The 55,289-nt window shown below is 69.7% G+C and carries 50 protein-coding genes (1 of these 50 only partly in view); 21 read left to right on the top strand and 29 right to left on the bottom strand.

Translation table 11 applies throughout. The annotated features are described in order from the left end of the window. Positions 1–256 precede the first annotated feature (256 nt). Positions 257–1,663, top strand: coding sequence for a M28 family metallopeptidase (locus AC1DW3_RS15880; protein ID WP_477932574.1), 1,407 nt, complete (start codon positions 257–259; stop codon positions 1,661–1,663). On the opposite strand, the gene AC1DW3_RS15875 is transcribed toward AC1DW3_RS15880, so the two are convergent. After that, entirely contained in the window at positions 1,660–2,538 is an 879-nt protein-coding gene (locus AC1DW3_RS15875; protein WP_477932609.1) for a LysR family transcriptional regulator, read from the bottom strand. The two genes, AC1DW3_RS15880 and AC1DW3_RS15875, sit on opposite strands and share 4 nt — an antisense overlap. 115 nt (positions 2,539–2,653) lie before the next feature. Between AC1DW3_RS15875 and AC1DW3_RS15870 the strand changes: the two genes are divergently transcribed. Further along, on the top strand, positions 2,654–3,523 hold the full coding sequence (locus AC1DW3_RS15870; RefSeq protein WP_477932572.1) for an SDR family oxidoreductase: 870 nt from the start codon (positions 2,654–2,656) through the stop codon (positions 3,521–3,523). 4 nt (positions 3,524–3,527) lie between these two features. Here the strand turns inward: AC1DW3_RS15870 and AC1DW3_RS15865 are convergent, their stop codons facing one another. From AC1DW3_RS15865 to AC1DW3_RS15855, 3 genes are all read right to left on the bottom strand, one after another. Continuing rightward, a complete protein-coding gene (locus AC1DW3_RS15865; RefSeq protein ID WP_477932570.1) occupies positions 3,528–4,937 on the bottom strand; it encodes a DUF1501 domain-containing protein in 1,410 nt (469 codons plus the stop codon). Between the two features lie 10 nt (positions 4,938–4,947). After that, positions 4,948–6,675 carry a DUF1800 domain-containing protein gene (locus AC1DW3_RS15860; protein ID WP_477932568.1) on the bottom strand — a complete coding sequence of 576 codons (1,728 nt, stop codon included), beginning with the start codon at positions 6,673–6,675 and terminating at the stop codon, positions 4,948–4,950. A 207-nt stretch (positions 6,676–6,882) separates the two neighbouring features. Then, positions 6,883–8,625 (bottom strand): hypothetical protein, encoded by a 1,743-nt coding sequence (locus tag AC1DW3_RS15855; RefSeq protein ID WP_477932566.1) that lies wholly within the window; start codon positions 8,623–8,625, stop codon positions 6,883–6,885. A 181-nt stretch (positions 8,626–8,806) separates the two neighbouring features. On the opposite strand from AC1DW3_RS15855, the gene AC1DW3_RS15850 reads away from it, so the two are divergent. Continuing rightward, a complete protein-coding gene (locus tag AC1DW3_RS15850; protein WP_477932564.1) occupies positions 8,807–9,022 on the top strand; it encodes a hypothetical protein in 216 nt (71 codons plus the stop codon). Positions 9,023–9,205: 183 nt separating this feature from the next. On the opposite strand, the gene AC1DW3_RS15845 is transcribed toward AC1DW3_RS15850, so the two are convergent. Continuing rightward, entirely contained in the window at positions 9,206–9,649 is a 444-nt protein-coding gene (locus AC1DW3_RS15845) for a hypothetical protein (protein WP_477932562.1), read from the bottom strand. 211 nt (positions 9,650–9,860) lie between these two features. Here AC1DW3_RS15845 and AC1DW3_RS15840 point away from each other — a divergent pair, with 211 nt between their 5' ends. Continuing rightward, positions 9,861–12,416, top strand: coding sequence for an EAL domain-containing protein (locus AC1DW3_RS15840; protein WP_477932560.1), 2,556 nt, complete (start codon positions 9,861–9,863; stop codon positions 12,414–12,416). A 2-nt stretch (positions 12,417–12,418) separates the two neighbouring features. Here the strand turns inward: AC1DW3_RS15840 and AC1DW3_RS15835 are convergent, their stop codons facing one another. From AC1DW3_RS15835 to AC1DW3_RS15820, 4 genes are all read right to left on the bottom strand, one after another. Next, complete coding sequence (locus tag AC1DW3_RS15835) at positions 12,419–12,886, bottom strand: hypothetical protein (RefSeq protein WP_477932559.1); 468 nt, start codon at positions 12,884–12,886, stop codon at positions 12,419–12,421. A gap of 127 nt (positions 12,887–13,013) precedes the next feature. After that, positions 13,014–14,483 carry a CHASE3 domain-containing protein gene (locus tag AC1DW3_RS15830; RefSeq protein WP_477932557.1) on the bottom strand — a complete coding sequence of 490 codons (1,470 nt, stop codon included), beginning with the start codon at positions 14,481–14,483 and terminating at the stop codon, positions 13,014–13,016. Then, entirely contained in the window at positions 14,446–14,859 is a 414-nt protein-coding gene (locus tag AC1DW3_RS15825) for a response regulator transcription factor (RefSeq protein ID WP_477932555.1), read from the bottom strand. The genes AC1DW3_RS15830 and AC1DW3_RS15825 overlap by 38 nt, the downstream gene beginning before the upstream one ends. A 123-nt stretch (positions 14,860–14,982) precedes the next feature. Beyond that, positions 14,983–15,312 (bottom strand): BON domain-containing protein, encoded by a 330-nt coding sequence (locus AC1DW3_RS15820; protein ID WP_477932553.1) that lies wholly within the window; start codon positions 15,310–15,312, stop codon positions 14,983–14,985. A 191-nt stretch (positions 15,313–15,503) separates the two neighbouring features. Between AC1DW3_RS15820 and AC1DW3_RS15815 the strand changes: the two genes are divergently transcribed. Next, positions 15,504–16,154 carry a response regulator gene (locus AC1DW3_RS15815; protein ID WP_477932551.1) on the top strand — a complete coding sequence of 217 codons (651 nt, stop codon included), beginning with the start codon at positions 15,504–15,506 and terminating at the stop codon, positions 16,152–16,154. On the opposite strand, the gene AC1DW3_RS15810 is transcribed toward AC1DW3_RS15815, so the two are convergent. After that, on the bottom strand, positions 16,148–16,345 hold the full coding sequence (locus AC1DW3_RS15810) for a hypothetical protein (protein WP_477932549.1): 198 nt from the start codon (positions 16,343–16,345) through the stop codon (positions 16,148–16,150). The genes AC1DW3_RS15815 and AC1DW3_RS15810 overlap by 7 nt on opposite strands. Positions 16,346–16,463: 118 nt before the next feature. Here AC1DW3_RS15810 and AC1DW3_RS15805 point away from each other — a divergent pair, with 118 nt between their 5' ends. After that, positions 16,464–17,231, top strand: a complete 768-nt coding sequence (locus AC1DW3_RS15805; protein WP_477932547.1) for a substrate-binding periplasmic protein — start codon at positions 16,464–16,466, stop codon at positions 17,229–17,231. Here the strand turns inward: AC1DW3_RS15805 and AC1DW3_RS15800 are convergent. From AC1DW3_RS15800 to AC1DW3_RS15775, 6 genes are all read right to left on the bottom strand, one after another. Next, the gene (locus AC1DW3_RS15800) at positions 17,220–18,806 is read right to left on the bottom strand and encodes an acyl-CoA dehydrogenase family protein (protein ID WP_477932545.1); all 1,587 of its coding nucleotides are present in this window, start codon (positions 18,804–18,806) and stop codon (positions 17,220–17,222) included. The two genes, AC1DW3_RS15805 and AC1DW3_RS15800, sit on opposite strands and share 12 nt — an antisense overlap. Positions 18,807–18,808: 2 nt before the next feature. Then, positions 18,809–19,966: a GGDEF domain-containing protein gene (locus tag AC1DW3_RS15795; RefSeq protein WP_477932543.1), complete on the bottom strand. Its 1,158-nt coding sequence runs from the start codon at positions 19,964–19,966 to the stop codon at positions 18,809–18,811. After that, complete coding sequence (locus AC1DW3_RS15790) at positions 19,963–20,430, bottom strand: CreA family protein (protein WP_477932541.1); 468 nt, start codon at positions 20,428–20,430, stop codon at positions 19,963–19,965. Before AC1DW3_RS15790 ends, AC1DW3_RS15795 begins: the two co-directional genes overlap by 4 nt. Positions 20,431–20,661: 231 nt before the next feature. Further along, positions 20,662–21,774 carry a lactonase family protein gene (locus AC1DW3_RS15785; protein ID WP_477932539.1) on the bottom strand — a complete coding sequence of 371 codons (1,113 nt, stop codon included), beginning with the start codon at positions 21,772–21,774 and terminating at the stop codon, positions 20,662–20,664. Beyond that, positions 21,774–23,069 (bottom strand): alanine racemase, encoded by a 1,296-nt coding sequence (locus tag AC1DW3_RS15780; RefSeq protein ID WP_477932537.1) that lies wholly within the window; start codon positions 23,067–23,069, stop codon positions 21,774–21,776. The genes AC1DW3_RS15785 and AC1DW3_RS15780 overlap by 1 nt, the downstream gene beginning before the upstream one ends. 10 nt (positions 23,070–23,079) lie before the next feature. Beyond that, a complete protein-coding gene (locus tag AC1DW3_RS15775; protein WP_477932535.1) occupies positions 23,080–23,973 on the bottom strand; it encodes a diacylglycerol/lipid kinase family protein in 894 nt (297 codons plus the stop codon). 112 nt (positions 23,974–24,085) lie between these two features. Between AC1DW3_RS15775 and AC1DW3_RS15770 the strand changes: the two genes are divergently transcribed. Then, positions 24,086–25,276 (top strand): GGDEF domain-containing protein, encoded by a 1,191-nt coding sequence (locus AC1DW3_RS15770; RefSeq protein WP_477932533.1) that lies wholly within the window; start codon positions 24,086–24,088, stop codon positions 25,274–25,276. On the opposite strand, the gene AC1DW3_RS15765 is transcribed toward AC1DW3_RS15770, so the two are convergent. After that, on the bottom strand, positions 25,273–25,869 hold the full coding sequence (locus AC1DW3_RS15765; protein ID WP_477932531.1) for a YdeI/OmpD-associated family protein: 597 nt from the start codon (positions 25,867–25,869) through the stop codon (positions 25,273–25,275). The genes AC1DW3_RS15770 and AC1DW3_RS15765 overlap by 4 nt on opposite strands. A gap of 2 nt (positions 25,870–25,871) precedes the next feature. Next, a complete protein-coding gene (locus AC1DW3_RS15760; protein WP_477932529.1) occupies positions 25,872–26,453 on the bottom strand; it encodes a TMEM175 family protein in 582 nt (193 codons plus the stop codon). A gap of 248 nt (positions 26,454–26,701) precedes the next feature. Here AC1DW3_RS15760 and AC1DW3_RS15755 point away from each other — a divergent pair, with 248 nt between their 5' ends. The 4 genes from AC1DW3_RS15755 to AC1DW3_RS15740 all read left to right on the top strand — a co-directional run bounded on the left by AC1DW3_RS15755 (position 26,702) and on the right by AC1DW3_RS15740 (position 30,484). Continuing rightward, positions 26,702–27,697, top strand: coding sequence for a transglycosylase SLT domain-containing protein (locus AC1DW3_RS15755; protein WP_477932528.1), 996 nt, complete (start codon positions 26,702–26,704; stop codon positions 27,695–27,697). Positions 27,698–27,791: 94 nt separating this feature from the next. Further along, positions 27,792–28,934 (top strand): GGDEF domain-containing protein, encoded by a 1,143-nt coding sequence (locus AC1DW3_RS15750; RefSeq protein WP_477932526.1) that lies wholly within the window; start codon positions 27,792–27,794, stop codon positions 28,932–28,934. Between the two features lie 102 nt (positions 28,935–29,036). After that, positions 29,037–29,933, top strand: coding sequence for an ankyrin repeat domain-containing protein (locus tag AC1DW3_RS15745; RefSeq protein WP_477932524.1), 897 nt, complete (start codon positions 29,037–29,039; stop codon positions 29,931–29,933). After that, complete coding sequence (locus AC1DW3_RS15740; protein ID WP_477932522.1) at positions 29,930–30,484, top strand: DUF4124 domain-containing protein; 555 nt, start codon at positions 29,930–29,932, stop codon at positions 30,482–30,484. Before AC1DW3_RS15745 ends, AC1DW3_RS15740 begins: the two co-directional genes overlap by 4 nt. 3 nt (positions 30,485–30,487) lie before the next feature. Here the strand turns inward: AC1DW3_RS15740 and AC1DW3_RS15735 are convergent, their stop codons facing one another. Together AC1DW3_RS15735 and icmF are read right to left on the bottom strand one after the other, a co-directional pair. Then, positions 30,488–31,453 (bottom strand): hypothetical protein, encoded by a 966-nt coding sequence (locus AC1DW3_RS15735; RefSeq protein ID WP_477932521.1) that lies wholly within the window; start codon positions 31,451–31,453, stop codon positions 30,488–30,490. Between the two features lie 120 nt (positions 31,454–31,573). Then, positions 31,574–34,864, bottom strand: a complete 3,291-nt coding sequence (gene icmF / locus AC1DW3_RS15730) for a fused isobutyryl-CoA mutase/GTPase IcmF (protein WP_477932519.1) — start codon at positions 34,862–34,864, stop codon at positions 31,574–31,576. 81 nt (positions 34,865–34,945) lie between these two features. Here icmF and AC1DW3_RS15725 point away from each other — a divergent pair, with 81 nt between their 5' ends. The 3 genes from AC1DW3_RS15725 to AC1DW3_RS15715 all read left to right on the top strand — a co-directional run bounded on the left by AC1DW3_RS15725 (position 34,946) and on the right by AC1DW3_RS15715 (position 38,647). Further along, positions 34,946–35,428, top strand: coding sequence for an Lrp/AsnC family transcriptional regulator (locus AC1DW3_RS15725; RefSeq protein WP_477932517.1), 483 nt, complete (start codon positions 34,946–34,948; stop codon positions 35,426–35,428). A 96-nt stretch (positions 35,429–35,524) separates the two neighbouring features. Further along, positions 35,525–36,442, top strand: a complete 918-nt coding sequence (locus tag AC1DW3_RS15720; RefSeq protein ID WP_477932515.1) for an SMP-30/gluconolactonase/LRE family protein — start codon at positions 35,525–35,527, stop codon at positions 36,440–36,442. Positions 36,443–36,679: 237 nt separating this feature from the next. Continuing rightward, positions 36,680–38,647, top strand: coding sequence for an OPT family oligopeptide transporter (locus AC1DW3_RS15715; protein WP_477932513.1), 1,968 nt, complete (start codon positions 36,680–36,682; stop codon positions 38,645–38,647). Positions 38,648–38,650: 3 nt separating this feature from the next. On the opposite strand, the gene AC1DW3_RS15710 is transcribed toward AC1DW3_RS15715, so the two are convergent. Together AC1DW3_RS15710 and AC1DW3_RS15705 are read right to left on the bottom strand one after the other, a co-directional pair. Further along, positions 38,651–39,535, bottom strand: a complete 885-nt coding sequence (locus AC1DW3_RS15710; protein WP_477932511.1) for a hypothetical protein — start codon at positions 39,533–39,535, stop codon at positions 38,651–38,653. 90 nt (positions 39,536–39,625) lie between these two features. Next, positions 39,626–40,303, bottom strand: coding sequence for a Bax inhibitor-1/YccA family protein (locus tag AC1DW3_RS15705; RefSeq protein ID WP_477932509.1), 678 nt, complete (start codon positions 40,301–40,303; stop codon positions 39,626–39,628). Positions 40,304–40,411: 108 nt separating this feature from the next. On the opposite strand from AC1DW3_RS15705, the gene AC1DW3_RS15700 reads away from it, so the two are divergent. The 4 genes from AC1DW3_RS15700 (at position 40,412) to aceK (ending at position 45,128) form a co-directional block, all read left to right on the top strand. Further along, on the top strand, positions 40,412–41,296 hold the full coding sequence (locus AC1DW3_RS15700) for a LysR family transcriptional regulator (protein ID WP_477932507.1): 885 nt from the start codon (positions 40,412–40,414) through the stop codon (positions 41,294–41,296). An 82-nt stretch (positions 41,297–41,378) separates the two neighbouring features. Further along, the gene (locus AC1DW3_RS15695; RefSeq protein ID WP_477932505.1) at positions 41,379–42,557 is read left to right on the top strand and encodes an isovaleryl-CoA dehydrogenase; all 1,179 of its coding nucleotides are present in this window, start codon (positions 41,379–41,381) and stop codon (positions 42,555–42,557) included. Positions 42,558–42,580: 23 nt separating this feature from the next. Beyond that, complete coding sequence (gene can, locus AC1DW3_RS15690) at positions 42,581–43,255, top strand: carbonate dehydratase (RefSeq protein ID WP_477932503.1); 675 nt, start codon at positions 42,581–42,583, stop codon at positions 43,253–43,255. Between the two features lie 25 nt (positions 43,256–43,280). Continuing rightward, entirely contained in the window at positions 43,281–45,128 is a 1,848-nt protein-coding gene (aceK, locus tag AC1DW3_RS15685) for a bifunctional isocitrate dehydrogenase kinase/phosphatase (protein WP_477932501.1), read from the top strand. 3 nt (positions 45,129–45,131) lie between these two features. Here aceK and AC1DW3_RS15680 read toward each other — a convergent pair whose 3' ends face one another. Next, positions 45,132–46,286: an MORN repeat-containing protein gene (locus AC1DW3_RS15680; RefSeq protein WP_477932499.1), complete on the bottom strand. Its 1,155-nt coding sequence runs from the start codon at positions 46,284–46,286 to the stop codon at positions 45,132–45,134. A 160-nt stretch (positions 46,287–46,446) separates the two neighbouring features. On the opposite strand from AC1DW3_RS15680, the gene AC1DW3_RS15675 reads away from it, so the two are divergent. Together AC1DW3_RS15675 and AC1DW3_RS15670 are read left to right on the top strand one after the other, a co-directional pair. After that, a complete protein-coding gene (locus AC1DW3_RS15675) occupies positions 46,447–47,031 on the top strand; it encodes a hemerythrin domain-containing protein (protein ID WP_477932497.1) in 585 nt (194 codons plus the stop codon). 120 nt (positions 47,032–47,151) lie between these two features. Further along, the gene (locus AC1DW3_RS15670) at positions 47,152–47,895 is read left to right on the top strand and encodes a transporter substrate-binding domain-containing protein (protein ID WP_477932495.1); all 744 of its coding nucleotides are present in this window, start codon (positions 47,152–47,154) and stop codon (positions 47,893–47,895) included. A 5-nt stretch (positions 47,896–47,900) separates the two neighbouring features. On the opposite strand, the gene AC1DW3_RS15665 is transcribed toward AC1DW3_RS15670, so the two are convergent. From AC1DW3_RS15665 to AC1DW3_RS15655, 3 genes are all read right to left on the bottom strand, one after another. Then, a complete protein-coding gene (locus AC1DW3_RS15665; RefSeq protein WP_477932493.1) occupies positions 47,901–48,269 on the bottom strand; it encodes a VOC family protein in 369 nt (122 codons plus the stop codon). Between the two features lie 88 nt (positions 48,270–48,357). After that, a complete protein-coding gene (locus AC1DW3_RS15660) occupies positions 48,358–49,782 on the bottom strand; it encodes a M16 family metallopeptidase (protein ID WP_477932491.1) in 1,425 nt (474 codons plus the stop codon). A 14-nt stretch (positions 49,783–49,796) separates the two neighbouring features. Then, positions 49,797–51,212 carry a M16 family metallopeptidase gene (locus AC1DW3_RS15655; RefSeq protein WP_477932489.1) on the bottom strand — a complete coding sequence of 472 codons (1,416 nt, stop codon included), beginning with the start codon at positions 51,210–51,212 and terminating at the stop codon, positions 49,797–49,799. A gap of 183 nt (positions 51,213–51,395) precedes the next feature. Between AC1DW3_RS15655 and AC1DW3_RS15650 the strand changes: the two genes are divergently transcribed. Continuing rightward, complete coding sequence (locus tag AC1DW3_RS15650; RefSeq protein WP_477932487.1) at positions 51,396–52,019, top strand: hypothetical protein; 624 nt, start codon at positions 51,396–51,398, stop codon at positions 52,017–52,019. Positions 52,020–52,024: 5 nt separating this feature from the next. Here AC1DW3_RS15650 and AC1DW3_RS15645 read toward each other — a convergent pair whose 3' ends face one another. The 3 genes in view from AC1DW3_RS15645 to AC1DW3_RS15635 are tightly spaced (at most 12 nt apart) and all read right to left on the bottom strand, a layout consistent with a single transcriptional unit that may run on beyond the window. After that, complete coding sequence (locus AC1DW3_RS15645) at positions 52,025–52,318, bottom strand: hypothetical protein (protein ID WP_477932485.1); 294 nt, start codon at positions 52,316–52,318, stop codon at positions 52,025–52,027. Between the two features lie 12 nt (positions 52,319–52,330). Next, positions 52,331–54,877, bottom strand: coding sequence for a protein kinase domain-containing protein (locus AC1DW3_RS15640; protein ID WP_477932483.1), 2,547 nt, complete (start codon positions 54,875–54,877; stop codon positions 52,331–52,333). Beyond that, a protein-coding gene (locus tag AC1DW3_RS15635) for an ECF-type sigma factor (protein WP_477932481.1) crosses the window boundary here: on the bottom strand, positions 54,874–55,289 show its 3' portion. The gene runs 133 nt beyond the window's last position; the window shows 416 of its 549 coding nt (coding positions 134–549); the start codon falls outside the window, past its right edge — the gene reads right to left on this strand; it ends in the stop codon at positions 54,874–54,876. Before AC1DW3_RS15635 ends, AC1DW3_RS15640 begins: the two co-directional genes overlap by 4 nt.

The raw sequence follows: 55,289 nt of genomic DNA, 5'->3' as shown, positions 1-55,289 counted from the left end.
GGCGCGCGGCGCCGTCTGGGCTTATGCCCAGGCCAGGCGCGCAACAACACCATGCGCCCGCGCAGATCCTCTCCCGAAGGGTTGTCACTCAAAAGTCCGCGCGCGGCGTTGCTCGGCCTCGCCGGGGCCTACCCCGGCTTCACCTCACGCCTTGCTCGCGGACTTTTGAGTGGCAACGCATCCGACCCCAGAGGGGTTCACAGGCCCCGCCAGAGTAGAAGAAGCCGGCCAACCCGGCAAGGGCAGAATCGTTTGCATGCAAGCCCGACTCGCCACACTCGCCCTCGCCCTGCTCGCCGCCTCCGCCCAGGCCCAGACCCTGCCGGCCGACGATCTCCAGGCCATGCTGGCCGAGGTCAGCCCGGCGCGCATCGAGGCGCGCATCCGCAAGCTGGTGAGCTTCGGCACGCGCCACACCCTGTCCGACATCGCCTCCGACAGCCGCGGCATCGGCGCCGCGCGGCGCTGGATCACGGCCGAGCTGTCGACCTGTTCCAAACTGGCCGGCGGGCGGCTGCAGGTGGAGGAGCAGAGCTTCATCGAGCCGGCCGGCAACCGCGTCAACCAGCCCACCGAGCTGGTCAACGTCGTCGCGACGCTGCCCGGCCGCGGCGCGAGCAAGAGCCGCGTCCTCGTCGTCAGCGGCCACTACGACTCGCGCAACAGCGATGTCATGGACGCCCTCGGCGAAGCCCCGGGTGCCAACGACGACGCGTCCGGCACGGCCACGGTCATGGAGCTGGCCTGCGTGATGGCGCGGCGCCAGTTCGACGCCACCCTCGTCTTCATGACCGTGCCCGGCGAGGAGCAGGGCCTGCTCGGTGCCGCGCAATGGGCCCGCGAGGCCCGCGCCGCCGGCACCAACGTCGAGGCCATGATCACCAACGACATCGTCGGCAGCTCGCGCGGCGACGCCGGCCAGCGCGACGCGAGGCGGCTGCGCCTGTTCGCCGACGGCCTCGACCCGCTGGTGCGCCTGCTGACCGCCGCCAACGCCAACCGTCCAGCCAGCGAGACCGACGCCAAGTCCATTGCCGCCATGCAGGCCGAGCTGCTGCCGCTGCTGCAGGCCGGTGGCAACGAGGACCTGCCCACCCACCAGCTCGGCCGCCACCTCAAGGCGGCCGCCGAAGCGGCCATGCCCGGCTTCACGGTCCAACTCATCCAGCGCCGCGACCGCTATCTGCGCGGCGGCGATCACATCCCCTTCCTCGAACGCGGCTATGCGGCCGTGCGCATCAGCGAGCCCTTCGAGAACTTCGCCCACCAGCACCAGAACCCCAGGACCGAGAACGGCATCGTCTATGGCGACCTGCCCGAATTCGTCGACTTCCCCTATGTGGCCGATGTGACGCGGGCCAACCTGGCCGGCCTGGCGACGCTGGCCTGGGCGCCTGCGCCGCTCAAGGGTGTCAGGCTCGATGCCCGTGAGCTGACCAACGATTCGACGCTGGAATGGCAGGCCAGTGATGACCCCGAGGTGGCTGGCTACCGCATCGTCTGGCGCGATACCGATTCAGCCGCCTGGCAGCAGTTCAAGGACGTGGGCAAGGCCACGCGCGTGACGCTGCCGGTGTCCAAGGACAACGTCGTCTTCGGCGTGCAGGCGGTATCGAAGAAGGGCTACGCCAGCCTGGCGAGCTTTCCTTTGCCGCGGCGCTAGCCACTCAGCACCAGCGAACCGCCGGGGTAGCGCGACCCCATGAACTCGACGAAGGCCTTCACCTTCGGGCTGGCCAGGCGCCGCGAGGTGTGCAGCACCCACAACTCCACCGCAGGGCCGGCCACGGCGCCCCACAGCACGAGTTCTCCGCTGGCAAGCTGCCGCCAGACGATGGACTGCGGCACCCGCGTGACGCCGGCGCCGGCGATGGCAGCGTCCCGGATCATCAGCATCGACGACAAGCGCAGCACAGGGTCGGGCTCGACCGTGAGGCGGCCGTCGTCGAGGGCCCAGGTGGCGCCGTCGAGCAAGGCGCTGACGACCGCAGCGACCCGCACGGGCGTGGGGCTGGGCCCAGGCATGGCGATCGAGGGCGCGGCGACGACCACCAGCCTGTCCAGCGCAAAGCAACGCCCGACCAGCGCGGTGTCCGGCCGCGGGTTGGGGCGGATGGCCACGTCGAACTGCTCTTCCACCAGGTCGACCACGCGGTCGTCGGCCACCACGTCGAGGGTGACGTCGGGGTAGAGGCGCCGGAAGTCGGCCGCCAGCCGGCCCATCGCGAGTTGCGAAAACAGGATGGGCGCGGCAATGCGCAGCCGCCCAGCGACCTTGGCCGAGCCTTCGCGCGCCGAACTGAAGGCGTCGACCACCTCATGCATGGGTCCCTCCGTGCGCGCCAACAGCTGCTGCCCCGCCTCGGTGAGTTCCAGCCCCTTGGCGCTGCGCTCTATGAGCCGCACGCCCAGCTGATCCTCGAGGTCCGCCACGCGGCGTGACAGCGTCGCCTTGGAGCGCCGGCTGGCCCGGCTCGCCCGCCCAAAGCCACCGTGGGTGGCCACGAGGTTGAAGTCCACCAGCGCGTTCAGGTCCATGTGTTTTGAATTCAAGACAGTGAGTCTTGATTTTGGTGCCTGTGTTTATGGATTGCAACGGCCTATCTTTCGTTCCGTCCCTTCCGACACAACCTTCAGACCACGGAGTTTTCAAATGAGCATCCTCGTCATCGGCGCCACCGGCACCATCGGTTCCCTCGTCGTCCAAGGTCTCGCCCGCCAGGGCGCGGACGTCACCGCCCTGGTTCGCCAGACCGGCACGCTGTCCCTGCCCGCGGGCGTCAAGGGCGTCGTCGCCGACCTGGCCGACGTGGCCTCCATGCGCCAGGCGATGTCAGGCATCCGCACGCTGTTCCTACTGAACGCGCTCGCCGCCGACGAAGTGACGCAATCCCTGCAGGCGCTGAACGTCGCCCGCGAAGCGGGCATCCAGCGCATCGTCTACCTGTCGGTCATCAACGCGGACCTCTACGTCGATGTGCCGCACTTCACCGGCAAGCACACGGTGGAACGCATGATCGAAAAACTGGACCTGCCGGCGACCATCCTGCGCCCCGCCTACTTCATGCAGAACGACGTGCAGGTGCAGCCGGTCATCGAGGGCTATGGCGTGTTCCCCATGCCCATCGGTTCAAAAGGCTGCGCGATGGTGGACGCGCGCGACATCGCCGACATCGCCGTGGCCGAGCTGCTGCGCCGCGACCGCGCGCCGCAGCCGCTGCCACGCCTGCTGCTGGAAGTGGTCGGCCCCGACGTGATCAACGGCCCCGCTGCGGCGGCCGTCTGGAGCCAGGCGCTGGGCCGCGACATCCATTACGCCGGTGACGACGTGCAGGCCTTCGAGGCGCAACTGGCACAGAACGCGCCGGGCTGGATGGCCTACGACCTGCGGCTGATGATGAGCGGCATCCAGCGGCTGGGCCAGATCGGCGCGGACGGCGCGGCCGAAAAGCTGGTGCAGTTGCTGGGGCGTCCGCTGCGAACCTACCAGGCGTTCGTGGCCGAACGCGTGCAGGCGGGCTGAGCCATCAGACGAAGCCGAGCGTGCGCGCGCTGCCGAAGTTGGCCAGGTTGGGCAGCACCGCGTCCAACTGCCCGGCGCTCGCGCCCAGCCAGCCCAGCAGCGTCGCGGCGTACTGGTCGACCGAGCTGGTGGGAATCCAGCGGCCCTGCTCGTCCCAGCTGTTCATGCTGGCGTCGTCCGGCCCACCGACGGCCAGCGTCGGGTAGCTGCCATAGAAGCCGCCCCTCACGGCCCCGCCCAGCACGAGGTGGTGGTTGCCCCAGGCGTGGTCGGTGCCGCTGCTGCTGTTGGGCTTGAAAGTGCGGCCGAAGTCGCTTTGCGTGAAGGTGGTGACGGCCTCGGCCAGGCCCAGTGCCTTCAGCGCGGCCTGGAAGCAGGCGAGGGCATCGCCGAGCTGCTTGAGCAGGCCTGCGTGATGCCCCGCCGTCGCGTCGCCGGCGACCTGCTCGCCATGCGTGTCGAAGCCGCCGAGCTGGGCGAAATAGATCTGCCGGTTGCCGCCCAGCGTGGCGCGCACGTCCAGCAGCTTGGCGGCCTGGTAGAGCTGTTTACCGATGCCGGTGCTGACGTTGCCGTTGGCGATCAGGGGTGCAAAGGCGGTGTCGATGGCGATGTTGCTGCCCGCCTCGCCGGGTTTGCGCTGGACCAGAGCACCGAGCTGTTCGGACAGCGCAAAGGCGTCGATCTGCTGCTTCTGGAAAGCACCGGCGAGGTCGGTGTCGGCCGACTGCTCAGCCAGCGCCTTCATGGCGTCGAGCTTGAGCGCATTGGGTTTCCAGCTCACGTCGGCCGCTGCCAGGCCGGCGGCGCCAAAGCCGTCGCCCGGGCCGGGCAGCACCAGTGGCGCGGCGAGTTCCGACAGGCCGAAGTGGCCATTGCCGCCCACGCTGATGACGGGGCTGGCCAGGCCCAGCGCCGCCGAAGCGCGGCCACCCCAGCCAGTGCGGCTCTGGGCGTCGGTGCTGGCACTTTCCCACAGCACCTGCTGGTCGCTGTGCGAGAACAGGCTGGGCGGTGTCAGCACTGTCTTGCCGGCGTCGGCGCGGTACTGGGCCTTGGTCAGCGGTGCGTAGAGCGGGCCGACGTTGAACTGCACGGCCAGTCTGCCGGCCGCGAACAGCGGGTTCAGCGCGGCCAGCGCGGGGTGCAGGCCGAAGTCGCTGTTGCCCAGGCGGCCCAGGCTGGCCAGCGGCAGGGCCAGGCCGGCGCGCACCCTGGCGTAGTCGGCATGGCGGGTGGCGTCCATCGGCACGACGGTGTTCATGCCGTCGTTGCCGCCATACAGAAAGACGCAGACCAGGGCCTTGAAGTCGGCCGCGCACGCCACGCGCAGGGGCGCCAAGGCGCCCAGCGTGCCAAGGCCGAGGGCACCGGCGAGCAGACGGCGGCGGCTGGGGGTGGGGTGGTGGTGCATGGTGCGACCCTCAGCGGACGAGTTGGTATTGCGGCGCGGCGAAGACGAGGTAGGCCGCCGTCCTCACGCGGTTGCGCTGCCAGGTCTTGGCGTCGGTCTTGTCCGTCCACCAGGACACGGCCTCCAGCACCTTGGCGCGCGGCGCCGAGGGCAGCACCTCGCCGTGGGCGAGCAGCGACAGCCGGTCGACGAGCTTGCCAGCATCGGCCGCGTCGGCGTCGAAGGCGTCCAGCGTGACCTGCGTGCCGGTGGCCTTGGGCACCGTGGCAGAGGGCTGGGAGCCGCCCCAGTTCAGCAGATAGGTCAGGTAGTTCAGCCTTTCCAGCGACGTATTGGCGTTGTGAATGCCGAAGGCGCCGCCGCCCAGCTGGGTGCCGGGGACCGGGTAGTCGGGTGGGTAGAAGTTGAAGACCGACGGCGAGCGGAAGACATGCTGGCGCAGCGTCTCGCCCCACCACCAGCCCAGGGCGTCGCCGTCGGTCTGGCCGTTCAGCGCGCGCAGCACGCCGGCCATCATCAGCACCGGCTCGCGCAGCCGGCCGCCGCGGGCCCCAGGGGCAGCATCGCCGCGGGCTTCGGTGTCCAGCAGCACGGCGGCCACGGTGGCGGCCAGGTCGCCCGCCTTGCCCGTGCCGAAGCTGAGGCCGTCCTTGCTGAACGTGCCGCTCTGAAAGGCCGCGGCCACGCGGCCCACGTAGGCGGGCGTCGGGTTGGAGCGCACCAGGGCCTGGATGAGTTGGCGGCCGATGAAGGGCGGCATGTTGGGGTGGGCCAGCAGGCTGTCCAGCACGGCGTCCAGCGCCTGGGCGGGCGTGCTGCCGGCGGCCTTCTTGCCGCCGGCCAGCAGCGCACGCTCGGCGCTGTCGTGCAGGCCCGGCAGCGGCGCCATCTCGCCGTCGTAGAACTGGCAGTTGGCGCCCTTGGGCGAGCAGCCCCACTTGGACTTGCCGCCGGCGGGGTAGGTCCAGCCGGTCAGCGCATAGGCGTAGTTGCGGACGGTGGCGTTGTCGTAGGTGGGCTGGCAACGCCCGCCCTTGAGGCTGCCGTCGGCCTCCAGCAGGCAGGTGCCCAGCGAGAAGAGCTGCAGCAGCTCGCGCGGGAAGTTCTCGTTGGGCGCGGTCTTGTCGTTGTTGACGCCATTCAGGTAGTCGCCCATCACCGGGCTCAGCGCCACCTGGCGCAGCACGTCGCGGTAGCTGCCGAAGGCGTTCTCCAGCAGCGCGTTCTGGTAGCGGCGCAGGCCGTAGGTGCCTTCCACCTCGAAGTTGCTGACGACGACGATCTGCTGCAGCGCGAAGGCGACGCGCTGGCGCAGCTGGTCGGGCTGGTTGACGGCATTGCGGTAGAAGTCCCACAGCAGCGGCTGGCTGGAGAAGGCGTCGCGCCAGCAGTTGTCGCCCTTGTTGGCGGCCTGGTCGCAGAAGCCGGCGCCGGTCGTGTCGGTGTGGACGGCGCTCGTGCCGCCCGAGGTGTAGCGCGAGGCCTGCGGCAACTGCTGCTGGGCCTGCACCCAGGCCGCGGCGCTTTGCGTGCGCATCTGCGTGACCATGCCCTCGGTCGCGCCGAAGCTCGCCTGCGAGGCCAGGCGCACCGCGTCGCGCTGCGTCATCGGCGGCACGGCGGCGGCGGCGGGCGTGGGGTCGGCGCTGGCGGGGCTGCTGTTGCTGCCACCACCACCCCCGCCGCCGCAGCCGGCCAAGGCCAGCGTGAATGAAATGACCCACGCGCCGGCGGACATGACGCTGCTGGGGCGAGCGAAGGGAGGAGCAGGCGGGCGCATCGTCGTCGGTCGCGAGGGTGAGGGGCCGCGCATGATGGCCGCTCAGGGCTTATCGCGGTAACTTGAGGTTGCCCTTAGGCGGCCCGCTTACCAATGGCAACAAGACGCCGCTTGAACCTGGCCGGCGCGTGACATCGGGCACGCCCAATACGGCCCAATGGCTCGCTAGCAGGGCAGGCCGGCGCCCTTGGCTGTGCAAGCCTGCGCGTCAAGCTGCAGCGTCAGTCCGTCCGGCGTGCGGCCCAGCAGGCGCAGTTGCTTGAAGTCGGCTGCGTTGACCGCCGTGCTGCCGAGCGTGATCGACAGTGCGGCTGTCGCTGCGGCGGGTGCCAGGTTCAGTTCCGTCACGAGCTGTGCGCAAGCCGCGTCCCTGCAGAGCTGGGCCTTGGCCATCGCCGTGCCAGCGTAGACATAGCTCCAGGCCGGGCTGTAGGTCAGCTTGGCGGCGGCCGCCGCCTTCAGCGTCGTCAGCGCATTGAGGGAGGTTGTGCCCAATTGCGGCCAGGATTGCCCGGCAAGGTTGGCCGCCAGCGGCGGCGCGCCGGCCAGGTCCAGCTTGATGCGGTTGCCATCGGCGATGCCGTCGGCCGTGGTGGTCTCGGTGACGCAGTCGGCGTCCTTGTAGAAATCGATCTGCAAGGCCGGGCCGGCGCGCGCGACGTTGCGCGCCACCGCGTCGCCCGCCGCCCCGGTCAACGGCATCGAATAGGCGTTGGCGCCACGCGTTGCGCCGCTGGCGGGATCGAGGCTGGGCGTCGCGTCCGTGGCGCCAAGGCTCCACAGGCTGAGATTGGCCGCGCCGCTCACCTTCTTGAAATAGGCGATGGGCACGTCAGCGCCGCTGGTGTCCTTCTGGCTGACGCGCGCGCACTGCAGGGCGCCCACGACGGGGATGCGGATGTCCAGGAAACGCGCATAGCTGTCGGCGGCGGTGTTGTCGACGCGGCGCGTCAGCACCACGCGCGCATTCGCCGTGGCCTGCACGGCCACCCGGTTGCCGAGGAAGGACCAGCCGCCAGGCAGCTTGATGACGGCCTGCTCCACCCCCAGCGGCACTTGCACGCCGCTGCCGTTCTGGAAAATCAGGTTGACCCGGCAGCTCGGCGAGGCCGGCACGCTGAAGTCGCAGCGGCTCACCGGGCTGGGCAGCAGCTTGCCGCCGGTGAAGGACACCTCGTCGAAGGTGCCCGACAACCGGATGCACAGCAACTGGGCCGCGTCGGAGGCACCCGAGAAGGTCTGGCCGGCCGCCGTCACCCGCGTGCCGGCATTGAACAGCGGGATGAACTGGGGCTGGCAGTCCTTGCTGGCGGCGGCCGCGATCATCTTGGCAAAGAGGGCGTCGATGCCCGCCAGGTCGAGGCCGGCCGCGGCGCTGTCGAAGTTCAGGCTGCCCTGCGTCGTGCCCGGCTCCAGGTAAGCGGTGCCGGTGCCCAGGCGTGAGCTGAGCACGACATAGGGTTTGGTGTCGGTGCCGAAGGACACGCCCACGGTGTCCAGCAGCCGGTCCTGGCCGGTGTGCGAGCCCGGCGTCAGCGCCCCGGCCAGCAGGTCGAAGTCGCTGGCCAGGCCGGCGTCGGCAAGGGCCGGTGCGAGGGCGGTGCGCACTTGAGTCTGGGCGGTGGCCAGGGCGGTGTCGGGCAGGGTCGCCAGGGCCCCCGTCATCAGCGCATCGGGCGCCCGGCCGCTGGCCAAGACCGTGATGGCGCTGGTCAGCGGCGTCAGGTTCAGCGTGCCGCCGTTGTTGGTGACGCCCCAGAGGCAGATCTGTCGGTCGTTCAGGTTGCCGCAGGCTTCGACCCGGAAGGGGCCGGCGTTGGTCAGCGTGATGGGGCCGTAGGCGCCCGTGCCGGCGGTCACTTTCTTGGCGCTCGCGATGGACTTGCCGGTGGCGTCCAGCACGCGCACGGTGGCGTCGCTCAGGGCCAGGCCGGCAGAGACGACACCGGCAACTGGTGGCGCGGGGGGGATCGGCGTGGGAGCCGGCGTCGGAGTCGGCGCAGGTGCAGGCGTCGGCGCCGGTGTGGGCGCTGGCGTAGGGGCAGGCGCTGGCGTGGGTGCCGGTGCGGGAGTTGGAGCTGGTGCCGGAGTGGGTGCAGGCGTTGGCGCCGGCGTCGGCGCCGGGCTCGGCGCTGGCGAGGGGGCCGGGCTCGGCGAAGGCGACGGGCTGGGCGTCGGCACGGGCACCGGCATGGGCAGCGGGCTGGGCGCTGGTGCGGGCGGCGGCGGCTCGGGCGCCTCGCTGGGTGGGGCGCCGCCCCCGCCACCGCAGGCGGCCAGGGCCAGGGCCATGGGCCAGGCATAGCCGGACCGCCGGCGGGGAGCCGGCGGTGGGGTCAGCGGGAGTGGGGAAGCAGGGGAGGCAGAGTCGGGCATCCGGGCCAGCCGCGCGGAGGCGGCACAACGGTCAGGGTTGACCCGACTTTAGGCCGCGACGCCGCTGGCCGGTGGCCGGAACTGCGGGCCCGGCGTGGCCTTTTGCAGGTGATCAGTCGCGGTGGCCATGACCGTGGCCGTGGCCGCGACCGCGGTCGTGGTGATGATGGTCATGCCCCTCGTCGCGGCGCCAGTCGCGCTCGCGATGGACCACCACGTTCTGGCGGTACCAGCCGTCCTCGACGAAATAGACCGGGGCGCCGCAGGCGCCGTAATAGCTGCAGTGACGGCGCCAGTTGCGGCGGTGGTCGGGCGGCACCCACAGATAGACCGGCTGGGCGCGGTAGACCGGGCGGCCGATGATGACCGGTTGGGGTGCCCACAGCACCGGTTGCGGATAGCGACCGATGTCGACGCGCCCGTAGACGCCCGGTTGGCTGAACCCGATGGAGACGCCGACGTCGGCCGCCTGGGCGGTGGGCAGGGTGGTCAGCGCGGCCAGGCCCAGCAGGGTCGGCGCGATCCAGCGTGTGAAGGGGGTGCTGGGGGTGGTCATGAGGTGCTCCTGAGAAATGCGGCCGTGCCGCCGTGCCCAGTGAACGCCGCGCCGGGGGCGGTCGTTGTCAGCCTGCCAGCGCCGCGCCTGTAGGACAGGCGGCGCGAACCTGCGAATGCGGCCTTGTCCTACAGGCCGCCTCCCGTCCTGCCGACGCGGCGGGCCAGTGGTGGGCTCGATGCTTGCTGGCCTTGGCGTTGGAGCAGCATCGATGAGCGAAACCCTGCACACGGAGGTGCCCGCCGATGCGGCACAGCGGGCCGGGCTTGCCGCCTCCGTCTCGGCCGCCGAATTGGCGCTGGCGCAGAACGCCCGCTTCCTGGCGCGTTGCAGCCGCCTGGCCGGTGTCGGCGCCTGGGAATGGCAGGCCGACACGGGCAAGCTGACGCTGTCCGACTCGGCCTGCGAGCTGCTGGGTCTGCCGGCCGGCCAGGTGCCGACGCTGGCGGCCCTGCTGCAGCGCTTCGGGCCCGACGGCGCGGCCATGCTGGACGCCGCCTTGCAGCGCGCCGCCACCGATGGCGAGGGCTGGGATGTCGAGCTGCCTTACGAATCGTGTGCTGATGGGCGGCGCGTGCTGCGCGTCGTCGGCCGGTATGACGAGGACGAGACCGGGCGGCGCGTGGGCGTCGTCATGCTGGACGTCAGCGAGCCCGCGGAAGTGCGCGCCGAGCTCGAGCGCACGCTGGAACGCCTGGCGCTGGCCACCCACAGTGGCGGCATCGGCGTCTGGAGCCTGGACCTGCAGGACAACCGCCATGGCCAGCTGGCCTGGGACGACGCGATGTGGAAGCTGCATGGCGAGCCGCGGCAGGGCCAGATCAGCCTTGCGCGCTGGCGCCGGCGCCTGCACCCGCAGGACCGCCGCAACGCGATGGCGACCGTGCGCGCGGCCCTGCGCGACGGGCCGCAGCTGGACGGTGAGTGGCGGGTCTGCTGGCCCGACGGCAGCCTGCATGTGCTGCGCAGCTCGGGCCGCGTGCTGCGCGACGCCAGCGGCCGGCCGCTGCGGCTGTCAGGTGTCTGCTGGGACGTCAGCGAGGCGCGCCGCATGCAGCAGCAGTTGCAGGAGCAGCATGAGCTGCTGGAGGTGACGCTGCAGTCCATCGCCGATGCGGTACTGACGACCGACGCCCTGGGTCGCGTGACCTGGCTCAACCCCGTCGCCCAGCGCCTGACCGGCTGGGCGGCGGCCGAGGCGCGTGGCCAGCCCTCCAGCCGCGTCTTCCTGCCGCAGCGCGAGGAGACGGGCGAGTTGCTCGCCGACCCGGTGCGGCGCTGCCTGGACACCGGCCGCCCCACCCGCCTGCCGGCCGGTGCGATGCTGCTGAGCCGCGACGGCGAACTGCGCGCCGTGGACGACTCGGTCGCGCCCATCCGCGATGCCGACGGCCGTGTGCTCGGCGCCGTGCTGGTCTTTCGCGATGTCACGCAGCAGCGCCGCCAGTTCGACGAGATCCGCTGGCGCGCCAGCCACGACGGCCTGACCGGCCTCGTCAACCGCGTGGAATTCGGCCAGCGCCTGGCGCGCACGCTGGAGCGGGCCAAGCGTGACGGCAGCCACCATGCGCTGCTGGCTTTCGACCTGGACCGCTTCAAGCTCGTCAACGACCACTGCGGCCACGCCGCCGGCGACGAGGTGCTGCGCGAGGTGGCGCGGCGGCTGGAAGCCGGCGTGCGCGGCCGCGACACGGTGGCCCGGCTGGGCGGCGACGAGTTCGCAGCCATCCTCGAGAACTGCTCGCTGGACGAGGCCCTGCGCGTGGCGCAAAAACTCTGCGACGCGATGGACCAGTACCGCTATGTGCACGGCGAACAGCGCTTTCGCATCGGCACCAGCATCGGCGTGGCGCCGCTGGACGGGCGCTGGCCCGATGCCGACGCGGCCATGCGCGAGGCCGATGCCTGCTGCATGATCGCCAAGGAGCAGGGGCGCAACCGCGTGCAGCTGTGGGCGCCCGACGACGCCACCCTGCGCGCCCACCAGAGTGAACACCGCTGGGCCACGCGGCTGCAGCAGGCGCTGGACGAAGACCGTTTCGAGCTCGACCTGCAGCGCGTGCTGCCGGCTCAAGGGCTGGACGACGGCCGCCTGCGCGGCGAGCTGCTGCTGCGGCTGCGCGAGCCCGACGGCACGCGCGTGCTGCCCGGTGCCTTCATGCCGGCCGCCGAGCGTTTCCACCTCGCGCCGCGGCTGGACCGCTGGGTGCTGCGCCAGGCCGTCGAGCTGCTGCGGCGCGGCGGCCCGCCCGAGATCGCGTCGCTGTCCATCAACGTGTCGGCACTGACGCTGCAGGACGCGGTCTATCACCAGGAGGCGCGCGCGCTGCTGACCGAGCTCGGCCCCGAGCGGGCCAGGACACTGTGCCTGGAGATCACCGAGACGGCCGTCATCACCCAGCTCGGCGTGGCGGTGCGCTTCGTCCAGCAGATGCGCGCCCTGGGCGCGCGCATTGCGCTGGACGACTTTGGCGCGGGCGCCTCGTCCTACAGCTATCTGAAGGCGCTGCCGGTGGACCTGCTGAAGATCGACGGCCAGTTCGTCAAGGCGCTGATGACCGATCCGCTGGATCAGGTGGCCGTGCGCAGCTTCGTCGACGTGGCCCAGACCCTGGGCCTGACGACGGTGGCGGAGTGCGTGGAGACGCCCGAGGTGCTGCTGGAACTGGTGCGCCTGGGCGTGGGGGAGGTGCAGGGCTTCCTGCTGCACCGGCCCCAGCCGGTGGGCGAATTGCTGGCCCTGGGCGAAGAGGCCGTGCCGGCCTGAGCCTAGCGCGTGGGCTGGAGCTGGCGCGGGGCCACGTCGGCGCGCACCGGCTGGTCGCGGTCGTCGGCGTCGGCAGCCGTGGCCGGGGCATCGGCACGGGCGACCAGGGCGGTGTCATCGGGCGGCGTGGCGGACGGTGTCGCGTCACGGCCATCGGCGACCGCGCGCAGCGACACCTGCAGCCCGCGCGACAGATGCTCCTGCCAGCTGCGCAAGGTGTCGCCGGCCCGGTGCAGGGCGGCGCTCATCTGCACGTCCAGCGGGCGCGGGTCGTCGACGACGTCCAGGCCGGCGCTGGCGCCCAGGGCCGCGATGATGACCAGCATGGCCACCGCGTGGAAGCGGCGGCTGTGCAGCGACGGCGACACGGCATCGGCGTCGCGCGGCGACAGCGGCAGGTCCGGCAGCGGTCGATGGGCCGGCATTTGCTTGCGCCAACCCTCGGCGTGCAGAGATCGCGGGAATTGCATGGACACCCTCCTGGCTGCTTCTGAAGCGGGCCGCCGCGCTCTGTCGGCGCGGCCACCCTGACGACGGCAGTGTGGGTCGGGCAGCGGCGGCGCCATGTCGGCCCGCGCAAGCTTGGCTTGTAGGAATTCAGGAAGGGCTGGAGGCGCCCAGTTCGCCCGGCACGGTCACGGCGACGGGCTCGGGTTCCGGGTCCTCGCGCATCGGCAGGCGGGCCAGCACCAGCGTGCCACGGCCGGGCGCGGACAACAGCTGCAGCGTGCCGCCCAGGCTCTCGATGCGGTAACGCATGCCCAGCAGGCCATGGTGGCCGGCGCCCACGGCCTCGGGGTTGAAGCCCTGGCCGTCGTCGCGGATGTGCAGTTGCAGCCAGCCATCGGCTTCGGCCAGCGACACCCGCACATGCTTGGCCTTGGCGTGGCGCATCACATTGGTCAGGGCCTCCTGCACGAGGCGGTACATGGCCAGACGGCCGGCCTCGTCGCTGGGGCCTTCCATCAGTTCCAGGCTGAGCTGCAGGCCGGAGCGCTGCGCGAATTCCTGGGTCAGGATCTCCAGCGCCGGAATCAGGCCCAGGTTGGACAGCGCGGAGGGGCGCAGATCCTCGATGATGCGGCGCTTCAGCGCGATGCCCTGGTCGAGCAGCTCGCTCATGTGCTTGAGGCGCTCGTCGATCTCGGGCGCCGCGGTGCGCGTCATGCGGCGGATGCGGGCGACGTCGAGCTTGGCCGCCGTCAGCAGCGCGCCGAGCTCGTCGTGCAGCTCGCGGGCCAGGTGGGCGCGCTCGTCCTCGCGCACCGTCTGCAGGTGATGGGCCAGCTCGGTCAGTTCGGCGGTGCGGCGCGCCACCTCGCGGTCGAGCCGGTCGCGCTCCTGCGCCAGTTCCTTGGCATGCTCGCGGCGGGCCATGTGCAAGGCCTCGTTGCGACGCAGGAAGATGGCCAGGCCGAACAGGCTGACCAGCGTCAGGCCGTGCACGCCGATGCGGCCGTAGTTCAGTGAGCGCACGACGGCGTCGCGCTCGGTGGCGATCTGCGTGAGTTCGTGCTGGTCGAGCTGGCCGACGGCATCGCGCACGGCCTGCATCTTTTCGCGACCGATGTCGGACTCCACCAACCCGTGCCAGGCCGTGTCCTGCCCCTCGCGGTGGAGCTTGACCACCAGCTGCAGCTCGGAAAGCTTTTCACTGGCGCGCCGGCTGGCGTCGGCCACCAGGGCTTCCCATTCGGAGCTGGCGTACTGGCCGCGCAGCCGCGACAGTACATTGGGCAGCTCCTGCTCGGCCAGCTTGATCGGCGCGAGGTAGTCGTCTCGGCCCGTCAGCAGATAGCCGCGCTGGGCGGTCTCGGCGTCGGTCAGCAGCTCGCGCAGCCGCAGGCCGTCGTTGCGGGCCTGGTGGCGGGCCTGCGACTGGTTGAGCGCCTCGTCGGCGCCCCAGAACGCAGCCTCGCTGACGCCCATGACGGCGGCCGCCGCCAGCGCGGCGAAGCCGACGGCCAGACCGCGATTGCGGCTGGCACCTTCCAGCCAGGGATCGAGATGACGCAGCACCGTCAGCCGTTCAACTGGCTGCGGCGGCAGGGCGCGCTGCTGGGGCATGTTCGGCCAGTTCGGCGCAATAGCTGATGAGGTCGTCGAGCTCGCGGCTCTTGTCGAACACCCGTTCGGCACCGAGGCTGGCGCAGCGGCGGCGCATTTCCTCGGTGGCGTAGTTGGTCAGTACGACGCGGCGGGCTCGAAGACCGAGCTGCTGGGCGGCCTGCAGCACGCCCAGGCCGGTGCCGGAACGCAGGAAGACGTCGACGATGAAGAGATCTGCATTGGCATCGGGGTCCCGGCTCATCCAGCGCACCGCGCCGGCCTCGTCGGCCACCGACCCGACCACCTCGACCTGAGCCAGCTCCTCGAGCGTCGCAATCAGGTTCTCCAGGATCACCGGACTGTCTTCGACGATGAAGGCTCTGAGTGCTGGCATGGCCCGACGGCGGCGCGAGGGTTGATGGGTGTGGAGTATGGACCGCTTCCGCGTCGGGCCGGCAGTGCCGGCAGCGCATCGCGCTGTAGGACTTCTCCTAGGGGAAGTCCCTGAGCGGTGCGCTTACTGCGGGTGGCGGACGGCGATGTCGTTGCGCACGGCAACGACGCCGGAGGTCTCACGGGCCAGCTTTTCGGCCATGGCCTTTTCCTCGAAGGACTTGGCAAAGCCGGACAGCTGCACCGTGCCCTTCAGCGTTTCGACGCTGATGGCCATGGCACTGACCGTCGGGTCGGCGGCGAACTTGCCCTTGACGCGGGTGGTCAGCGCAGCGTCGTCGACATAGGCGCCGACGGTTTCCTGGTTGCGGGTGACGGCACAGCCGCTGGTGGCGGCCAGGGTGGCCGTGAGAGCGGTGGCGACGGCGAGGGTGATGACGGACTTGTTCAGCATTGCAGTTCTCCTTGGATGGCGGCTTCACGGAACCGCTGGAGTCGACTATCGCGGCGCGCCGATAGCGGCGGCATAGTCCCGTAGCGCGGCGCCCTGTCGGACTCGGCCGGCGCCGATGTAGGACTGCGACTCTCGCGGCGCGCATGGCAGGCTGCTACGCTGGGCGCACTCCCCCGGACAAAGCTCTCACCATGATCCGTATCGGCATCGTCGACGACCACGCCATCGTGCGCACCGGCCTGCGCCAGTTCCTGTCCGAGCATGTCGACCTGCGCGTCACGGGCGAAGGCGCCAGCGGCCACGATGCGCTGGAGATGGCGCGCGGCGGCGAGGTCGACGTGCTGCTGCTGGACATCTCCATGCCCGACCAGAGCGGCGTGGATGCGCTGGCCGCCATCAAGGCGCGCTTCCCTGAGTTGCCGGTGCTGATCCTGAGCGGCTTTCCCGAGGCGCATTACGCGACGACGCTGCTGCGTCAGGGCGCCAGCGGCTACCTCAACAAGGAATGCGATCCGGAAGAGATCGCCAACGCCATCCGCCTGGTGGCGCGGGGCCGGCGCTACATCAGCCCGGCGGTGGCGGAGCAGCTGGCGGACAGCGTGATGGGGGGTGGCAGCGGCGGCGCGGCGCCGGACAAGCCCCTGCACGAGGCGCTGTCGGAACGCGAGTTCCAGGTCTTCCTGCGCCTGGCCCAGGGCGAGACCGTGGGGCATATCGCCGAGGCCTTGTTCCTCAGCGTGAAGACCGTCAGCACCTACCGTACGCGCGTGCTCGAGAAGCTCAAGCTGGCCACCAACAGTGACCTGACCTATTACGCGCTGAAGAACGGGCTGATTCAGTAGTACCGCGTCTCGCCGCTCTCGGCCGAGACGTCATCGCCCAGCGTCCACGGCAGGGCGGACTCGTAGCCCAGCACCGCATCGTTGGCCGACGCAGCGGCCGGCGACCACCAGCGCGTCAGGGTCGTCCACAGCGGGCGATGGGGCGTGGCCTCGGCCAGCGGGTTCTGCGTCAGCGGTGCGTCGATGCTCATGAGGGGCTCCTGATGTGGGCCATAGCTTTGCCGCTGGCCGCCAGCCGCTGTATCAGCGGGCGGCGCTGTGGCCTGTCGGAGTGTTCTGACAGGGCTTGCCCTCACCCACAATGCGGGCGTGTCATCGCCTCGTCTTCTGCTGATCCTTGCCTGGCTGAGCCTCGTGGCGCTGCCGGCCGCCGCCTGCGAACTGCGCGTGCGCTGGAACCCCGACCCGCCGTACACGATGCGTGATGCTGCCGGCCACATCGTCGGCCTGCAGGCCGAGCTGACCGAGCAGACGCTGCAGCGCATGGGTTGCCGGGCGGTCTGGGTCGAACTGCCCTGGGCGCGCGCCCTGGTCGAACTGCAGGCCGGGCGCCTCGACGTGCTGCCGGGCGCGCTGCGCCGCCCCGAGCGCGAGGCCTATGCCCATTGGGTGGAGCAGCATGTGCTGGTCGCCAACCGGCTCTTCGTGCGCGCCGGCCGCGAGACCGATTTCGGCAGCGCGACGCGCCTGCAGGAAGCCTGGCGGCCGGGCTTCAAGCTGGGCGTGCAGATCGGTGTCGTCTATGGCCCGGACTATGCCGAGCTGCTCGGCAATGCGGCCTTCCGCGCGACGCTGACCCAGGCCTCGGCGCGGCGCAGCCTGTGGCAGATGCTGGAGATCGGCCGTGTGGACGGCGTGCTGGCCAGCGAGGCGACGGCGCGCTGGGAGCTGCGCGAGCTCGGCCTGGCGAGCCGCGTCGCGGCGACGGCCGTCGTGCTGTCCCACGAGCCCGCCCAGGTCATGTTCAGCAGGCGCTCGGTGGATGCCAGCCTGGTGCAGCGCTACCGCGAGGCGGCCGAGGCGCTGGAGAAGGACGGCACCCAGGCGCGCATCGTGCGCAGATACCTAGCCGACTAGGGCGGCGTCCAGGATCTGCCTGGCCTGCGGCACGGTCTGGGTGCCCAGCATGCGGCCGTCGCCGCCGAAGCGGGTCGCGATGAAGGCATCGGCCGCGGCGGTGGAAGACTGCTCGCGCATCAGCAAGCCCTGAGCGCACAGCACCAGGCCTTGCGCGACACGCCGGGCCTGGGCCTCCAGCGCGGCCGTGTCGCCGGTCAACAGCCGTCGCAGCGCCTGGACTTCAGCCTGCACCGGCGCATCGGGGCTGGTCGCGAACTCGTCGAGCAGGGCCAGGGCGACGTCCGGCTCGCGGGCGACGGCGCGCAGTACGTCCAGGGCCATCACATTGCCCGAGCCTTCCCAGATGGAGTTGACCGGCGCTTCGCGGTAGAGCCGCGCCAACACGCCGTCCTCGACATAGCCGTTGCCGCCCAGCAGCTCCATGGCCTCGCCGGTGCATTCGATGGCGCGTTTGCAGACCCACAGCTTGGCGGCCGGCGTCATCAGGCGCTGCCAGGCTGGCTCGTTGCTCTCGAAGCCGCGCGCCAGGCGCAGCATCAGGCGCATCGCAGCCTCGCTTTCCAGCGCCAGGTCGGCCAGCACGCTCTGCATCAGCGGCTGCTCGGCCAGGTGACGCCCGAAGGCGCTGCGTTCACGGGCGTTGTGCAGGGCCTGGACCAGGCCGGCACGCAGCAGGGCCGCGCTGCCGATGACGCAGTTCAGCCGCGTGTAGCCGGCCATCTCGATCAGCGTCGGGATGCCGCGGCCCTCGTCGCCGAGGCGGCGTGCCCAGGCGCCGTGGAACTCGACCTCGCTGCTGGCGTTGCTGCGGTTGCCGAGCTTGTCCTTCAGGCGCATCACGTGGATGGCATTGCGCGTGCCGTCGGGCGTGTAGCGCGGCAGCCAGAAGCAGGTCGGGCCAGCGTCGGTGCGGGCCAGCACGAGGTGGGCGTCGCTGGTCGGCGCGGAGAAGAACCATTTGTGGCCGGTGATGGCATAGCTGCCATCGGCCTGCTCGACGGCTTCGGTCGTCACGCGGCGCAGGTCGGAGCCGCCCTGCTTTTCGGTCATGCCCATGCCGACCCAGATCGACGGCTTCTCGGTCAGCGGCCGGTCCAGCGGGTCGTGCTCACGGCTGAAGAACTTGTCGCGCAGCGGGGCGAACAGCTCGGGTTGCCTGGCGAGCACGGGAATCGCCGCCTGGGTCATCGTGGCCGGGCACAGCGAGCCGGCCTCGACCTGGCCGTGCAGATAGCAGCCAGCGGCGAACTGGGTCCAGCGACCGGGCGTGTCGGTGGCGAAGACGTCGCCGACCAGGCCCTGGCGGCGGTACATCGCCAGCAGCGCATGCCAGCTGGGATGGAAGTCGACGAGGTCGATGCGGCGGCCGCGGGCGTCGAGCTGGCGCAGCTGCGGGCCGTGGCGGTTGGCGTCGCGGGCGAGCTGGGCGGTCTCGGCGCTGCCGAGTTCGGCGCCATAGCGCGTCAGCGGTTCGACGGCCTGGGGCGCGGCCTCGCGCAGCGCAGTCAGCAAGGCCGGGTCAGTCGCCAGCAGGTTGTGGCCGACCCATTCGTCGACGAGGTTGGCCTGCATGCTCAATCCGAAACGCCGGGTTCGGCCATCAGCTGGCCCTTGCCGGCGCGCTTGGCTTCGTAGAGGGCGGTCTCGGCGCGGCGCTGCAGGTCGGGCACGCCGCGGTCGCCGGGGCGCAGCTTGGCCCAGCCGGCGCTGAAGGACAGCGGCATGCCCAGCTCGGCCGGCGCGCGCTCGGCCAGGGCCTTGCGCAGGCGGGCGTCCAGGGCTTGCGGGCCCTCGGGCAGGCAGCGCGCCATCAGCACGCCGAACTGCTCGCCGGCCAGTCGGCCGGCCAGGTCGCCCAGGCGCATCTGGGCCTGCACGCAGCTGGCGAACAGGGCCAGGGCGCGGTCGGCGAAATCCATGTCGCGCTCGGCCTGCAGCGTCGCGAAGTCGTCCAGGTCCAGCACGACCAGGGCCAGCGGCTCTTCGTAGCGGCGCGCCATCGAGATGAGATCGACGGAGCGTTGCGTGAAGGCATTGCGGTCGGTCAGCCCGGTCAGGCCGTCGGTCTGGGCCAGGCGGGCCAGTTCGGCCTCGGTCTGGCCGCGCCAGGCCAGCAGCAGCATGGGCAGGCTCAGCAGCAGCGCGAGCTGGCCGGCCAGGGCCAGCAGCAGATCGGGCAAGGGCGCCGTATCGCCGAGCAGGGTGGCTGCGGCGCGGCCGAGCATGGCGGCCAGCAGGGGCAGCACGGCGGCCAGGCCGAGCAGGCGCCAGCGGCGGCTGTTCAGGCCTTGCAGCACGGTCGCGCGTTGGGGCAGGGTCAGGGCCACGCCCAGCCAGGCGAGCTGGGCGCCGAGCACCGCATCGGCCAGCGTCTGGGCGGCGGCGTGATCGCCAGCCAGCAGTGCATGGCCGACGCCCAGCAGCAGCGGTGCCGCCGCCATCACCCAGCGCCCGGGCCGCGGTGTCAGCCACAGGCCCAGGGCCCACCACAGCGCGGACAGGCCGAGGCTGATGACGGCCAGGCCGATGCTGTGCAGGCCCGGCGGCGCCGTGAAGCGTCCGGCCAGGGCGGGGCTGACGAGGGCCAGGCCGAGGGCCAGGCCCGTCATGCCGACCTGGGCCCAGCGCCCGCCGGCATTGGCGCCGCGCCAGCCGATCAGCGTGATCAACACCAACGCCGCGGCCAGCGCCTGCATGGGCATCAGCGCGAACAGGGCTTCGACGAAAGTCATTTCTTGAAGGGGATGGGGGTTTCGCGAGGCACCGGGACCGCTGTCACGCTGTTCTGCGGCGAGCCGTCGATGAGGCGGTCGGAATAGGTCAGGTAGACCAGCGTGTTGCGCGCCGGGTCCACCATGCGCACGATGCGCAGTCGCTTGAAGACCAGCGAGATGCGCTCGTTGAAGACCTCTTCCTGACGCGGCAGCGGCTGGGTGATCGTGATCGGCCCGACCTGGCGGCAGGCGATGGAGGCTTCGGCCTTGTCCTCGGCCAGGCCGATGGCGCCCTTGATGCCGCCTGTCTTGGCGCGCGACACATAGCAGGTCACGCCTTGCACCTTGGGGTCGTCGTGGGCGTCGACGACGACCTTGTGGTCGGGGCCGATGAGCTTGAAGGCGGTGTCGACCGAGCCAATCGGCTCGGCCCGGGCCAGGGTGGTGGCGGCGAGCAGCAGAACAAGGGCGGCGTGCTTCATCGGGCCAGTCTAGGGCCTGTTCGCTTCATGGCAATGGGTCGCGAAGGTAAGTCGCCAGCGCGCAATCAAGGCGCAGCGCACAGCCCGCACTCGTGTGCGGGCAAGCGATGCAACGCAGAGTGCGCCCTGGCGGCTTGCCTTCCCGAAGGGTTGTGGCTCAGCAAGGTTCAGCGTGAAGCGTTCCGCAGCCGCCAGCCACAACGCGGCCCGTGGACATGGGGCGAACAGGCTCTATAGCGCGCAGGCGCCGGCCGGGGCGGGCACGGCAGCCTGGCGGCCCGTGAAGCGCGGGCGCTCGGGGCGGCTCAGGTCGAAATGGCTGAGCTGGTCGCTGCGCTGGTTGCACACATACAGATGCTGGCCGGCGCGGCCGGCGCTGCGTGGGTAGCTGCCATGCACCCAGTGGTGGTCGAGCAGGCGCGGGCCGGCGGGACGGGCCAGGGAGATGACGGCCAGGCTGTCGTGCAGGCGGTTCAGGGCGTACAGATGCTTGCTGCCCGGGGCGACGAGCAGGTCGGACGCATAGCTGGTGCCGGCAAAGCCGGCCGGCAGCACCGAGATCTCGCCGTGCAGGCGCGGCCCGGCAGCGGTCAGCTCGACGGTCGACAGCGTGGACGATTCCTCCTGCAGCACATAGACCCAGCGCGGGTCTGTCGGATGGAAGGCGAAGTGGCGCGGGCCGGAGCCGGCGCTGAGGGCCAGCTCTTGCGCCGGCGCTTGCGGAATGCCAGGTGACAGCGGCCAGACCAGCAGCTTGTCGCGACCCAAGTCGGTGCCGAGCAGCCAGCGGCCGTCGGGGCTGGCCTGGATCATGTGGGCGTGCGGCGCGTCGTGGCCGCTGTTGGCCTGGCTGCCGGGCGGGCCCTTCACCGCCCGCTGCGGGCCGGGGCCGCAGTCGGGGCCGGTGCAGCTGGCCCAGCTCTCGGCCGCACCGAGGCGGCCGTCCGCTTGCAAAGGCAGGGCGGCGAAACGGGCGTCGCCATAGTGGGCGACCCACGCACGGCCCGCGCTCAGCGACAGCTGCGCGGGGCTGCGGCCGCCGCTGGGTTGGCGCTGCAGCAGCTCGAGCCGGCCCTGCGCGTCCTGGGCGTAGACAGCAACATGGTCGCCACCTTCTTCAGCGGCATAGACGTGACGACCGTGGGCCGCCACCCAGCTCGGGCTGTTGGCGTTGGACGTCAGGCCAATGGGTTTCAGGCTGCCGTCGGTGGCGATGGCAAAGCTGTAGATGCCCTGGCCGAGTGGGGCATAAGTGCCGACATGCAGGAAGCGGGGCGAGGGCGTGGCGGCGGTGGCGGGCATCAAGGCAGCGGCGGGCAGGCTCAGCAGGTGGCGGCGTTGCATCAGGAAAATTGCGTGGTGATGGCGTCGACGACGCGGTCGGCCTCGTCGACGACGGCCATCCAGGCCCATTTGTCGAAGGTGGTGCAGGGGTGGCTGGGCCCGAGGGCGACACGTTCGCCCACGGCCGGACCGTCGCATTCGCTCGGGTCCCAGCGCAGATAGGCATGCTGGTCGTTCAGCCCCGTCACGCGCCAGCCCGCCGGAGCTTTGGTCCGTTCGGCGCCTTGCAGATGCCAGACCGGCAACGGCCAGCCCGCGTCGAAGGACAGGTCGCGCCGGCCGGCGTTCAGCATCGCCAGGCCGGGCTCGGGGCAGGACAGCACCTGGGTCCAGACCTCCAGCGCCGGCAGCAGGCTGGGCGAACTGAGCGGCGTGCCCATGCGCGCGTCCATGGTCTGCATATAGCGGCCGTAGTGTTCGTGGTCATGGCAGACATAGCAGCCCGAGCGCAACAGGCCCAGGCGACCGGGCTGGCCGGCCAGCACCGGCGCGACCAGATCGAAGGCGGCCGAGCCGCCGCCGCTGAGCCACATCGGCCGCGCGTCGACGTCCAGCAGTCCCTCGGCCTCGATGGCGTCCAGCAGGGCCTGGATGCGTGCCTGCCATTGCTGCATCAGTGCGCGGTCGGCGGCGTTCTCGCCCTTGATCTGCAGGCCTTCATAGAAACCGACGCCGCGCAGCCGCAAGGCCGGGTGGGTCTGGAGGGCGCGGGCCAGGGCCAGCGCCGGTTCATGCTCGCGCACACCGCAGCGCGAGGTGCCGAGCTCGACCAGCACATCCACGCGCGCTTCACCCCTGCCGAGCTGGGCCCAGTGCGTCGCGAGCAGGTCGAGCTGGGCCTGCGAGTCGACGAAGAAGGCCAGCTCCAGGCCGGCGTGGCGGCGGCGCAGGTCCAGCAGTTCGGCCAGTTCGGCCGCGCTGATGAGCTGGTTGGCGATCAGCGCCCGCCGCGCGCCGGCCGCGAGGCCCAGGCGCAGCTGGTGCACATTGGCAAACGTGAGGCCCCAGGCGCCGGCGTCGAGCTGGCGGCGGAACAGCTGCGGGCTCATCGTCGTCTTGCCATGCGGCGCAAGCTCGACGCCGTGGCGGGCCGCGAAGTCCTGCATCCAGGCGATGTTGTGGGCCAGGGCCTGCTGGCGCACGACGGCCAGCGGCATGGGGAGGTCGGCGTCATGCAGCGTCCAGCCGCGCTGGGCGACATCGGCCAGCGGAACCGGCGGCTGCAGCGCCGGAAAACCTTTCAGCCAGGGGCCCAGCCAGCCGGCGCGCGGGGTGTTGTGGTCGTCGTGATCCATGTCGCCATCATCAACGAACAACGCTGAGGGCCAGGGGCCGCACGCGCACGGTGATGTCGGTGCTGGAGGCCAGGGGTTCGCCGTCCACGGCCAGCGGCACGGGCTTGAGCGCGGTCAGGCGCAGGGACTTGAAGCTGCTCAAGGCCACCTTGGCGTGGCGCAGGTGCTGGCCGGTCAGCAGCAGCGGCATCATCATCAGCGCGCCCAGGCGGCCGAAGGCGCCGACGCGCAGCAGCTGCAGCTCGCCGTCATCGACGCGCGCGCCGGGCGCCGCCGGCATGCCGCTGCCGTAGGTCGGCGTGTTCAGGCTGGAGGCGAACAGCAGCGGGCCGTCGTGCAGCAACTGGCCGTCCGCCTCGACACGCAGCGGATAGACGCGCAGCCGGCCGATCTCGCTGAGCGTGGCCCACAGATAGCGCGGCTGGCCACGCAGCCAGTTGGGCGCGGCCTGGGCGCGGATGGCGATGGCTGCGTCGAAGCCGGCCGTCAGGCTGGACATGAAGAGCTGCGGCCCACCGTCGGGCGTCGTGATCTCGCCGAGATCCATCGCCGAAGCGGGTGCGCGCTGCGCGTGTGCCAGGGCTTCACGCCAGCCCATGCGGGCCAGGCCGAGGGCGCGGGCCAGGTCGTTGCCGGTGCCGCCGGGCAGGATGGCCAGTTGCAGCTTGCGCGCCACCAGCGCAGGCAGCAGCTGGTGCACGGTGCCGTCACCGCCGGCGACGATGACGCGGCTGCCCTCGGGCAAGGCCAGCAGGCGCTGGCGTGCGGCGGCGACGTTCTCGGGCAGCACCAGCGGCACCTGGGGCAGGGCCTCGCGCAGCGGCTCGGCGAGGGCGGCGCAGCGGCCGTTGGCGGCGTGCGGGTTCAGCAGGCACAGGGAGGGGGTCAGGGAAGAGGCGCTCACTCCGGCATTGAAGCCGGGCCCGGCAGACCGCGCCATCGGCGCAGACCCTGGCGGCAGCGGCCCTCGGCCTGCCTACACTCGGATCAAATCCCGGGGAAGGGAGCCGATCCGCATGACGCTGGATGTACCGACGCTGGTGCTGATGCTTGTCGTCGGCTTCGGGCTGCTCACCCTGCTGCTGGAGCTGGCGGGCCGAGGCGGCCTGCAGCGCAGCGAGCTCAAGCGCTTGAGTGGTGCGGCCAAAGCCTTGTGCGGCGGCTTTCTCTGCTTTGCGCTGCAGCCCTGGCTGCCAGCATGGCTGATGCTGCTGGGCGGCAATCTGCTGTTGATGGCGGGACTGGCCCAGTTCGCGTCGGCAGTGTCCTGGCATCTGCTCAACCGCGGCGTGAGGGTCTGGCAGCACTGGCTGCTCGTCGCCGCGGTGCTGACGGTGCCGGCCATCCTCGACATCGGCACACCGGTGCGCGCCGCCACCATGTCGGCTGCCATGGCCGCCCTGTTGCTGCCGGCCACCGTCATGGCCCTGCGCCAGGGTTGGCGCGGTGAATTGTCCTTTCGCGTCGTGGCGCTGATGCTGTTGCTGGCCAGCGTGGCCCTGTGGGTGCGCGTAGGTTTCGGCGTCTGGTGGGCGGGGGGCGCGCCAATGCCGACCGCGGCGGCGGCCTTCTGGAGCAGCGCCATCTTCATGCTGGCCTTCATGGCCGTGCTGGCGGCGGGCTTCGGCTTCGTGCTGGCCGGCTTCGAGCGCATGGCCGCGCAGATGCGCGAGCTGGCCAGCGTCGATGGCCTGACCGGTGCCGTCAACCACAACACGACCGTTTCCCTGCTGGCGCATTCGCTGGAACGCGGCCGGCGCGAGAACCAGCCGGTCAGCTTCGTCATGCTGGACCTGGACCACTTCAAGCGCGTCAACGACCAGCATGGTCACGTCATCGGCGACAACGTGCTGCGCGCCGTGGCGGCCTGCGCGCGGCAGCGGTTGCGCGGCTCGGACGTGCTGGGGCGCCTGGGCGGCGAGGAGTTCGGCATGGTGCTGCCGGCCACGGGTGTGGCAGGCGCCAAGCACCTGGCCGAACAGGTGCGCCTGGCCGTGGAGGCGCTGGAGCTCAAGGGCGATGGCGGCCAGCCGCTGCGCGTGACGCTGTCGGCCGGTGTCGCCGAGGCTGCCAAGACCGACACACCCGAGACGCTGATGCACCTGGCCGACAAGGCCCTCTACCAGGCCAAGCAGAAGGGCCGCAACCAAGTCGTCGTGGCGGATGACTGGATGCGCAATTCGACGCTGCAGTCGGTAGTGGGCTAGCAGCTCTCGTATTTCCAATTGCGCGACTTGCCTTCGGCCAGCCATTCCACGGCCTGCGCGATACGCTTGGTGCGCGTCTCCTCGCGCTTGGCCTCCAGCACCCATTCCAGGTAGTCGCGCTGCTTGCTCGGTGCGAAGGCCTCGTAGTGCTGCTTCGCGGCCTTGACCTTGGCGAGCGCCGCGGCGAAGTCGGCGGGCATCTCCAACTGGGGGCGCGGCTCGCGGTTGGGCTTGGCGGCACGCGGCGCGCCGGCCTGCAGCAGGGCCGCGGCGGCCTTGATCTGCTTGCGCAGTTCGGTGCGGCCGGGCAGATCGGTCATCTTCTCGATGCGGCCAAAGTCCCCCATTGCACCGCCCTGGCCTTCGGTCGCGCCCTCACGCTCCCAGAAACCGAAGGCGCAATGCGCCTTGAAGGCCGACATGCCGCACAGCAGCTTGCCGTCGAGTGTGAAGTGGGGGCGACTCCATTTGATGGTCTCGACGACATCGGGGCAGGCCGCATGCACGTCCTCGCGCAAGCGCTCGAGGATGGGGCGGGCGAACTCGGGTACGCCGGCCAGATAGGTGTCGATGCGAGGGTCGAGTGTCGGCATGCTCACTCGCTGCGGTTGAGGTGGTGCTCGATGCGGCGGTCCGGGATCAGCCACAGTGCCGCGGCGATGGCGTAGCCCGCCAGCGACAGGCCCACATGCACGAAGGCCAGCGCGATGGACGCCAGGTAGATGACCGGCGAGATCTTGCCCTTCCAGTCCTTGCCCAGCGCCTGGGCCAGCACGGTGTTGTTGCCGGGGATGCAGACCAGGGCGCGTTGCAGCAGCACCCAGGCGAATGCGGCCATGACGAGCACGCCGCCGTAGACGGCCACGGGCAGCGGCGCGAAATGGTTCTCGCCCATCCAGCCGGTGGCAAAGGGCAGCAGCGACAGCCAGAACAGCAGGTGCAGATTCGGCCAGAGCACGCCGCCGCTGATCTTGTGCACGGCGTGCAGCAGATGGTGGTGGTTGTTCCAGTAGATGCCGACGTAGACGAAGCTCAGCACATAGGACAGGAAGACGGGCCACAGAGGCTTGAGCGCTTCCCAGTCGCTGCCGTGGGGCACCTTCATCTCCAGCACCATGATGGTGATGATGATGGCGATGACGCCATCGCTGAAGGCTTCGAGGCGGGTCTTGTTCATCTCAGTGATCCATTGCGCATTTCCGGCGCCCCGCTTCCATGTGGCCGGCATTTTTCGGGCCGCGCGCAGGGCCGCTCCCAAGCCGGCCCGTGCGGCGATGTGCTTGCGGCTCAAAGCCGCAAGCATCGCCGTCCCCGCGGGGGACCGACCAGGTTTGCGCGCGTTCAGCGCCGCGAGACTGGGCGAGGGGCTGTTTCATCCGGCCAGTCTAGACTTCCGCCCCCTGATTGCCGCCTCCGGACTGACCCTTGCGACGCCTGTTGCCGCTCCTGTTCTTCGCCTGCTCGGCGGCCCTGGCCCAGCTGCCTCAAGTGCCGTCTTTGACGCTGGAGCAACTGCCGCGCCCGACCATGCCCCCGGGCGAGCGCGGTCCTGTCGTGCCGGCCCAGGTGGAGCGCTGGCGCCAGGAGGCCAAGGCGCTGGAGTACGGTGACGGCGTCAAGCGCGACGAGGTCGCGGCGGCCAAGCTCTACTGCCGCGCTTCGCGCTACGGCGATGCCGAGGCCCAGTACAGCCTGGGCTGGATGCTGACCAACTCGCGCGGCATCCAGCGCAACGACGCCGAGGCCGCGCACATGTTCGCGGCCGCGGCCGAGCAGGGCATGGAGCAGGCGCAGAACATGCTGGAGCGCATGGGCGGCACGCCGCTGGGCGATCCGCCGCCCTGCCTGCGCCCGCCCGAAACCGACCCGCCGGTGGCGGTCGCGCCGCCGCCCACGCCGCGTGGCACCAAGCCGGTGTCGCTGTGGGCCACCCTGCCGCTGCCGCAGCACGCGCCGCCGGCCATCGTCAGCTATGTGAAGCTGGTGGCGCCGGAGTACCAGCTCTCGCCCGCCCTGGTGCTGGCCGTCATGGCCACCGAGTCCAACTTCGACCCCCTGGCCGAGTCGCCCAAGCGCGCCCAGGGTCTGATGCAGCTGCTGCCCGAGACGGGGGCGCGCTTCGGCGTCGTGCGGCTGCGCGACCCGTCCCAGAACATCCGCGGCGGCATGGCCTATCTGCGCTGGCTGCTGGCCTATTTCGAGGGCGACGTGATGATGACGCTGGCGGCCTACAACGCCGGCGAGAAGGCCGTGGACCGCTACCTCGGCGTGCCGCCCTATGCCGAGACGCGGCTGTATGTGCGCAAGATCATGGCGGCCACCGGCGGCCAGCGCCTGCACCCCTTCGATGCCAAGGTGACCGGCGCCTCGCCCATGCTGCTGCGGGTCAAGGCCGCCATGCAGACCCTGCAGTCGCGTTGACTTCCGTGAGATAAATCATGGCGCGCTTGCGCCGCGTGCTGAAGAAACCACGCGATGCAGGCATCGTGCTCGTCGAGGCTGAACCAAGCTCACGATGGAACCCCTGCACGCCGACACCCTGCTGCGCGTTTTCCAGCTCGTCACCACGATGCTGGCCCTGGCCACGCTCGGCGGCGCCTGGCATCTGAAGGGCGAGCGCGCGCTGTGGTTGTGGGCCGGGGCCTTCGCTGCCGCGGCCGCGACCCAGGCGCTGCGTGCGACCTTCATCGCCCTGGAGGCGCCGCGCACGCTGTGGGTGGTGGGGCACCTGGGCAGCGTGCTGGCCGCGCTGCTGGTGCTGCTCGGCCTGCGCGTCTACCTCGGCCAGCCCTTGCGCTGGCGCTGGCCGGTGCTGTTCACGGGCCTGGTCTGCATCGCCTCCTTTGCGCTGACGGCGTGGACGAAGCAGTTCTGGCCGTCGTTGACACTGACCCTGCTGGCCTCGGCCGTGCTGAACATGCCCGCCGCCCATGCCGCGCTGCGGGCCTGGCAGGTGGAGCGCGGCTTCCCACTCGCCCTGCTGGGTGCCGATCTTTTGGCCAGCGCCGTCATCGAAGTGGCGCGCGGGTTGGCCGTCTCGCCGCTGATCGCCGAGTCGCGCGCCGAGCTCATGCTCTACAACTCCATCGGCCTGCTCGCCGTCATCGCGCTGTTCATCGGCCAGGCCCTGGCCATGCTGCTGCTGCTGCAGGACCGCGCGCTGCGCCAGATCGAACGCCTCATCGAGATCGATGTGCTGACCGGCCTCTTGAACCGGCGCGGCTTCGACGAGCGGCTGCGGCGCCTGCTCAAGCGCGACGCGCCCCTTCTCGCCGTGCTGGACGTGGACCACTTCAAGCGCATCAACGATACGCATGGCCACGCGGTCGGCGACACGGTGCTCAGCGCCGTCGGTGCACGCCTGCACGAGGCGCTGCGGCCGCTGGACCTGGCCGTGCGCCTGGGCGGCGAGGAGTTCGCCGTCATCTGGCTCAATCCGGAGGCCGGCGGCGAGTTGCGCCTGGGCGAGCGGCTGCGGGACGTCATTGGCCGCCACCCTTTCGAGACGGCCGCCGGCCCGCTGACGGTGACGGTCAGCGTCGGCGTGGCCCAGGCGCTGGGGCCGGAGGAGGCGCCCGAGGCCCTTTTCAGCCGTGCCGACACCGCGTTGTATGAAGCCAAGCGTGGCGGGCGCGACCGCGTCGTGCTGGCGCCCTGACCCCGGTTCAGGGGAGTTCAGGGGCTGGCGTCTAGATGCGGGCCCGGCATTGAAAAAGGGCTGCTGCACAATCCGGCCAGCCTAGAAAAGCAGGGAGAGACAGTGGATCGCGACGGCATCAATTGGCTGGGAATCGGCCTGCGGGCGGCTGCCTTGGTGGTCACCATCTCGCTGCTGACCTGGTGCAGCATGGCCAGGCAGAGCAGCCAGGACGTGGCCGGCCTCGGGCCCGAGCTGCGCGAGATGATGCTGATGGGCGGCATGGCCGACGCCAGCGGCATGATCGACCTCGACAAGACCGCCAAGCGCGTCGGCGCCGTCGGCATGAATCGCCTGCTCTATGACAACGCCGGCACGGGCAGCCTCCCGGCCCTGCGCTGGATGGTGAAGCATGGCGCCGAGCCGCGCTATGTCGGCGCGCTGGACAAGGGCACGCTGCTGCAGCAGGCCGCCGCCAAGCCAACGCTGGACCGCATGCGTTTCTTCATCGAGGAGCTCAAGCTCGACCCCCAGCAGGAGACGCCCAACCGCGTCGGCATCATGCATCTGGCGGCGCGCAATGGCGTCGATGCGCAGACCATGGTCTTCCTGACCTCGCGAGGCCTGAACATCAATGCGCCCGACGCCGGTGGCCGCCTGCCCATCCACTATGCGGCACTCAAGTCCATCGGCCCGCTGGTGTCGGCCGGCGCGGACATCAATGCGCTGGACGGCCAGGGCCGCACGGCCCTGCACTGGGCCGTCGAGGAGGGGCGCCACGATGCGGTGGCGGAGCTGATCCGCCTGCAGGCCTCGGTCTTCGCCCAGGACCGCCAGGGCAATACGCCGCTGCACCTGGCCGCGGTCGGCAGCTCCGACCCGATCATCGACACGCTGCTGGCCGCCGGCTCCCTGAAGGCGACACGCAACGCCGACGGCCTGACGGCGCGCGAGTATCTCGAGAAGTCCCGCAACAAGCGCCGCTACGGCTACGGCAGCGAGCGGGAACAGAGGCTGTGACCCTGGCCCGCCTGGCCTGGGCCGTGCTGGCCCTGCTGGCACTGACGGGTACGGCGCGTGCCGACGGTGCGGGCGTCTACAAATGCCGCAAGCCCGACGGCACCACGGCCTTCAGCGACCGCCCCTGCCCCGAGGCCGAGTCGACGCAGATTGCCCGCAGCGGCCCCAAGGCGCCTGAGGCCAGCCAGTTCATGAGCCCGCGCTGCCTGCGCCTGCGTGAACAGTTGAACCAGGCCGGCAACGACGGCAGCACCGACGAGGCGACGCGCCAGCAGCTCGACTTTCGCTACCAGCGCGATTGCTATGCGGAAGAGCAGGACGCCAACGAAAAGGTCAATCAGCTGCTGGAGGACGCGCGCACGCAGTCGCTGCAGGAGCGCCGTGCGCTGGCCGAGGCCAAGGCGCGGCAGCAGCGCGAGTTCACCCAATGCGTGGAGCTGCGCAACAACCTGCGCGCCCGCCGCCTGCGCGAGGCCGAGATGAATGCCGGCGAGCGGGCCGATCTGGAGCGGCTGTCGGCCGCCTTCGAGCAACGCTGCCGGGGACTCTAGGCCTCAGTTCGACAGCGTGCGGAGCACGCTGAATCCCAGGGTCGGGTCGCTGGCCACCGTCTCGACGGCACCTGTCGCATCGCGATGCAACAGGGTCTTGGCGTCGCTGGTTTCGACATAGAACCAGCCCCCGCTGCCGTCGGTCGTCCAATACTTCGCGGTAGCCGTGGGCGCCGGACCGATGCCACCGAGGCCATCCATCCAACTTGAACCCAAGGTGGCGACCGAGATGGAGGTGTGGTTTCCAGGAAACGGGTCGACCTCCAGCGTGGCTGTGGTCTTGGCCGTGACCGGATTGAAGCGGTATGGAATCCCGGTCGTCCCGGATGCACCGGAGACCCCATATACGGTCGGCACGTGGCCCGTCGGTGTCAGCGCCGTGCCCACGAGCCAAGGGGCCGGAGCACCTCGCGTGGTCAAGGGCGGTGGCAGGGTGTCGACGCGCACGACATAGGGCTTCGCGATCGTGAGGGCAAACATGCGGCCGCCCAGAATGCCCACGACCGTAGGCCCGTAGCGCAGGGGCGGCACCGTCGCGGTGGTGAACTTCAGGGACCAGCTCAGGGTATTGGGCGCTGCGCCGGGGGGCGTGTCCACCGCGAGCGTGCCGCTCATTTCGCAGTTAGAGTTGCCCGGCAGGTCGTTGTAGGGCGCGCTGACGACCAACTGTTCCGTGCTGGCGTTCCACTGGTCGGGGTTGACGTTGGGGTCGGGCGAGATGGTGTCAGGGCCGCAGGTCAGCTTGTAGCCGGAGCGCGGGTTGCTGTAGCCGTGGGCCCGCAGCGTGACGGTCAGCGCGCCACTGTCCGGGTTGACACTGGTGCTCGACGAGGCCGGCGACATGCTGACGACCGACAGCGATGCCGGCTCGACCGGCGGCGTGGGCACGCCCGGACTGCCACCACTTCCGCCGCCGCCACAGCCCGACAGCGCGGCAAGCAGCAAGAGACTGAAAAACTTCACTCGCATCGTTTCTCCATGGACAGACGAAATAGACCGCCTATTTGTGGCGTTATCTCGTCGGTCCAATGGAGTGTAGCGACGGCTTTCAGCAAGCCTCGTGTGCTTTTGTGAAGCGGCAGCGGGCGCTCACATGCTGCGCCGGTACTGCCCGCCCACCTCGAACAGCGCGCCGGTGATCTGGCCCAGCGAGCACACGCGCACGGCCTCCATCAGCACGTCGAACACGTTCCGGTTCTCGATGACGGCCTGCTGCAATCTCGCCAGCATCGCCGGCGACTCGGCCGCGTGGCGGTCCTGGAACTCTGCCAGGCGGGTCAGCTGCGACTGCTTCTCCTCGTCCGTCGAGCGCGCCAGCTCGATGTGCTCCGGCACCGTCTCGCCATTGGGGTTGCGGAAGGTGTTGACGCCGATGATGGGGTACTCGCCGGTGTGCTTGAGCATCTCGTAGTGCATCGACTCTTCCTGGATGCGGCCACGCTGGTAGCCCGTCTCCATCGCGCCGAGCACGCCGCCGCGTTCGCTGATGCGCTCGAACTCGCGCAGCACGGCCTCTTCGACCAGCTCGGTCAGCTCGTCGATGATGAAGGCGCCCTGCGACGGGTTCTCGTTCTTGGCCAGGCCCCACTCGCGGTTGATGACGAGCTGGATGGCCATCGCGCGGCGCACGCTCTCGTCAGTGGGCGTCGTGATCGCCTCGTCGTAGGCGTTGGTGTGCAGCGAGTTGCAGTTGTCGTAGACGGCGATCAGCGCCTGCAGCGTGGTGCGGATGTCGTTGAAGGCGATCTCCTGCGCGTGCAAGCTGCGGCCCGACGTCTGCACGTGGTACTTCAGCTTCTGCGAGCGCTCGTTGGCGCCGTAGCGATCACGCATGGCGATGGCCCAGATGCGGCGCGCGACGCGGCCCAGCACCGTGTACTCCGGGTCCATGCCGTTGCTGAAGAAGAACGACAGGTTGGGCGCGAAGTCGTCGATGTGCATGCCGCGCGCGAGATACGCCTCGACAAACGTGAAGCCGTTGGACAGCGTCAGCGCCAGCTGGCTGATCGGGTTCGCACCCGCTTCAGCAATGTGATACCCCGAGATCGACACCGAGTAGAAATTGCGCACGTTGTGGTGCACGAAGTACTCGGCGATGTCACCCATGACCTTGAGCGAGAACTCGGTCGAGAAGATGCAGGTGTTCTGGCCCTGGTCTTCCTTCAGGATGTCGGCCTGCACGGTGCCGCGCACATTGGCCAGCACCCAGTCCTTGATCTTGGCGGCCTCGTCGGCCGTCGGCTCGCGGCCGTTGTCGGCCTTGAACTTGGCGAGGTTCTGGTCGATGGCCGTGTTCATGAACATGGCCAGGATGGACGGCGCGGGGCCGTTGATGGTCATGGACACGCTGGTGGTCGGGCTGCACAGGTCGAAACCGTCGTACAGCACCTTCATGTCGTCCAGCGTCGCGATGCTGACGCCGGAGTTGCCGACCTTGCCGTAGATGTCGGGCCGCGGCGCGGGATCGGCGCCGTACAGCGTCACCGAGTCGAAGGCCGTGGACAGGCGCTTGGCGGGCATGCCCTCGGACACCAGCTTGAAGCGGCGGTTGGTGCGGAAGGCGTCGCCTTCGCCGGCGAACATGCGCGTCGGGTCCTCGCCTTCGCGCTTGAAGGCGAACACGCCGGCCGCATACGGGAAGCTGCCGGGCACGTTCTCCAGCATCAGCCACTTCAGCAGCTCGCCGTGGCACTCGTAGCCCGGCAGCACGACCTTGCGGATCTTGGTGCCGGACAGGCTTTGCGTGACCAGGGCCGTGCGGATCTCCTTGTCGCGGATCTTCACGACGTACTCGTCGCCGGCGTAGGCCTTGACCATGTCGGGCCACTGCTGCAGCAGCTGGCGCGCGTCGCCGTCGAGCCTGGCCTTGCGCTGCTCGGCCAGGTCGCCCAGCGCGGTGCGGGCGCCGTTCTTGTCGGGGTTGGCGGCTTCCAGCATCGCGCGACTGGCTTCCAGCTGCTGGATCTCGCGGGCCAGCGCGGCCTGCTTGCGCGCGCGGCCCTTGTAGGCGCGCACCGTGTCGCTGATGTCGGCCAGGTAGCGCACGCGGGCGGCCGGCACGATGGGGGTCTGGTGGGTGCTGTGGCGGGTGTCGACGCGCGGCAGGCGGCCTTCGCTGAAGGGGATGCCCAGGTCGGCCAGTCGCACCTTGAGCGCCTGGTAGAGGGCCGTCACGCCGTCGTCGTTGAAGCGGCTGGCCATGGTGCCGAACACCGGCATCGTATCCGGCATGACCGTGAAGGCCTCGCGGTTGCGCTGCACCTGCTTGCTGACATCGCGAAGCGCGTCGAGCGAACCCTTGCGATCGAACTTGTTGATGGCGACGAACTCGGCGAAGTCCAGCATGTCGATCTTCTCGAGCTGGCTGGCGGCGCCGAACTCGGGCGTCATGACGTACATGGGCACGTTCACGAGCGGCACGATGGCCGCGTCGCCCTGGCCGATGCCGCTCGTCTCGACGATGACGAGGTCGAAGCCCGCGACCTTGGCGGCAGCGATGACGTCGGGCAGGGCGGGGGAGATCTCGCTGCCGAAGTCGCGCGTGGCCAGCGAGCGCATGAAGACGCGCGCACCACCGCCCCAGGGCGAGATGGCGTTCATGCGGATGCGGTCGCCCAGCAGGGCGCCGCCGCTCTTGCGGCGCGACGGGTCGATGGAGATGAGGGCCACGCGCAGCGCGTCGCCCTGGTCCAGGCGCAGGCGACGGATCAGCTCATCGGTCAGGCTGGACTTGCCGGCGCCGCCGGTGCCGGTGATGCCGAGCACGGGCGTCTTGATGTGCTTGGCCTGGTCTCGCAGCGCGTCAACAATGGCCGCGTCGGCCTTGCCGTTCTCCAGCGCGGTCAGCAACTGCGCGAGGGAGCGCCAGGCGGCTTCCGAGTGCCCGGTGATGGCCGACAGGTTCTGCGGCGCATAGACGCTGAAGTCCTGGTCGGCCTTCATGACCATCTCACCGATCATCCCTTGCAGGCCCATGCGCTGGCCGTCCTCGGGGCTGAAGATGCGCACGCCATGCTCGGCCAGCTCGCGGATCTCGGCCGGCACGATGACGCCGCCGCCGCCGCCGAACACCTGGATGTGCTCGCCGCCGCGCTCCTTCAGCAACTGCACCATGTACTTGAAGTACTCGACATGGCCGCCCTGGTAGGAGGAGATGGCGATGCCCTGGGCATCCTCCTGCAGCGCCGCGGTGACGACTTCGTCCACCGAGCGGTTGTGCCCGAGGTGGATGACCTCGGTGCCCATGCCCTGCAGGATGCGCCGCATGATGTTGATGGCGGCGTCATGCCCGTCAAACAGGCTGGCGGCGGTGACGAAACGGACCTTGTGGGTCGGGCGGTACTCGGCCAGCGCTTTGTAGTCGCTAGAGAGGTCGGTCATGGCTGTCTCCTTGCTCGGGCCGGATTCTAGGTCGCCAATTGACGTTAACGTCAATTGAGCGTCCGGGTATGGTGCTCGGCCATGACGGACTCCTCAACCGACCTGGACAAATTCGACCGCCAGATCCTCGCCCGCCTGCAGGACGACCCGCGCCAGCCTGCCGAGCGTATCGCCACCGCCATCGGCCTGTCGGTCACGGCCGTGCAGCGGCGCATCCGCCGGCTGCGTGAGGCAAGCGTCATCCGCGGCGAGCGCCTGGTGCTGGATGCGCCGGCCCTGGGTTACGGCCTGTCCGTGTGGGTGGAGGTGGAGCTGCGCGAGGCCAGCCGCAAGGCCGTCATCGACGGCTTCAAGCGCCGCATGGCCGCCGAGCCCCGCGTGCAGCAATGCTTCTATGTGGCGGGCGACAGCGATTTCCTGCTGCTCATCCGCTGCCGCGACGTGGCCGAGTTCGAGGCGCTGACGCGCGAGCTGTTCTTCGACGACGCCAACATCCGCAAATTCCGCTCGGTCTTTGTGCTGGACGAGTGCAAGGCCGACGCCGGGCTTCCATTGACGGACTGAATTCGCCGCGCAGCGGCGTTCGCCCGCCTTGCAACGCCGCCGGGCGGCAGGCCCCTCGCCAGACGATGTCGTCTTTCCAACGAAAGGACGACAGAGATGAGTTTCGAGATTGCCAGCGAGCCCACCGAGTTCGAAGTGCTGGACGCGCGCTTCGAGGACTGTTTCCGCAAGAGCGCCCGGCTGGAGCGCCTGGCCAGCGGCTGCCGCTGGACCGAGGGGCCGGTCTACCTCCCCGCCCAGCGCCGGCTGCTGTGGAGCGACATCCCCAATGAGCGCATGCTGAGTTGGTGCGAGGTGTCCGGCCACGTCGCCGAGTTCCGCAAGCCCTCGGGCTATACCAACGGCCACACGCTGGACCGCGAGGGCCGCCTCGTCAGCTGCGAGCACGGCGGCCGGCGCGTCGTGCGCACCGAGCACGATGGCTCGCTGACCGTGCTGGCCTCGCATCACGAGGGCAAGCGGCTCAACAGCCCCAACGACGTGGTCGTGAAGTCCGACGGCAGCATCTGGTTCACCGACCCGCCCTATGGCATCGTGGACGACTACGAAGGCGTGCGGTCGCCGCAGGAGCAGGCCGGTTGCTACGTCTACCGCCTGGATCCTGAGCGCGGCGAGCTGCGTGTGGTGGTCGACATGATGACCCACCCCAACGGCCTGGCGTTCTCGCCCGACGAGCGCTGGCTCTATGTCGCCGACACCGGCCTGGACGTCGGCACGATGCGCCGCTTCGCCGTGGACGCCGACGGCGCCTTGAGCGGCGGTGAAGTGTTCATCACCTGCGACACCGGCTTCTACGACGGCTTTCGCTGCGACACCGCCAGCCGCATCTGGACCAGCGCTGGCCGCGCCATCCACTGCCACGAGGCGGACGGCACGCTGATCGGCCGCATCCGCATGCCCGAGCGCGTGTCCAACCTCGTCTTCGGCGGCCCCAAGCGCAACCGGCTCTTCATCTGTGCGACGAGTTCGGTCTATTCGGTGCTGCTGGCGGTCAACGGCGCCATGACGGTTTAGGAGGGTGAGAGCAAGCCCTGCACGCCCGCTCAAGCCTCCCAAGCCACGCCACTCGTCGTTGCAAATGCTCGCCGTAGTCCCAGCTACGGCTGCGCTTTGCGCCTAGATTGGCGCGCCTTGGGCGACTTGCTCGGCCGCGCCGGACTTACTCTCACCCTCCGACACGGGAATGCCCGCAATCGGTGCGCGGGGAATGGGCCGAAGATGCGCCCCCATCGAAAACTCCCCGCCATTCCCGTGACCACCAACGCCACGCCCACGCCGCTCGGGACCGAACTGACCGCCCGCGGCATCGTCCTGGGCATCCTCATCACCCTGGTCTTCACGGCCGCCAACGTCTATTTCGGCCTCAAGGCCGGCCTGACGTTTGCGACCTCCATCCCGGCCGCCGTCATCTCCATGGCCCTGCTGCGCCGGGCGGCGGGCAACTCCATCGGCGAGACCAATATCGTGCAGACGATTGCCTCGTCGGCCGGCACGCTGTCCTCCATCATCTTCGTGCTGCCCGGCCTGGTCATGATCGGCTGGTGGACGGGCTTCCCGTACTGGATGTCGATGACGCTGTGCGCCCTGGGTGGCGTGCTGGGCGTCATGTATTCCATCCCGCTGCGCCGGGCGCTGGTCACCAACTCGCCGCTGCCCTATCCGGAAGGCGTGGCCTGCGCCGAGGTGCTCAAGGTCGGCCATGCCGCCGACAGTGGCGAAGCCAACCGCCAAGGCCTGGCCGCCATCGTGGCCGGCACCGTCGTGTCGGCCGGCTTCAGCATCGTCGTCGCGACCCAGCTCTTCGCGGCCAACCTGGCCCAGTACTTCCGCCTGCCCGGTGGCGAGAAGAGCGGTACGACGGGTTATGACCTGAACTTCAGCTTCGCGCTGCTGGCCGTGGGCCATCTCGTCGGCCTGTGGGTGGGCATTGCCATCCTGGTCGGCGCCTGCATCGCCTGGCTGGGCGGTGTGCCCTACCTGACGTCCGGTGTCGACGGCGCCGCAGAGGCGGTCGCGCTGTTCGCCTGGAGCAAGAAGGTGCGCTTCATCGGCGCCGGCTGCATCGCCGTGGCCGCCATCTGGACGTTGGTCAAGCTGGCCAAGCCCGTCGTCGCGGGCCTGCATTCGGCGGCGATGTCGGCGCGTGTGCGCAAGGCCGGCAAGGCCGACACGCTGCCGCGCAACGAGCAGGACATCCCCATCGGCACCGTCGGCCTGATCACGCTGGCCTGCATGCTGCCCATCGGCTTCATGCTGTCCAGCTTCGCCACGTCCGCAGGCCTGGGTGACCAGCTCGGCCTGCTCGTCGTTGGTGGCGTCGTCTATGTCGTGCTGATGAGCTTCTTCGTCGCCGCGGTGTGCGGCTATATGGCCGGCCTGATTGGTTCGTCCAACAGCCCGCTGTCGGGCGTCGGCATCCTCGTCGTCATCGGCGTGTCGCTGCTGCTGGCCCTGGTCGTCAAGCCCATGCTGCCGGCCTCCACGGGCCAGGCCCTGGTGGCCTTCGCGCTGTTCGTCACCGCCGTCGTCTTCGCCGTGGCGACCATCTCCAACGACAACCTGCAGGACCTGAAGACCGGCCAACTGGTGGACGCCACGCCCTGGCGCCAGCAGGTGGCCCTGATCATCGGCGTGCTGGCCGGCGCCGTCGTCATCCCGCCGGTGCTGGACCTGTTGAACCAGGCCTATGGCTTTGCCGGTGCGCCGGGCGTCGACGCCAAGAAGGCGCTCGCTGCGCCCCAGGCTGCGCTGATCTCGGCGCTGGCCAAGGGCGTCATCCAGGGTGACCTGAACTGGAACCTCATCAGCATTGGTGCGTTGATCGGGGTGGCCTGCATCGTCGTCGACGAGGTCATGAAGCGTGCCTCGGGCGGCAAGGCCCACCTCGCGCCGCTGGCCGTCGGCCTGGGCATCTATCTGCCGATGAACAGCACGCTGATGATCGTCATCGGCGCCGTGGCCGGCTGGTGGTTCGACCGCCGCGCTTCCTACAAGCGCGACCCCGAGGCCACCAAGCAACTCGGCGTGCTGCTGGCCTCCGGCCTCATCGTCGGCGAGAGCCTGCTGGGCGTCATCCTCGCGGCCATCGTCGTGTTCTCGGGCAACGGCGCGCCACTGGCGTTGGTGGGCGACAGCTTTGCGACGGCGGGCCAGGTGCTGGGCCTGCTGGCGTTTGCAGGCATCGGCATCGGGCTGTACCGCTGGCTGCTCAGGGACTGAGCTTCAGCCGTAGTAACGCCAGAGCATCCAGCCCAGCCACAGCATCAGCAGGATGGCCTGGGAGACCGAAAACCCCCGGCTCGCTGATTCCGCGGCCTGGCTGGGGTCGGGCATGGCCAGGGCGGCCTGCACGGCCTCCGGTCCGCCCAGCCATTGCTCGATGTGGGCCATCGACGTGACCATGCCCAGCCAGTGCGGAAAGCGCCTGATGAGGATGCGCACCATCAGCTGCTCATCCCTCAGCAGGGTGGGCGATGGCGGCGTGGCGTCGCGCAGCCGGTGCGCGAGCTTGAGCTGGCGGCGCAGCACGCCGTCCGGTTGATCCAGCAGGACCTGCCTCTCGATGAGGGCCTCCTGCAGCAGTTCGCCGGCGGGGCCGAAGCTGCGCAGGTGCTGAAGGTCCTGCGTCCAGTTGAAGTTGTCGCAGGCCGCGTCGAGCAGGAATTCGTGGCCGGGCTGCCAGCCGCTGCCGAGCAGTTCCACGACACGCCGCTCCAGCAGCATGCCGGCTTCAAGGCTGGGCAGGTTTTGCTGCGCCTGCCGCAGCAGGGCGGCGGCGGCCTCGGTGCTGGCGATGGTGCCCAGCCCAGAGGCGAGGTCGTCGAAGGACGCCGTGGCTGGCGCGGGGCTGTCGATCTTGTCGAGCGGCGCGATCGACGGCAGGGCCGCGGTCGGTGCGGCTTCGCCACGGCCGCGTTGCACCGCGTCCAGCGCCAGCGCGTAGGCCTCGCGCAGGGACTGGAAGCCCTGGATGTCGCTGGCCTGGTCGATCTGCTTGAGCTCGCGGGCGTAGGCCTGGCGCACCGCGCGCGCATCGGCGTCCACGGTCAGGCCGAGCCTGGACAAGGCCACGGCCAGCGCCTCCGTGATGCCCGGATCTGATGTCAAAAAGGCCTCCCCGCCACTTTGGTGGTGGCGGGGATGCTAAAGCCCGGGCGGTGTCGCTGCGCCGGGGCGATCCCGCGGGTGCGGGCAGGCTCAGTCGTCGGAACTGCCGTAGCCGAACAGGTGCAGCAGGCTCGTAAACAGATTGAAGATGGACACGAAGAGGCTGACGGTGGCGAGCACGTAATTCGTCTCGCCGCCGTCCACGATCTGCTTCGTCTCGAACAGGATCAGGCCGGCCGACAGCAGGGCGACGACGGCCGAGACCGTCAGCGCCAGTGCCGGGATCTGGAAGAAGATCGCCGCCAAGCCTGCGAGCACGGCGACGACCATGCCGGCGAACAGGAAACCGCCCATCCAAGACAGGTCGCGCTTGGTCGTCGTCGCATACGCCGACAGGGCCAGGAAGACGGCGCCCGTTGCGCCCAGGGCCAGCATGACGGTCTGGCCGCCAGCCGGCAGGGCCAGCGTGCGGGTCAGCAGGGGGCCGAGCGTCCAGCCCATGAAGCCGGTCAGCGCGAAGACGAGGCCGACGGCGGCGCCGCGGTTCTTCAGCTTGTGGATGCCGAACAGCAGGCCGAAGTAGGCGACCAGCGTCAGGATCAGCCCGGGCGCCGGCAGATTGAAGGCGACCGCGGCCGCAGCGACGGCGGCGCTGAACAGCAGCGTCATCGACAGCAGGGCATAAGTGTTGCGCAGCACCCGGTGGGCGGTGCCGCGGTCGACGGCAGTGCCAAAGGGCACGGCAAGGGCAGTGGGGCGGGTTTGCATGGCAGACCTCCGGTTGAAAGAAAGAACACGCGCAGGGTAGATAGCCAAGACATCAAATAAAAGCAGAGAATCGCGAAACATTGCTTCGGAATAACTTGCTGAATTGCCATGAGCCTGAACTACAGCTATCGCCATCTCTACTATTTCTGGGCCGTTGCCAAGGAGGGCGGCCTGACGCGGGCGGCCGAGAAGCTGGGCCTGTCGGTGCAGACCGTCTCCACGCAGGTGCGCGAGCTGGAGCAGGACCTGGGCGCGGCCCTGCTCAAGCCCGCGGGCCGGGGGCTCACGCTGACCGAGGCCGGGCGCGCGGCGCTGGATGTGGCGGACCAGATCTTCTCGCTCGGCGAGACCCTGGCCGAACGCGTGCGGGAGGCCATCGACGTGCCGACCGTGCGCCTGGCCGTCGGCATCTCCGACGGCCTGCCCAAGCTCGTCGCCCATCGCCTGCTTGCACCCATCCTGGACACGCCGCAATTGCGCCTGCTTTGCCACGAGGACGAGTTCGACGATCTGCTGGGCGACCTGGCCCTGCACCGGCTGGACGTCGTGCTGGCCGACCGGCCGGCGCCGCCCAACCCGAATCTGCGGGTCTACAGCCATTCCCTGGGCAGCTCACCCATCGCCTGGTACGCCCATCCGCGCTGGGCCGAGGCCGCGGCACGCGACTTTCCACGTTCTCTGGCCGACGTGCCGCTGTTGCTGCCGACCTCGCATGCCGCGCTGCGGCCGCGCCTGGACCAGTGGTTGAACGAGGAGGGCCTGCGCGTGCGCGTCGCTGGCGAATTCGAGGACAGTGCGCTGCTGGCCACCTTCGGCAGCGAGGGCCTGGGCGTCTTCCCGGCCGCGACTGCCGTGGACGATGCGCTGACGGGCCGCTACGGCGTCGTCAACGTCGGCCTGGCTGAAGGGCTGGCCGAGCAGTTCTACGCCGTGGGCACCGACAAGAAGATCAGCCACCCGCTGGTGCGCAAGCTGCTGCCGCCGACGGCGTGAAAGCCGCGCTTGCTACAGTTGACGTTTACGTCAATCAAGAGGGCTCGGCCGCCTTGAAGCCGGGCTGACAGGAGACCTGACCATGAATCTGCCCGGCCTGAACTTCCAACTCGGCGAAGACATCGATGCGCTGCGCGACGCGGTGCGCGCCTTCGCCGACGAGGAGATTGCTCCCCGCGCGGCCGAGATCGACCGCAGCGACCAGTTCCCGATGGACCTGTGGCGCAAGATGGGCGACCTGGGCGTGCTCGGCATCACCGTGCCGGAGGAGTACGGCGGCGCCAACATGGGCTACCTCGCCCACATGGTGGCGATGGAAGAGATCAGCCGTGCCAGCGCCTCGGTGGGCCTCTCCTACGGCGCGCACAGCAATCTGTGCGTGAACCAGATCAAGCGCAACGGCAACGACGCCCAGCGCAAGAAGTACCTGCCCAAGCTGATCAGCGGCGAGCATGTCGGCGCGCTGGCGATGAGCGAACCGGGCGCGGGTTCCGACGTGCTGAGCATGAAGCTCAAGGCTGAGGACAAGGGCGGCGTCTATCTGCTCAACGGCAGCAAGATGTGGATCACCAACGGCCCCGATGCCGACACGCTGGTCGTCTATGCCAAGACCGAGCCCGAACTGGGCGCGCGCGGCGTGACGGCCTTCCTCATCGAGAAGGGCATGAAGGGCTTCAGCATCGCGCAGAAGCTCGACAAGCTCGGCATGCGCGGCTCRCACACCGGCGAGCTGGTGTTCCAGGACGTTGAAGTGCCGGCCGAGAACGTGCTGGGCGCGGTGAACGGTGGCGCCAAGGTGCTGATGTCGGGCCTGGACTACGAGCGTGCCGTGCTGACGGGCGGGCCGCTGGGCATCATGCAGAGCGTCATGGACAACGTCGTGCCCTATATCCACGACCGCAAGCAGTTCGGCCAGAGCATCGGCGAGTTCCAGCTCATCCAGGGCAAGGTCGCCGACATGTACACCGTGCTGCAGGCCGCGCGCAGCTTTGCCTACACGGTGGCCAAGAATCTCGACATGCTGGGCGCCGAGCATGTGCGCCAGGTGCGGAAGGACTGCGCCTCGGTCATCCTGTGGACGGCCGAGAAGGCCACCTGGATGGCCGGCGAGGGCGTGCAGATCTTCGGCGGCAACGGCTATATCAACGAGTACCCGCTGGGCCGCCTCTGGCGTGACGCGAAGCTCTACGAAATCGGCGCGGGCACCTCGGAGATCCGCCGCATGCTGATTGGCCGCGAGCTGTTTGCGGAGACGATGTAACTCGCCATTGCGACAATGCCGGTATGACGACGACCAACCACGAACTGCAGGACCTGCTCGACAACAACAAGCGCTGGGCCGCCGACACCGAGGCCCGCGAGCCAGGCTTCTTCTCCAGCCTGCTCAAGCAGCAGACACCGCAATACCTGTGGATAGGCTGCGCCGACAGCCGCGTGCCGGCCAACGAGTTGGTCGACCTGCTGCCGGGCGAACTGTTCGTGCACCGCAACGTCGCCAACGTCGTCGTGCACTCCGACCTGAACTGCCTGTCCGTCATGCAGTTCGCGGTGGACCAGCTCAAGGTGCGCCACGTCATCGTCGTCGGCCACAGCAATTGCGGCGGCGTGCGCGCGGCCCTCTACGACATCCGCGTCGGCCTGGCCGACAACTGGATTCGCCATGTGCAGGACGTGCGCAATGACCATCAGGCCTGGCTCGACAGCCTGCCCGAGGCCCGCCGCGTCGATGCGCTTTGCGAGCTGAACGTGCTGGAGCAGGCCCGTAACGCCTGCCAGACCACGGTGGTGCAGGACGCCTGGCAGCGCGGCCAGGAGGTCGTCGTGCACGGCTGGGTCTACGGCCTGCACAACGGCCTGCTGGAGGATCTGCAGCTCACGGCCGCCAAGGCCGAGGATGTCGAGCCCGCCTACCGTCGCGCGCTGGCGCGCGTCAAGGCGCGCTACGCCACAGCGGGCTGAGCATCGCCCGATAGAGTCGGGACGCATGTTCCCGACTCAACTCACGGACACGCGTGCCTTCGACATCGCCCAGGCCCTGCTCGGCGGCTTCGACAAGCACTACCAGCTCTTCCGCGCCACCTCGGCCGAGGCCAAGGCCCGCTTCGAGCGCGGCGACTGGCGGGGCCAGCAGCGCGCCCAGGCGCTGCGCATCGAGTTCTACGACGCCCGCGTCGCCGAAGCCACCGAGTTGCTGGAGCAGCGCTTCGCGGCCTCGACGCTGCCGATGGAGGTCTGGCAGCAGGTCAAGCTGCACTTCATCGGGCTGTTGACGGACCATCGCCAGCCCGAGCTGGCCGAGACCTTCTTCAACTCGGTGTGCACGCGCATCCTGCACCACACCTACTTCCACAACGACTTCATCTTCATGCGCCCGGCCATCTCGACCGAGTACATCGAGAACGACGAGCCTGCCGCACTGCCCACCTACCGGGCCTACTACCCGGCAGCCGACAAGCTGCACGAGACGCTGAAGCGCGTCATCACCAACTTCCAGCTGAATGGCGATTTCGTCGACCTTGACCGCGACGTCGACCGCGTGCTGGCCGCTGTGCTGGAGCGCCTCGGCGACTTCCGCCGGCGCGCCAACTTCCAGCTGCAGGTGCTGTCCAGCCTGTTCTACCGGAACAAGGGCGCCTATGTCGTCGGCAAGATCATCAACGGCTTTACCGAGACGCCTTTCGCCCTGCCCATCCTGCGCGGCGAAGGGGCGGCGCCGGGCCGCCCCAAGCCGCCTGCACACCCCTCGGGGGGCGACGCCGGAGGCGTCTCGGGGCCAACAAATTCCGGCCGCTTCTTCATCGACGCGGCCCTGTTCGGTGAAGACGACCTGCTCGCGCTGTTCAGCTTCGCCCGCGCCTACTTTCTCGTCGACATGGAAGTGCCGAGTGCCTACGTGCAATTCCTGCGCTCCATGATGCCGCGCAAGCCGCGCTCCGAGATCTATTCGGCGTTGGGCCTGCAGAAGCAGGGCAAGAACCTCTTCTACCGCGACTTCCTCTATCACCTGCGCCATTCATCGGACAAGTTCCGCATCGCGCCCGGTATCAAGGGCATGGTCATGGGGGTGTTCGACCTGCCGAGCTGGCCCTTCGTCTTCAAGGTCATCAAGGACTTCTACCCGCCACAGAAGGACACCACGCGCGAGCTGATCCAGAGCAAATACCTGCTCGTCAAAAGCCACGACCGCGTCGGCCGCATGGCCGACACGCTGGAGTACACCCGCGTGGCCTTCCCACGGCATCGCTTCGAGGACGAGCTCCTCAATGAGCTGAAGCACTTCTGCCCCAGCCTCATTGAAGAGAACGGCGACGACCTCGTCATCAAGCATGTCTACATCGAGCGCCGCATGGTGCCGCTCAACATCTACCTGCAGGACGCGACGCCCGAACAGGTGGAGCGCGTCGTCATCGAGTACGGCAACGCGATCAAGGACCTGGTGGCCGCCAACATCTTCCCCGGCGACATGCTGTGGAAGAACTTCGGCGTGACCCGCCACGGCAAGGTGGTGTTCTACGACTACGACGAGATCGAATACCTGAGCGACTGCAATTTCCGCCGCGTGCCCGAGCCGCGCAATGAGGAGGAAGAGATGTCAGGCGAAGTCTGGTGGGCCGTCGCGCCGCGCGACGTCTTCCCCGAGACCTTTGCGCCCTTCCTGCTCGGCAACCCTCGCGTGCGCGAGTGCTTCATGCGCCATCACGCCGACCTGCTGGACGCGGGCTTCTGGCAGGGGCACAAGGAACGCATCCTGGCGGGGCATGTGCACGATGTGTTTCCTTACGATGCGGCACGGCGGTTCGGCGCCGGCCGGTCGCAGCAGGCCGAGGGCTGAGGGTCAGCGGTCCGACGCGAACTCGAAGAACTGCTCGAACACGCCATCGCCCGTGCATTGATAGGAGCGCAATGCCTTCTCGATGCTGGCGATCATCTGCTGGGTGATGTTCCCGTCGGCCGAGGGGTTGATGGCCTTGACCTGCGTGGTCGAGGCCTGGCCCTGCTGCACGACGATAACGGCGCGAAACTCGAGCCGTCCGGCCCACTTCGCGAGGGGCGCCAGGGGCGCGGGTCTCACGGGACACAGTGACTCGGCCGTCGGGAGCTTCCAAGAGGGCTTGAGACGCAGCGGCTTTTCATAGCGCAGTTGCTGCCACTGCTCGCGAAGTGCCGTCGCGCTCGGCGTCGGCGCGCTACCTCCCATGACCAGACCGCCCGGCGTGGCGGGCTTGCCGGCGGCGAATTCGCCTTCGAAGGCCAGGCCGTCGGCCCGCTGGATCCGGCCTTGCCCCCAGGGCACGCCATTGCGGAACTTGCCGGTGTAGTGGCCGCCGTCTGCAAACCGGTAGCTGCCGTCGCCCGACAATACGGCGGCGAGGACGCCGCCTTCGTAAACATCACCACCGGCCCAGGCATAGCGACCCCGGCCGGACGCCTGTCCGTTGGCGATGGCGCCATCGTAGGCATCGCCATTGGCAAACTGGATCCGTCCCGACCGGCTTGGTGTGCCGTCCCGGCACTGGCCCTCGTAGCGGTCGCCGTTGACCCAGCTCAGGATGCAGGCGCCGCTGAGTTTTTCGCTGACGAAGGTGCCGGTGCCTGTCGTGCCGTCGGCATGGGTGACTTTCCCCAGCCCCTGCATCAGTCCGTCGACGAAGTTGCCCTCGTAGCGGTTTTGGTACTGCACCTGCAGCACACCCGGGCCCGAGAAGCGGCCGGCACTCATGCCCCCTTTGTAGAACAGGACCAGCTCGCCGTTGGCAAGAAGCTGCATCTCGCCCTGGCCGTCGGCATGGCCTTCGCGGCAGGAGCCGCTCCAGCGGACCGAGGCGTGAGGCAGCTCCGGCTGGCCTTCAAGCTTGCAGCCCTTGGCGTCGGTCATCCAGCGCCCTTCCACGAGGTCACGGGTGGCGGCCTGTGCCGGGGCCAGCAGGCCGACGGCGCAGGCGGCCAGGATCGCGCCAGCGCTGCAGCGCCATGTTTCGATGGTGCTCAACTTGCCCTCCGACCGTTTTTCAGCGGGGCGCGAGCCTAGCAGAGGCGGCCACCTGGGCAACCTGATAGCGGCTGTCAGGAACCTGCGGCCGAGTCTTACAAGCGTCGGGGCGGGTCGTCCCAACAATGGTTGGTGCCGCATTGAGCCTGGAGACGACGCAATGATCTTCGACGCCATCCGCGAAAGCCACGACCTGCAACGCGACCTGTGCCGCAAGCTCACCGCCTCGCGCGGCGACATGGCGGCGCGCCAGTTGCTGTTCCTGCAATTGAAGGTCGAGCTGATGGCGCATGCGGCTGCCGAGGAACGCCACCTCTATGTGCCGCTGCTGATGGAAGACGGCGGGCTCGACGCCTCGCGACACGCGCTGCATGAGCACCATCAGGTGGACGAGTTGCTTGAAGACCTGTCGGTGCGCAACAAGCAGCAGGACGGCTGGATCGCGACCGCGAAGACGCTCAGCTTCAAGGTGCGCCACCACCTGAAGGAAGAGGAATCCAAGTTCTTCCACGTCGCCGGCCGCCTGCTGTCCGAGGCCAAGAAGAAGCAGCTCGCCAGCAAGTACAAGCGCGAGATCGTGCGCATGCGCAAGCACTACGCCGACGAGTACCAGACCGTGGCGGTGTCTGCCTCGACCGGCCTGGTCAAGCCCGCCAAGCCCGCAGCCGACAAGCCGGCGACGCGCGGCAATGCCAGCGCCGGTGCCCAGCTGCGCGGCCAGAGCAAGCCGCGGCGCACGCGCTGACTCGGCTGCGATCACGGTTGAATCGGGCATGGCCATCCCGGGGTAGGCTTGGGCGCCATGAGAACAGCTTCGAACACCTGGCTTGTGCTGATGCTGGTCCTGCTTTCTGCCTGCACCACCATGCCCACACCTTCCGCTGAAGCCCTCGCCGAACTCGCTCCCACCGGACGGCTGCGTGCCGTCATCAACCTGGGCAACCCCATCCTGGCCAACAGCGGCCCGGCTGCCGGCGAGCCTGCTGGCGTGTCGGTCGACATGGCGCGTGAGCTGGCTCGGCAACTCGGTGTGCAGGCGGACCTGCTGGTCGTGAAGTCAGCCGGCGAGGCGGTGGATGCACTGGCCACCGGCCGCGTGGACGTGGGCTTCTTCGCCATCGACCCCACGCGAGCCGCAACCACGGCCTACTCGGCGGCCTATGTGCAGATCGAGGGCGCCTACCTCGTGCGCAACGACTCGCCGCTGCAGGCCAACGAAGACGTGGATCGCGCGGGCACGCGTGTCGCCGTCGGCGCGCGCAGCGCCTATGACCTCTATCTGACACGCGAACTCAAGGCCGCCACGATAGAACGTGCGCCGACCTCGCCCGAGGTGGTCAGCTACTTCCTGGCCCGGCAGCTCGATGTGGCGGCCGGTGTGAAGCAGCAGCTCGAAGCGGACGCGCGGAGCAAGCCCGGGCTGCGCCTGCTGCCGGGGCGCTTCATGGTCATCAACCAGGCCATGGGCATGGCCAAGGGGAGGGAGGCAGGCGCCCGGGCACTCGCGGATTTCGTCGAGCAGGCGAAGGTGTCCGGCTTCGTCGCCCAGGCGCTCGAACGGCACGGCATCACGGGCGCTGCGGTCGCGCCGCCCGCCGCGCCGCGCTGACGCGATCAGCCCTGCGTGGGCCTGAACACCCGCACCCGATGCCCATCCGGGTCGGCCGTCACGGCCGTGAAGCCGAAATCCATGGCCGTGGGTGTCTGCAGCACCGGCCAGCCGGAGGCCTTCCAGGCTGCGACAGCGGCGTTCACTTCGTTGTCCGTGCCGACCGTGATGCCGATCTCGGCGCCGCCACCGCGATGCGCGCCCGCGGGCTGTACGTCGTGGGCGGCCCAGAGGCCGAGCATGGTCTTGTCATTGAGCATGAACATCGCGAAGTTGGGGCTCTGCTCAACGGGTTCGCGGCCCAGCAAGGAGCGATAGAAGAGCACGCTCTCGGCGGGGCTGTTGACGTAGAGGATGAGGCAGTCGGGTTGCATGGCGGTCTCCCTGTGGATGAAGACCGCCATGCTCGGTGCGGGCGCTGACAGGGGGTGTCAGCAGCCCGCTTCACCCCCTTGCTTGACCCTAAGGCTTGACGGTCGTGAACTCGCCAAAAGCCTTCAGCTGCTCGGCGATCTTGGTCGAGTCGCCGACGACGACCCAGCTCTGGTCGTCGGGGTTGAAGTACTTCTTGCCGACGGCCTGCACCTCGGCGGCCGAGACCTTCTGCAGCGCCGGCACGAACTTGCCGAGGAAGTCGGCCGGCAGGCCCACCAGCCAGTTGCTCGCCAGCTGGCGCCCCAGCGACCCCTGCAGCTGCGTGCTGACGAGATAGCTGCCGGCCATGTAGCGCTTGTTCATGGCCATCTCGGCTTCGGGCACGGCCTCGGCGCCGATGCGGCGGTATTCGCTGATGTACTCGGTCATCGACGCCGCCGTCACCTCGTTGCGCACGTCGGCGCCGCCGGTGATGGCCCCGCCCACGCGCCAGGACACGCCGCCCGCGCGCGCGCCGTAGGTGTAGCCCTTTTCCTCGCGCAGGTTCTGGTTGATGCGACTGGAGAAGCCGCTGCCCAGGATGGTGCTGGTCAGGCGCAGCGCGACCTGCTCGTCGCCGCTGGCGGCCATGCCGGGGCGGCCCAGGCGCAGCGTGGCCTGCACGCTGCCGGGGCGTTCCAGCAGCAGGCGCTGCACGGGCGCGGTCGTGGCGGGCGTTGGCAGGTCGGGCACAGCGTCGCCGCTGGCCTTCCAGTCACCGAAGGCCTCGTGCGCCAGCTTCAGCGCCGCGCCTGAGTCGATGCGGCCGGTGATGACGAGCAGGGCACGGTCGGGGCGGAAGCGCCGCGCGTGCTCGGCGCGCAGGCCTTCGGCCGTCACGGCCGTGATGGCGGCTTCGGTCTCTTGCGTGCGGCCGTAGGCGTGGCCGCCGTAGATGGCGCCGTCCAGTGCCTTGGCGGCGCGGAAGGACGGCTGCGTGCTGGCGGCCTTCAGGCCTTGCAGCGCATTGGTCTTGGCGAGTTGCACCTCGCCGTCGGGGAAGGCCGGCTGGCGGGCCACTTCAGCCAGCAGCCTGGCCATGCTGCCGGCATGCGAGGCCAGCGCATTGCCGATCACGCTGATGCCGTCATTGCTGGCGGACGCGCCGACCGAGCCGCCCATGGCCTGGGCGGCTTCGGCGATCTGCTTGGAGCTGCGCTGCGCCGTGCCTTCGGACAGCAGGCCGGCCAGCAGCTTGGCGCGGCCGGGCGCATCCGGACCGTCGGCACCGAAGCCGGCACCGCGCATGGCCAGCACATAGTCCACGCGCGGGATGCCGTTGCGCGGCACGACCCAGACCTGCAGGCCGTTGGGCAGGGTCTGCTGGGTGATCTTCGGGACGGCCAGCGGCTTGTCCTTGCCGAAGGCCGGCAGTTCGGCGGGCAATTCGGCGGTGGCGGCATGCGCTGCGCCGGAAAGCACCAGGGCGGCGATCAGGCCGAGGCGGAAGGCGGGGGATGGTGTCTTGTTCATCGTTGGCATCCGCATCAGGGTTGAGAAGCCGGCTTGGCAGGCGCGGCCAGCATGGCGGCGGGCTTGCGGTCGATGACCGAGCGGTTGGCCTGGGTCATGTAGGTGGCGGCGACGCGCTGCACATCGGCGGACGTCACGCCCTCGATCCAGCCCGGCACCTTGTTGACGACAGTCGCGTCGCCCCACAGCGCCTGCAGCTTGGCCAGGCGGTCGGCACGCAGCAGGAACATCTCCAGGTTGTTGTACCAGTCGGCCAGCAGCGCGGTCTTCAGGTTCTTCAGCGTCGCGTCGTCCACGCCGTCCTTGACAACGCGGGCGATTTCCTCGTCCATGCCGGCCAGCAGCGCGTCTGCCGTGGTGTTCGGTTTGTAGAGGGCGAAGACGGTGAACAGGCTCGGGCCGTCGTACTCCCACACGCCGGTCAGGCCGTAGAGGGAGCTGACGTTCAGCGCCAGCTCGCGGCCCTTGACGAGGCCCTGGTAGAGGCGCGACGCATCGCCACCGGCCAGCAATTGGCCCAGCACCGCAAAGGGGGCCTGGTCCTTGCTGCCGCGGGTCGGCAGCTTCCAGGCCGCGGCGATGGCGGGCACCTGGGCCAGCTTGTCGGGCTGGGTCAGGCGGCGTTCGGCGGTGTTCAGGCCTTCGGTGAAATCGGTGGGCTTGGGCGTGGCGCGGGCGGCGATCTTGCCGAAGTACTTCTCCGCCAGCGCAAAACCCTGGGCCGGCGTCACGTCGCCGGCAATGGACAGCACCGCGTTGTTGGGGCCGTAGAAGTCGCGGTGGAAGGCGCGCACATCTTCCAGGTTGGCGTTCTCCAGGTCGACGAAGCTGCCGTAGCCGTCGTGCTTGTTCTCCCACTTGTCGAAGGCCAGGGCGGAGATGTCCAGCCACATGAAGCCGCCATAGGGCTGGTTCTGCACGTTGACGCGGATCTCCTCCTTCACGACGTCCTGCTGGTTCTTCAGCGACGTCGGGTTGAGGTCCAGCATCGTCATGCGGTCGGCTTCCAGCCACAGCATGGATTCCAGCGCCGACGACGGCGCGGTCTCGATGTAGTTGGTGAAGTCGGGCCGGGTCGAGCCGTTGTTGTTGCCGCCGCCCGAGGTGATGACCTTGTCGAACACGCCCTTGGGCGCCTTGGGCGTGCCCTGGAACATCAGGTGCTCGAACAGGTGGGCGAAGCCGGTGCGGTTCTGCGGCTCCAGCCGCATGCCGACCTTGTAGACGACGCTGATGCCCACGGTGGGGCTGCTGGCGTCGGGCGACACGATGACGGTCAGGCCATTGGCGAGCTTCTTGGTGTGGACGGGGATCTGCCAGCGGTCCGCTTGCGCGCCGTCCTTGGGCGCAGCCATCGACGGGCCGGTGGTGAGCGCGAGGGCCGCGGCGCTGACGGCGCCCAGCACCGCGCGGCGGGTGGTCTTCAACATGGGGTCTCCTGGAAGGGAATGGCGCGCAGTGTCCAGCCGTTTGGACGGGATGCCGCAGGCCACATCGGGAAAACCCGTCGCCGGAAATTTTCACCCTGCCCCGCCTGATCCCTGGCGGGCCGCGCTTGCGTCCTTGAGGGGGAGTGCGGCGTGTTGCCGCGCTTCCAACCACCGGAGACCATCATGGCCGCATTGCCCGTCACCATCGCCCTGAAGAACATCAAGTGCAAGATCGAGACCGACGAGGTCGGCGCGGACGAGCCCTATGTCCTCGTCACCGCCGTCGACCTCGGCAACCCGCTGCTGCCCAATGCCGAGGTCACCCTCTATGGCCCCTGGAGCGACGTCGACGCGGGCGAGACCCACGGCACCCAGCCGCTGCAACCGGGCATCAACCCGAGCGACATGCCCTTCATCGTCTGGCGCCGCAATGCCTGGGGCCCGTCGGGTTCGGCCAAGGCCATCCCCAACCCGACCAATGCCGTCATCCTCGTGTCCATGATGGAGCACGACGACGGCAAGCCCGGCACGGCGCGCGAGCTGGTCAAGGCCGCGGTCGTCGGCGCCCTGGCCGCGTCCGCCGGCATGACGCGCGCCCAGCGCGTGACCAAGCTGAAGGCCGACATCAACGGCGCCCTCGGCATCCCCACCGGCTTCCCCAACTTCGACGACCGCGTCGGCACGACGCAGGAGTTGGCGCTCAGCGCCAACCTGCTCGACGTGGCCGCCGGCCCCAAGACCAAGACGCTGACCATCACGGGCGACGGCGGCAAATACGAAGTCACCTTCGTGGTGACCAAGGGCTGAAGAGGCTAGCCGGCCGCCTTGACCGGCGCCTTCACCGCTGGGCAAGCGGTGTTGAGCGGATCCGGGCACTTGGGCTTCTTGGGCCCGACCTGGGTGCCCAGATTGCTGCCGTTGCTGCTGATGCCGCCCCCGTTGCCGCCCGCCACCGGCGCGGCGCCGGTGGCGGGCTGGTTGGCTACCGGCGTCACAGCCGGCGAGCTGGCCGCCTTGCTGCCGCTCGCCGAGGGTGCCACCTCGGCGGCGTGGATCGTCGAGACGCCGAGCAGCGCCGCGCAGAACAGGGAGAGGGAACGCTTCATGGTGGACCTCCTTCAATAGTCCAGCAGGGCCAGGCCCGGCGGCGCCGGGCTGGATGAGGACGATATCAATCCCGTCAACCGGGCGCGCACGGCCGCGGCGTCGGCGCGATGCGACAGGGCGTCGGCATAGGCGCTGAGCGCGGCTGGCGCCTCATGACCGGTGCCCAGCGCAGCCAGGGCGCGCAGCCGGGCCCGGTCCGGGTGTCCAGGTGGCAGCTCCGACTCGCCGATCGCCAGCGCCTGGGCGTAGGCCGCGCGAGCCGCTTCACCGCGGCCGGCGGCTTCGTGCGCCAGGCCGAGCAGGGCCAGGGTGGGCCAGCGGTCGGCGTCCTGAGGGCGCTGGCGCTGTGCGGCATCCGCCACCGCCAGCAACTCGGCGGCCTGCGCCACCCGGCCCTGGCGCAGCGCGGCTTCGCCGAGCAGGGCGCGCGCACGTTCCGCGGCGGGGCTGCCGGCGGCCTGCAGGTCCAGCAGCAATTGATTCAGGCGCGACTGTGCCGCCGCGGTGTCGCCGCGGCGCAATTGCTGGCGCGCGGCCACCAGGCCGACCAGGGCCGCGGCCTCTGCATCGCTGCCGCGGCGGGCCTCCTGCCACGCCGCTTCGGCTTCCAGCGCCGCTGCGTCCCGCAGGCCGTGGTGGAACAGGGCCGTGGCGAGCCAGCTGCGCGTGTAGACGGTGTTCAGGTCGGCCGGCCCCAGCACCTCGCCCAGCTCCTGCACGCTGGCGCGCAGCAGCGGCACGGCCTCGGCATGGTGGCCCAGCTCGACCTCCATCGTCGCGACGGCCATGCGCGCCTGCGCGCCGATCAGGCGACCGGCGCCGGCGCTGGCTTCGACCAGGGCCTGCAGCCAGTGCCTCGCATCGGCCCAGCGGCCCTGGGCACGGGCCAGGCCGGCGAGTGCATCGGCCACGCGGCGATACCGTTCATGGCGGGTGCCGAAACGTTCGCGCGCGCTGCGCTCTGCGCGCTCCAGCAGGCCCTTCGCCTCGTCCAGCCGGCCCGCCTCGGTCGCGATCTCGCCGAGGTGGGCCAGCGCCGTGACGGCGACGCCGTCGTCATCCTCGGGTCGCGCGGGCACCAGGGCCGCCAGCAGCGCAACGGCCGCATCGGTCTGCCCCAGGCGGCGGCGCACATTGGCCAGCGCAAAGGCCACCTCGCGCCCTGCGTCACCCCGGCCCTGCAATCGCGCATGGGCCAGTTGCAAGGCATCGGCCGCCTGCTCCATGTCACCCGACTGGCTCAGCAGCACGCCCAGCGGCTGGGCCACTTCGGCGAGCAGCGCCTCGTCGCCGGCCAGGCGTTGCTTGGCCTCGGTCCAGCTGCGCCGCAGCAGCTCGACCATCGGCACCGTGGCGCTGCCCGACGTGCCCGGGCTGAGGCCACTCAACATCTCCGTCAACACGCTCTGTACACGCCGCGTGCGCTCGGCCTCGCGTGCGGCCTCGCGCCATTGCCAGGCGGTGGCCGCCATGCCGGCGAGCAGGCTGGCCAGCACCAGGCCCAGTGCGGCGAGCTGCAGCCGGTAGCGACGCGCGAACTTGGCGCTGCGGTAGGCCAGCGAGTCGGGCCGCGCCAGGATGGGCCGGTGTTCGAGATGGCGGCGCACGTCGTCGGCCAGCGCGCTGGCGCCGGCATAGCGCTCGTCGGGGCGCTCCTTCAGCGCGCGGCCGACGATGAGTGCGAGGTCGCCACGCAAGCCGGAGCCCGGCTCGCGCTGGCCGGTCAGCAGCAGGCACAGCAGCCGACCCAGCGCGAACACATCGGTGGCCGTGCTGACCGGCTCGCCACGCAGCTGCTCGGGCGCGGCGTACTCGGGCGTCAGCCCGGCGGGCATCTGCGCCGTCAGCTCGGCGCCGCTTTCTCCAGCCTGGCCCTCCAGCAGCTTGGCGACGCCGAAGTCCAGCAGCTTCACCTGGCCATCGGCCGTCACGAGGATGTTGCCGGGCTTGAGGTCGCGATGCACGACGAGGCGTGCGTGCGCATGGGCTACCGCGTCGCAGACCTGCAGAAAGAGCTGCAGCCGCGCGGGCACATCGAGGCCCTGGTCCTCGCACCAGCGGTCGATGCGCTCACCGTCCACCAACTCCAGCACCAGATAGCGCGTGCGCGCCGCGCCCAGCAGGGCCTCGCCGATGTCCAGCAGCCGGGCGATGTGCGGATGGGTCAGCCGCGCCAGCAGTTCGCCCTCGCGGCGAAAGCGCGCCTGGTTGCCTTCGCCGCGCCAGGGGCTGTGCAGCAGCTTGATGGCCGCCTCGCCCTGGTGGGCGCCATCACTGCGCCGCGCGCGCCAGACTTCGCCCATGCCACCGCTGCCCAGCGGCACCACCAGGGTCCAGGCGCCCAGCACCTGGCCGGCCAGTTCGGGTGCGTTTGGCAAGGGTGCGGGTTGGTCCAGGAAGCCGCCTGCCTCGGCGGCGCGGTCGGCGTGGATGAGGGCCTGCAGCCGCTCGCGTTGCACCAGCGGCAGCTCCGCCAGCAAGGCTTCGCGCTCCGGCGGGCTCGCGTCCTGCCAGGCGTCGAAGGCGGCCAGCGCGCCGGCCCGGTCGGCCGTGTTCATGTCTGCAAGGCGTCGAACAAGAAGGCGCGCGCCTTGCGCCAGTCACGCTTGATGGTGGGCACCGACACGTCCAGCAGCTCGGCGATCTCCTCCAGCTCCAGGCCGCCGAAAAAGCGCATCTCCACGACCTGGTGGGCGCGGCCGTCGGCGCGCTCCAGCATCTGCAGCACGTCGTCGAGCTTGAGCACGTCGGGCGGCGCGATCTGCTCCAGCGCCGCCGTCGACAGCGTCACCTCGGCCTGGCCGCCGCCRCGCTTGTCGGCACGGCGTTCCCGCACATGATCGACGATGACGCTGCGCATGACCTTGCTGGCATGGGCGAAGAACTGCGCACGGTGCAGGGCGGCCTCTTTCGGGATCGGCCCGGCGCTCTTCAGCCAGACCTCGTGGATCAGCGCCGCCGGCTCCAGCG

This window comes from Roseateles sp. P2_H4, from assembly GCF_056403315.1.
Note: the sequence above shows the minus strand (reverse complement) of the source record. Positions and strands in the feature narration are given on the sequence as shown.

What these genes read in the sequence shown, in the direction of transcription:
- AC1DW3_RS15870 (WP_477932572.1), top strand. Translation starts at nt 2,654, where the DNA reads ATGAGCATCCTCGTCATCGGCGCCACCGGCACCATCGGTTCCCTCGTC.
- AC1DW3_RS15675 (WP_477932497.1), top strand. Translation starts at nt 46,447, where the DNA reads ATGATCTTCGACGCCATCCGCGAAAGCCACGACCTGCAACGCGACCTG.
- AC1DW3_RS15645 (WP_477932485.1), bottom strand. Translation starts at nt 52,318, where the DNA reads ATGAAGCGTTCCCTCTCCCTGTTCTGCGCGGCGCTGCTCGGCGTCTCG.
- AC1DW3_RS15840 (WP_477932560.1), top strand. Translation starts at nt 9,861, where the DNA reads ATGAGCGAAACCCTGCACACGGAGGTGCCCGCCGATGCGGCACAGCGG.
- can (WP_477932503.1), top strand. Translation starts at nt 42,581, where the DNA reads ATGACGACGACCAACCACGAACTGCAGGACCTGCTCGACAACAACAAG.
- AC1DW3_RS15880 (WP_477932574.1), top strand. Translation starts at nt 257, where the DNA reads ATGCAAGCCCGACTCGCCACACTCGCCCTCGCCCTGCTCGCCGCCTCC.
- AC1DW3_RS15800 (WP_477932545.1), bottom strand. Translation starts at nt 18,806, where the DNA reads ATGCAGGCCAACCTCGTCGACGAATGGGTCGGCCACAACCTGCTGGCG.
- AC1DW3_RS15735 (WP_477932521.1), bottom strand. Translation starts at nt 31,453, where the DNA reads ATGCGAGTGAAGTTTTTCAGTCTCTTGCTGCTTGCCGCGCTGTCGGGC.
- AC1DW3_RS15865 (WP_477932570.1), bottom strand. Translation starts at nt 4,937, where the DNA reads ATGCACCACCACCCCACCCCCAGCCGCCGCCGTCTGCTCGCCGGTGCC.
- AC1DW3_RS15760 (WP_477932529.1), bottom strand. Translation starts at nt 26,453, where the DNA reads ATGAACAAGACCCGCCTCGAAGCCTTCAGCGATGGCGTCATCGCCATC.
- AC1DW3_RS15815 (WP_477932551.1), top strand. Translation starts at nt 15,504, where the DNA reads ATGATCCGTATCGGCATCGTCGACGACCACGCCATCGTGCGCACCGGC.
- AC1DW3_RS15825 (WP_477932555.1), bottom strand. Translation starts at nt 14,859, where the DNA reads ATGCCAGCACTCAGAGCCTTCATCGTCGAAGACAGTCCGGTGATCCTG.
- AC1DW3_RS15770 (WP_477932533.1), top strand. Translation starts at nt 24,086, where the DNA reads ATGACGCTGGATGTACCGACGCTGGTGCTGATGCTTGTCGTCGGCTTC.
- icmF (WP_477932519.1), bottom strand. Translation starts at nt 34,864, where the DNA reads ATGACCGACCTCTCTAGCGACTACAAAGCGCTGGCCGAGTACCGCCCG.
- AC1DW3_RS15845 (WP_477932562.1), bottom strand. Translation starts at nt 9,649, where the DNA reads ATGACCACCCCCAGCACCCCCTTCACACGCTGGATCGCGCCGACCCTG.
- AC1DW3_RS15780 (WP_477932537.1), bottom strand. Translation starts at nt 23,069, where the DNA reads ATGGATCACGACGACCACAACACCCCGCGCGCCGGCTGGCTGGGCCCC.
- AC1DW3_RS15705 (WP_477932509.1), bottom strand. Translation starts at nt 40,303, where the DNA reads ATGCAAACCCGCCCCACTGCCCTTGCCGTGCCCTTTGGCACTGCCGTC.
- aceK (WP_477932501.1), top strand. Translation starts at nt 43,281, where the DNA reads ATGTTCCCGACTCAACTCACGGACACGCGTGCCTTCGACATCGCCCAG.
- AC1DW3_RS15830 (WP_477932557.1), bottom strand. Translation starts at nt 14,483, where the DNA reads ATGCCCCAGCAGCGCGCCCTGCCGCCGCAGCCAGTTGAACGGCTGACG.
- AC1DW3_RS15725 (WP_477932517.1), top strand. Translation starts at nt 34,946, where the DNA reads ATGACGGACTCCTCAACCGACCTGGACAAATTCGACCGCCAGATCCTC.
- AC1DW3_RS15720 (WP_477932515.1), top strand. Translation starts at nt 35,525, where the DNA reads ATGAGTTTCGAGATTGCCAGCGAGCCCACCGAGTTCGAAGTGCTGGAC.
- AC1DW3_RS15795 (WP_477932543.1), bottom strand. Translation starts at nt 19,966, where the DNA reads ATGACTTTCGTCGAAGCCCTGTTCGCGCTGATGCCCATGCAGGCGCTG.
- AC1DW3_RS15810 (WP_477932549.1), bottom strand. Translation starts at nt 16,345, where the DNA reads ATGAGCATCGACGCACCGCTGACGCAGAACCCGCTGGCCGAGGCCACG.
- AC1DW3_RS15790 (WP_477932541.1), bottom strand. Translation starts at nt 20,430, where the DNA reads ATGAAGCACGCCGCCCTTGTTCTGCTGCTCGCCGCCACCACCCTGGCC.
- AC1DW3_RS15665 (WP_477932493.1), bottom strand. Translation starts at nt 48,269, where the DNA reads ATGCAACCCGACTGCCTCATCCTCTACGTCAACAGCCCCGCCGAGAGC.
- AC1DW3_RS15640 (WP_477932483.1), bottom strand. Translation starts at nt 54,877, where the DNA reads ATGAACACGGCCGACCGGGCCGGCGCGCTGGCCGCCTTCGACGCCTGG.
- AC1DW3_RS15765 (WP_477932531.1), bottom strand. Translation starts at nt 25,869, where the DNA reads ATGCCGACACTCGACCCTCGCATCGACACCTATCTGGCCGGCGTACCC.
- AC1DW3_RS15700 (WP_477932507.1), top strand. Translation starts at nt 40,412, where the DNA reads ATGAGCCTGAACTACAGCTATCGCCATCTCTACTATTTCTGGGCCGTT.
- AC1DW3_RS15650 (WP_477932487.1), top strand. Translation starts at nt 51,396, where the DNA reads ATGGCCGCATTGCCCGTCACCATCGCCCTGAAGAACATCAAGTGCAAG.
- AC1DW3_RS15860 (WP_477932568.1), bottom strand. Translation starts at nt 6,675, where the DNA reads ATGTCCGCCGGCGCGTGGGTCATTTCATTCACGCTGGCCTTGGCCGGC.
- AC1DW3_RS15835 (WP_477932559.1), bottom strand. Translation starts at nt 12,886, where the DNA reads ATGCAATTCCCGCGATCTCTGCACGCCGAGGGTTGGCGCAAGCAAATG.
- AC1DW3_RS15670 (WP_477932495.1), top strand. Translation starts at nt 47,152, where the DNA reads ATGCCCACACCTTCCGCTGAAGCCCTCGCCGAACTCGCTCCCACCGGA.
- AC1DW3_RS15875 (WP_477932609.1), bottom strand. Translation starts at nt 2,538, where the DNA reads ATGGACCTGAACGCGCTGGTGGACTTCAACCTCGTGGCCACCCACGGT.
- AC1DW3_RS15660 (WP_477932491.1), bottom strand. Translation starts at nt 49,782, where the DNA reads ATGAACAAGACACCATCCCCCGCCTTCCGCCTCGGCCTGATCGCCGCC.
- AC1DW3_RS15820 (WP_477932553.1), bottom strand. Translation starts at nt 15,312, where the DNA reads ATGCTGAACAAGTCCGTCATCACCCTCGCCGTCGCCACCGCTCTCACG.
- AC1DW3_RS15655 (WP_477932489.1), bottom strand. Translation starts at nt 51,212, where the DNA reads ATGTTGAAGACCACCCGCCGCGCGGTGCTGGGCGCCGTCAGCGCCGCG.
- AC1DW3_RS15750 (WP_477932526.1), top strand. Translation starts at nt 27,792, where the DNA reads ATGGAACCCCTGCACGCCGACACCCTGCTGCGCGTTTTCCAGCTCGTC.
- AC1DW3_RS15785 (WP_477932539.1), bottom strand. Translation starts at nt 21,774, where the DNA reads ATGCAACGCCGCCACCTGCTGAGCCTGCCCGCCGCTGCCTTGATGCCC.